This is a genomic window from Olivibacter sp. SDN3, from assembly GCF_014334135.1.
In the GTDB taxonomy this organism is placed as follows: Bacteria; Bacteroidota; Bacteroidia; order Sphingobacteriales; family Sphingobacteriaceae; genus Olivibacter.
The window spans coordinates 4902078-4959748 of record NZ_CP060497.1 but is presented as its reverse complement, the minus strand read 5'-3'; the positions used below and the strand labels follow the sequence as shown (position 1 = coordinate 4959748).

General features: G+C 39.6%; 48 protein-coding genes and 2 tRNA genes (2 of these 50 cut by a window edge). 40 read left to right on the top strand and 10 right to left on the bottom strand.

The window, feature by feature from the left end; translation table 11 throughout:
• Nucleotides 1-780, bottom strand: the 5' portion of a protein-coding gene (locus H8S90_RS20985) for a glycerol-3-phosphate dehydrogenase/oxidase (RefSeq protein ID WP_187339749.1). The gene continues 825 nt to the left of window position 1, outside the view; only the first 780 of its 1605 coding nucleotides appear in the window; it begins with the start codon at nt 778-780; its stop codon lies off the left edge, out of view.
• Nucleotides 781-1007: 227 nt separating this feature from the next.
• Here H8S90_RS20985 and H8S90_RS20980 point away from each other — a divergent pair, with 227 nt between their 5' ends.
• From H8S90_RS20980 to H8S90_RS20955, 6 genes are all read left to right on the top strand, one after another.
• Complete coding sequence (locus H8S90_RS20980; RefSeq protein ID WP_187339748.1) at nt 1008-1769, top strand: DeoR/GlpR family DNA-binding transcription regulator; 762 nt, start codon at nt 1008-1010, stop codon at nt 1767-1769.
• 260 nt (nt 1770-2029) lie between these two features.
• Complete coding sequence (locus H8S90_RS20975; RefSeq protein ID WP_187339747.1) at nt 2030-2266, top strand: thioredoxin family protein; 237 nt, start codon at nt 2030-2032, stop codon at nt 2264-2266.
• 21 nt (nt 2267-2287) lie between these two features.
• The gene (gene nrdI, locus H8S90_RS20970; RefSeq protein ID WP_187339746.1) at nt 2288-2710 is read left to right on the top strand and encodes a class Ib ribonucleoside-diphosphate reductase assembly flavoprotein NrdI; all 423 of its coding nucleotides are present in this window, start codon (nt 2288-2290) and stop codon (nt 2708-2710) included.
• The gene (nrdE, locus tag H8S90_RS20965) at nt 2655-4772 is read left to right on the top strand and encodes a class 1b ribonucleoside-diphosphate reductase subunit alpha (protein ID WP_255501682.1); all 2118 of its coding nucleotides are present in this window, start codon (nt 2655-2657) and stop codon (nt 4770-4772) included. The genes nrdI and nrdE overlap by 56 nt, the downstream gene beginning before the upstream one ends.
• A gap of 94 nt (nt 4773-4866) precedes the next feature.
• Nucleotides 4867-5850, top strand: a complete 984-nt coding sequence (nrdF, locus tag H8S90_RS20960; protein ID WP_187339745.1) for a class 1b ribonucleoside-diphosphate reductase subunit beta — start codon at nt 4867-4869, stop codon at nt 5848-5850.
• Nucleotides 5851-5920: 70 nt separating this feature from the next.
• Entirely contained in the window at nt 5921-6184 is a 264-nt protein-coding gene (locus tag H8S90_RS20955; protein ID WP_187339744.1) for a DUF2892 domain-containing protein, read from the top strand.
• 79 nt (nt 6185-6263) lie between these two features.
• Here the strand turns inward: H8S90_RS20955 and H8S90_RS20950 are convergent, their stop codons facing one another.
• Nucleotides 6264-7154 (bottom strand): bestrophin family protein, encoded by an 891-nt coding sequence (locus H8S90_RS20950; protein ID WP_187339743.1) that lies wholly within the window; start codon nt 7152-7154, stop codon nt 6264-6266.
• Between the two features lie 160 nt (nt 7155-7314).
• Between H8S90_RS20950 and H8S90_RS20945 the strand changes: the two genes are divergently transcribed.
• The 5 genes from H8S90_RS20945 to H8S90_RS20925 all read left to right on the top strand — a co-directional run bounded on the left by H8S90_RS20945 (nt 7315) and on the right by H8S90_RS20925 (nt 12532).
• Nucleotides 7315-8103 (top strand): beta-carotene 15,15'-monooxygenase, encoded by a 789-nt coding sequence (locus H8S90_RS20945; RefSeq protein WP_187339742.1) that lies wholly within the window; start codon nt 7315-7317, stop codon nt 8101-8103.
• Between the two features lie 232 nt (nt 8104-8335).
• Complete coding sequence (locus tag H8S90_RS20940) at nt 8336-9835, top strand: GH3 auxin-responsive promoter family protein (RefSeq protein WP_187339741.1); 1500 nt, start codon at nt 8336-8338, stop codon at nt 9833-9835.
• Nucleotides 9835-11019, top strand: a complete 1185-nt coding sequence (locus H8S90_RS20935; protein ID WP_222852352.1) for a 1-deoxy-D-xylulose-5-phosphate reductoisomerase — start codon at nt 9835-9837, stop codon at nt 11017-11019. The genes H8S90_RS20940 and H8S90_RS20935 overlap by 1 nt, the downstream gene beginning before the upstream one ends.
• Nucleotides 11020-11022: 3 nt before the next feature.
• Nucleotides 11023-12363 (top strand): RIP metalloprotease RseP, encoded by a 1341-nt coding sequence (rseP, locus tag H8S90_RS20930; protein ID WP_187339739.1) that lies wholly within the window; start codon nt 11023-11025, stop codon nt 12361-12363.
• Between the two features lie 89 nt (nt 12364-12452).
• Nucleotides 12453-12532, top strand: a tRNA-Leu gene (locus tag H8S90_RS20925).
• 73 nt (nt 12533-12605) lie between these two features.
• Here H8S90_RS20925 and H8S90_RS20920 read toward each other — a convergent pair.
• From H8S90_RS20920 to H8S90_RS20910, 3 genes are all read right to left on the bottom strand, one after another.
• Nucleotides 12606-12809, bottom strand: a complete 204-nt coding sequence (locus H8S90_RS20920) for a helix-turn-helix transcriptional regulator (protein WP_187339738.1) — start codon at nt 12807-12809, stop codon at nt 12606-12608.
• Between the two features lie 18 nt (nt 12810-12827).
• On the bottom strand, nt 12828-12965 hold the full coding sequence (locus H8S90_RS20915; RefSeq protein ID WP_187339737.1) for a hypothetical protein: 138 nt from the start codon (nt 12963-12965) through the stop codon (nt 12828-12830).
• A 399-nt stretch (nt 12966-13364) separates the two neighbouring features.
• Nucleotides 13365-14210 (bottom strand): AraC family transcriptional regulator, encoded by an 846-nt coding sequence (locus H8S90_RS20910; protein ID WP_187339736.1) that lies wholly within the window; start codon nt 14208-14210, stop codon nt 13365-13367.
• 87 nt (nt 14211-14297) lie between these two features.
• On the opposite strand from H8S90_RS20910, the gene H8S90_RS20905 reads away from it, so the two are divergent.
• Genes H8S90_RS20905 through H8S90_RS20890 form a run of 4 tightly spaced genes read left to right on the top strand, consistent with a single transcriptional unit; the run spans nt 14298 to nt 16039 of the window.
• Nucleotides 14298-14861 carry a short chain dehydrogenase gene (locus tag H8S90_RS20905; protein WP_187339735.1) on the top strand — a complete coding sequence of 188 codons (564 nt, stop codon included), beginning with the start codon at nt 14298-14300 and terminating at the stop codon, nt 14859-14861.
• Between the two features lie 14 nt (nt 14862-14875).
• The gene (locus H8S90_RS20900; RefSeq protein WP_187339734.1) at nt 14876-15226 is read left to right on the top strand and encodes a 5-carboxymethyl-2-hydroxymuconate Delta-isomerase; all 351 of its coding nucleotides are present in this window, start codon (nt 14876-14878) and stop codon (nt 15224-15226) included.
• 33 nt (nt 15227-15259) lie between these two features.
• Nucleotides 15260-15763 carry a lipocalin-like domain-containing protein gene (locus H8S90_RS20895; RefSeq protein WP_187339733.1) on the top strand — a complete coding sequence of 168 codons (504 nt, stop codon included), beginning with the start codon at nt 15260-15262 and terminating at the stop codon, nt 15761-15763.
• Nucleotides 15764-15769: 6 nt separating this feature from the next.
• On the top strand, nt 15770-16039 hold the full coding sequence (locus H8S90_RS20890; protein ID WP_187339732.1) for a hypothetical protein: 270 nt from the start codon (nt 15770-15772) through the stop codon (nt 16037-16039).
• Between the two features lie 581 nt (nt 16040-16620).
• On the opposite strand, the gene H8S90_RS20885 is transcribed toward H8S90_RS20890, so the two are convergent.
• On the bottom strand, nt 16621-17604 hold the full coding sequence (locus H8S90_RS20885; protein ID WP_187339731.1) for a helix-turn-helix transcriptional regulator: 984 nt from the start codon (nt 17602-17604) through the stop codon (nt 16621-16623).
• A gap of 426 nt (nt 17605-18030) precedes the next feature.
• Between H8S90_RS20885 and H8S90_RS20880 the strand changes: the two genes are divergently transcribed.
• The 7 genes from H8S90_RS20880 (at nt 18031) to H8S90_RS20850 (ending at nt 24827) form a co-directional block, all read left to right on the top strand.
• Nucleotides 18031-18606: a chemotaxis protein CheB gene (locus tag H8S90_RS20880; protein ID WP_187339730.1), complete on the top strand. Its 576-nt coding sequence runs from the start codon at nt 18031-18033 to the stop codon at nt 18604-18606.
• A gap of 121 nt (nt 18607-18727) precedes the next feature.
• Nucleotides 18728-18809 (top strand) — tRNA-Leu (locus H8S90_RS20875).
• A gap of 61 nt (nt 18810-18870) precedes the next feature.
• Nucleotides 18871-20214, top strand: coding sequence for a trigger factor (tig, locus tag H8S90_RS20870; RefSeq protein WP_187339729.1), 1344 nt, complete (start codon nt 18871-18873; stop codon nt 20212-20214).
• Nucleotides 20215-20489: 275 nt separating this feature from the next.
• Complete coding sequence (clpP, locus tag H8S90_RS20865; protein ID WP_187339728.1) at nt 20490-21185, top strand: ATP-dependent Clp endopeptidase proteolytic subunit ClpP; 696 nt, start codon at nt 20490-20492, stop codon at nt 21183-21185.
• Nucleotide 21186: 1 nt separating this feature from the next.
• A complete protein-coding gene (clpX, locus tag H8S90_RS20860; protein WP_187339727.1) occupies nt 21187-22431 on the top strand; it encodes an ATP-dependent Clp protease ATP-binding subunit ClpX in 1245 nt (414 codons plus the stop codon).
• Nucleotides 22432-22563: 132 nt separating this feature from the next.
• Complete coding sequence (locus H8S90_RS20855; protein WP_187339726.1) at nt 22564-23382, top strand: AMP nucleosidase; 819 nt, start codon at nt 22564-22566, stop codon at nt 23380-23382.
• Between the two features lie 83 nt (nt 23383-23465).
• Nucleotides 23466-24827: a pyridoxal-phosphate dependent enzyme gene (locus H8S90_RS20850; protein WP_187339725.1), complete on the top strand. Its 1362-nt coding sequence runs from the start codon at nt 23466-23468 to the stop codon at nt 24825-24827.
• Nucleotides 24828-24977: 150 nt separating this feature from the next.
• On the opposite strand, the gene H8S90_RS20845 is transcribed toward H8S90_RS20850, so the two are convergent.
• From H8S90_RS20845 to H8S90_RS20830, 4 genes are all read right to left on the bottom strand, one after another.
• Nucleotides 24978-25604 (bottom strand): YceI family protein, encoded by a 627-nt coding sequence (locus tag H8S90_RS20845; RefSeq protein ID WP_187339724.1) that lies wholly within the window; start codon nt 25602-25604, stop codon nt 24978-24980.
• Nucleotides 25605-25754: 150 nt separating this feature from the next.
• Nucleotides 25755-27077 carry a UDP-N-acetylglucosamine 1-carboxyvinyltransferase gene (gene murA, locus H8S90_RS20840; RefSeq protein WP_187339723.1) on the bottom strand — a complete coding sequence of 441 codons (1323 nt, stop codon included), beginning with the start codon at nt 27075-27077 and terminating at the stop codon, nt 25755-25757.
• 111 nt (nt 27078-27188) lie between these two features.
• On the bottom strand, nt 27189-27875 hold the full coding sequence (locus H8S90_RS20835) for a DUF4290 domain-containing protein (RefSeq protein ID WP_187339722.1): 687 nt from the start codon (nt 27873-27875) through the stop codon (nt 27189-27191).
• 60 nt (nt 27876-27935) lie between these two features.
• Nucleotides 27936-30218: an ATP-dependent helicase gene (locus H8S90_RS20830; RefSeq protein WP_187339721.1), complete on the bottom strand. Its 2283-nt coding sequence runs from the start codon at nt 30216-30218 to the stop codon at nt 27936-27938.
• Between the two features lie 142 nt (nt 30219-30360).
• Here H8S90_RS20830 and H8S90_RS20825 point away from each other — a divergent pair, with 142 nt between their 5' ends.
• From H8S90_RS20825 to H8S90_RS20740, 18 genes are all read left to right on the top strand, one after another.
• Nucleotides 30361-30822 carry an NUDIX domain-containing protein gene (locus tag H8S90_RS20825; protein WP_370525663.1) on the top strand — a complete coding sequence of 154 codons (462 nt, stop codon included), beginning with the start codon at nt 30361-30363 and terminating at the stop codon, nt 30820-30822.
• A 125-nt stretch (nt 30823-30947) separates the two neighbouring features.
• The gene (locus H8S90_RS20820) at nt 30948-31703 is read left to right on the top strand and encodes a DNA-binding protein (RefSeq protein WP_187339720.1); all 756 of its coding nucleotides are present in this window, start codon (nt 30948-30950) and stop codon (nt 31701-31703) included.
• A complete protein-coding gene (locus tag H8S90_RS20815; RefSeq protein WP_187339719.1) occupies nt 31693-33732 on the top strand; it encodes a helix-hairpin-helix domain-containing protein in 2040 nt (679 codons plus the stop codon). Before H8S90_RS20820 ends, H8S90_RS20815 begins: the two co-directional genes overlap by 11 nt.
• Nucleotides 33732-35888 carry a ComEC/Rec2 family competence protein gene (locus H8S90_RS20810; RefSeq protein WP_187339718.1) on the top strand — a complete coding sequence of 719 codons (2157 nt, stop codon included), beginning with the start codon at nt 33732-33734 and terminating at the stop codon, nt 35886-35888. The genes H8S90_RS20815 and H8S90_RS20810 overlap by 1 nt, the downstream gene beginning before the upstream one ends.
• A 3-nt stretch (nt 35889-35891) precedes the next feature.
• Nucleotides 35892-37799 carry an ATP-dependent DNA helicase RecQ gene (locus H8S90_RS20805; RefSeq protein WP_187339717.1) on the top strand — a complete coding sequence of 636 codons (1908 nt, stop codon included), beginning with the start codon at nt 35892-35894 and terminating at the stop codon, nt 37797-37799.
• A gap of 421 nt (nt 37800-38220) precedes the next feature.
• The gene (locus tag H8S90_RS20800; RefSeq protein WP_187339716.1) at nt 38221-41529 is read left to right on the top strand and encodes a TonB-dependent receptor; all 3309 of its coding nucleotides are present in this window, start codon (nt 38221-38223) and stop codon (nt 41527-41529) included.
• Between the two features lie 17 nt (nt 41530-41546).
• Entirely contained in the window at nt 41547-43271 is a 1725-nt protein-coding gene (locus H8S90_RS20795) for a RagB/SusD family nutrient uptake outer membrane protein (protein WP_255501681.1), read from the top strand.
• Nucleotides 43272-43454: 183 nt separating this feature from the next.
• The gene (locus H8S90_RS20790; protein ID WP_187339714.1) at nt 43455-44051 is read left to right on the top strand and encodes an RNA polymerase sigma factor; all 597 of its coding nucleotides are present in this window, start codon (nt 43455-43457) and stop codon (nt 44049-44051) included.
• Nucleotides 44052-44113: 62 nt separating this feature from the next.
• Nucleotides 44114-45148, top strand: a complete 1035-nt coding sequence (locus tag H8S90_RS20785) for a FecR family protein (protein ID WP_187339713.1) — start codon at nt 44114-44116, stop codon at nt 45146-45148.
• A 163-nt stretch (nt 45149-45311) separates the two neighbouring features.
• A complete protein-coding gene (locus H8S90_RS20780; protein WP_187339712.1) occupies nt 45312-48833 on the top strand; it encodes a TonB-dependent receptor in 3522 nt (1173 codons plus the stop codon).
• Between the two features lie 22 nt (nt 48834-48855).
• Nucleotides 48856-50577 (top strand): RagB/SusD family nutrient uptake outer membrane protein, encoded by a 1722-nt coding sequence (locus H8S90_RS20775; protein ID WP_187339711.1) that lies wholly within the window; start codon nt 48856-48858, stop codon nt 50575-50577.
• A 106-nt stretch (nt 50578-50683) separates the two neighbouring features.
• Nucleotides 50684-51997, top strand: a complete 1314-nt coding sequence (locus H8S90_RS20770; RefSeq protein WP_255501680.1) for an MFS transporter — start codon at nt 50684-50686, stop codon at nt 51995-51997.
• Nucleotides 51998-52045: 48 nt separating this feature from the next.
• Entirely contained in the window at nt 52046-52774 is a 729-nt protein-coding gene (locus H8S90_RS20765) for a (Fe-S)-binding protein (protein ID WP_187339710.1), read from the top strand.
• A gap of 218 nt (nt 52775-52992) precedes the next feature.
• Entirely contained in the window at nt 52993-53205 is a 213-nt protein-coding gene (locus H8S90_RS20760; protein ID WP_187339709.1) for a hypothetical protein, read from the top strand.
• Nucleotides 53206-54155: 950 nt separating this feature from the next.
• Nucleotides 54156-54788, top strand: coding sequence for a fibronectin type III domain-containing protein (locus H8S90_RS20755; RefSeq protein WP_187339708.1), 633 nt, complete (start codon nt 54156-54158; stop codon nt 54786-54788).
• Between the two features lie 260 nt (nt 54789-55048).
• Entirely contained in the window at nt 55049-55951 is a 903-nt protein-coding gene (locus H8S90_RS20750) for a sugar phosphate isomerase/epimerase (protein ID WP_187339707.1), read from the top strand.
• A 241-nt stretch (nt 55952-56192) separates the two neighbouring features.
• Entirely contained in the window at nt 56193-56792 is a 600-nt protein-coding gene (locus H8S90_RS20745; RefSeq protein WP_187339706.1) for an RNA polymerase sigma factor, read from the top strand.
• 175 nt (nt 56793-56967) lie between these two features.
• On the top strand, nt 56968-57671 hold the 5' portion of the coding sequence (locus H8S90_RS20740) for a FecR family protein (protein ID WP_187339705.1). Its footprint extends 364 nt past the window's final position; the window shows 704 of its 1068 coding nt (coding positions 1-704); the start codon lies at nt 56968-56970; its stop codon lies off the right edge, out of view.

Below are 57671 nucleotides of genomic sequence, written 5' to 3'. Positions count from 1 at the left end.
GCCATTTAAAAAGGATAACGGAACAACCACATGTACTCCCTGACTGGGCCGTACCAGTGGGCGGTGGTTGGCTTGTTCAAGTGTTAAAATTTCATCTACAAATACGCCTGTTGCATTGATCACAACTTTAGATTGGACACCGTATTGTTTGCCTGTCTCTTGATCTGTGAAAATGAAACCGGTGATTTTTCCTGTATTATCTTTTTCCAGTTCTGTTACTTTGGCGTAATTGATAAGTGTTGCACCATATTTATTGGCTGTTTGAGCTAAATTGATCGCAAGTCGCGCATCATCAAATTGTCCGTCAAAATATTCGATACCACCTTTTAATTGTTTCGTTTTTATAGTTGGGATAAACGTTGCAAGTTTCGTTTTAGATAACAAAGACGACTTGCCGATGCGGTATTTGCCGGCCATCCAATCATAAATCTTCAATCCGATTAAAAACTTTAGTTTAGCAAACCACGTATAACAGGGAATAATGAAGCTTTGAGCGTGCACAAGATGCGGCGCGTTTCTAAATAAAATTCCACGCTCACGAAGTGCACCATAAACCAGCTTTATGTCTCCTTGAGCCAAATAACGAACACCACCATGAACAAGTTTAGTGCTTCTACTGGAGGTTCCCTTCGCAAAGTCTGCCTGTTCGACTAAAAGGGTTTTATATCCTCTTGAAGCAGCGTCTACAGCAATCCCCAAGCCTGTTGCACCACCCCCAATAATGGCGATGTCCCATGTTTGAGGCTGGTTTACATATTGAATGCTCGAGTCGCGATTCATTAACTGATCGTTTTTTTTGGTGTTCGGCATATGTCGATAATAGTTATAGCAGAGTTAAATATTAATTTTAGCCTAATATTACGCTTCAACTGGTGTCAAGCAAAGGTAAATGATAATTTTTAGAAATCAAATAAAAACTATCGAAATAATATCGAAACAAAATGAAACTTGACGAATGCTTTGTTTTTAGTAGAAAAGCAGTAATTTAGCTTCAAACTTATTATATTATGAATAGCGTAGAACGGCATCAGTTTATACTTAAGTATCTTCATGAGAAAGGGTCTATTAATGTGCTGGATTTGTGTAAGGAGCTGGATGTTTCTTCGGTTACCATCAGAAAAGACCTTAAGCTCTTAGAGGAAATGCAGATGCTGTTCCGCACACATGGCGGAGCAACATTAAACAATCCCTATACCAGCGATCGTTCAGTGGTTGAGAAGGAAAAAATGCAGTCTGAAGAAAAGGCTATGATTGCCGTAACAGCTGCTAAACTGGTAGAAGCGAACGATTCAATTATTATCGCTTCGGGCACAACAGTGCTTGCCATGGCTAGGCATATTCATCCGGTAGAGAGCTTGACCGTAGTAACTTCGGCGTTGAATGTAGCGATTGAATTAAACCGACATCAGCATGTAGAAATTTTGCAGCTGGGAGGGATGATACGTACCACTTCTGCATCGGTCGCTGGTCCATATGCAGAGAGAATACTTGAAGATTTTTTCTGCAGTAAGCTTTTTCTGGGCGTTGATGGAATAGATCCCGAATTCGGGTTGACTACGACTAATGGTCAGGAAGCTCATCTTAATAGGAAAATGATTGAAGTTTCGCAAAAAACTATAGTATTGGCCGATTCGACTAAATTTGGTAAACGTGGTTTCGGAAGAATATGTGGGCTGGATGAAATTGATGAGATTATAACCGATAAGGGAATACCACAACACATGCAGTCTGAATTGGAAAGTATGGGAGTGAAAGTAACAATTGTTTAATAAGAAGGTAATAATTGTTTAACGTAGATGCTACAGTTTCCGTTTTTTGTGATCAAAGGGCGAATGTTTTTTAAGCTGTTAATGGCCTCGTTAACGCTGTTTATTTTGCTTTATTCTCGAGATTAAAAATCATACCAATTTTTTCTAAAACTACAAATGTGGAATAATCCACTAGTGTTGATAATTATTTATACCTATTCTAAATGGTATACTGCACTTTTGTAGGAGTTCCTCGAAAAGTTTCACTAAAAATACGCATTATGGTTAGAATTATAAAGTTTGAGAAAGATGATTGCGCACCTTGCAATATGGTGTCGGAATTTCTTGATAATAAGGGGGTTAATTACGAAAAAATAAACCCTTTTGAGAACCCTGAGTTAGCAATGCAATATAAAGTTCGGTCGGTGCCTACAGTTATTGTAACACATGAGAACCAAGAAGTGAAACGCGTTATCGGGTTTAAACCAGATGAACTTTCTGCTATAACGATTATGTAGACGGCTACACATTTTGAGTATATGCAAAATTGGATTTATTACGATAGCAAAACAGGTAATGTTGATCGGTTTGTACACAAACTGGAAGCAAAGACTGGGTGGACTATACGGCGTATAAATGAAGATTTGGCGATTTCCGAACCAGGGCATTTGATAACGTTTACAACAGGTAAAGGTGAAGTGCCCATCGTTACCGATAGATTTATGCAGCAAAATCACGCTTTTATAAGAACGGTTTCGGCAAGTGGAAATAAAAATTGGGGGCAGAATTACGGCCGGGCAGCGGATCGGGTGGCTGCATTATATAAACTCCCGCTATTGTTTAAGTTTGAATTATCTGGCAGTATGTTAGACGTTCAGCAGTATATTGACAAAATAATTGAGTACCATGAATACTACGAGCACCAAGAATCCAATGATTACCAAAAAATGGATATTGCTTAATAACGAAATCATGACCAAAGACGAGGATGAGTTTCGTCTTTATAAAGATAAAGAAGCAGTAAGATCGTATTTTTTGGATTATGTTAATAAGAATACGGTATTCTTTTATACCTTGAAGGAAAAGATAGATTACTTAATCGAAAACAAGTATTACGTAAACTTCTACGAGCATTACACGTTTGAGCAAATAAAAGAAGTTTATGATTTCGTTTACGCACGCAAGTTTAGGTTTCCGTCGTTCATGAGTGCTTTCAAATTTTTTCAAAGTTATGCCTTACGCGATGATAGTGGAGAGAAGTTTTTAGAGCGTTATGAAGATCGGGTAGTATGTGTTGCCCTTTATCTCGCCGGGGGGGATGTACCGCGAGCGCTTGAATATGCAGAAATTCTGATCAATCAGGAATATCAACCCGCTACACCAACTTTTTTGAATGCGGGTAAATTGCGTTCGGGAGAATTAGTTTCATGTTTTTTAGATGAAATTGGTGATAATTTAAGTGGCATTAGCTATGCTGTCGATGAGGCAATGAAATTGTCTTCCATTGGAGGGGGAGTTTCTTTCAATATATCAAAGGTACGAGGCAGAGGAGAAGCGATAAAAGGAGTTGAAGGTAGGTCAAGTGGTGTATTACCGGTAATGAAAATATTGGAAGATACGTTTTCATACGCGAATCAGCTTGGACAAAGACCGGGAGCAGGCGCGGTGTACTTGAATATCTTTCATACGGATATCGAAGAATTTCTAGATTGTAAGAAAATTAATGTAGATGAGAAACTACGTATTAAATCACTTTCTATTGGTGTCATCGTTCCTGATAAATTCATGCAAATTGCTGCTGCCGATGAGGTTTGCTATTTGTTCTACCCACATACTGTTTTTCAGGAATATGGCCAATATTTAGATGAAATGGATATGGGGCAGATGTACGACGAGTTAATTAGTAATCCTAAAGTGAAGAAACGAAAAGTAAATGCCCGACATCTGATTATTAAAATTGCGCAAACACAGAAAGAAAGTGGTTATCCCTACCTGTTCTTCAAAGATAATGCGAATAAAGGGCATGCGTTGAATGGCCTGGGATCGGTGAAGTTTTCTAACCTATGTACCGAAATCATGCAATTGTCGCAAGTTTCAGAGATTAATGCCTACCATGAAGAAGATACCGTTCGTTACGGTATTTCCTGTAACCTTGGCTCTTTGAACATCGCTACTACGATGGAAAATAAACGGATAAAAGAAGTAGTAAAGACAGCAATGCGTTCATTGACAGTGGTGTCTGATATTACCGATATCAAAATGGTTCCGACCATCCAGAAGGCAAATAGAGAGCTGCACAGCGTAGGTTTAGGAGCAATGAATTTACATGGCTTTCTAGCTAAGAATTTTATCATGTATGAAAGTAAAGAGGCGTTAGACTTCTGTAATGTTTTCTTCATGATGGTTAATTTTTACTCTATCGAAAGCTCGATGGAAATAGCCAGGGAAAGAGGGGTAAAGTTTGAAGGTTTTGAGCAATCTGATTACGCTAATGGTAGTTACTTTGGTAAATATATCAACCAAGACTTTCTACCGGTAACCGATCGGATAAAAGAATTATTTGAGGGGGTTGCTATACCAGACCGCGCAGCTTGGGAAAGTTTAAGCCAACAGGTAATGGAACACGGTTTATATCATGCTTATCGTATGGCTATTGCGCCTAACCAGTCTACTTCCTACATTATGAACGCAACTGCATCTGTAATGCCGGTTGTAGATACTATAGAAGTGCGTGAGTATGGTGATAGTACAACTTATTATCCAATGCCCTATTTAAATAATGATAATTATTTCTATTATAAATCGGCATATGATATGGATCAGAAGAATGTCCTGCGTTTAATTTCCGTTATACAAAGACATGTGGACCAAGGTATTTCAACCATTTTACACACAAATTCGAAGGATACCACGCGTGATTTGGCTAAATATTATATTTATGCTCAACAGGTGGGGTTGAAATCGTTATACTATACGCGTACTAGAAAAGCATCAATAGATGAATGTATCTCTTGTTCGGTATAAGGGGCTGAAGTATTAAGAAGAATTAGGTTGGGTTTCAAGAGTGTTTTCAGAAATATTTCTGAAAACACTCTTGAAACATATATGAATAAAAAAAATGAATCAATATAAAGCAGTAAATTGGAATACCCCAGAGAACGATTATGTAGGAATGTTTTGGGAACAGAATATCAGGCAGTTCTGGATAGATACAGAATATATTCCATCAAAAGATATCGATGTATGGAAAAAACTTGCTCCCGAAATGCAGGAGACTTATAAAAAGGCATTGGGTGGCTTAACGTTGTTAGATACGCTGCAAAGCCATACCGGGATGCCAAAAATTATAGACCATATTGATGGTTTACAGAGCAAAGCTGTATTGTCCTATATGTGCATGATGGAAGCGATACACGCCAAATCCTATTCCACCATCTTTACAACCGTTGCTAGTACACCTGAGATTAACGAGCTTTTTGAGTGGGTACAGGAAAATAAGTACCTACAGTTTAAGGCTGCTACGATAGACAAATATTATCGTGTATTGGATAAGAAAAAAATAACTAATGAAGAGTTGTTTATGTCTTTGGCAGCATCGGTGCTTTTAGAATCTTTTCTTTTTTATAGCGGTTTCTTTATTCCATTATGGCTAGCAGGGCAGGGGCAGATGGTTGCCAGTGCGGATATCATTAAAAAAATTGTGGCTGATGAATCTATCCATGGTGTTTTTGTAGGGATGCTGGCACAGGACGTCTTTAAGAAATTGCCGAATAAAGAAAAAACCAAACAGGATGTGTTGGATCTTTTAACGCTACTGTATGAAAATGAGTTAAAATATACAGAAGAAATTTATACCGATGTTGGCTTAACGGCGGAGGTTAAAGAATATGTGCGTTATAATGCAAATAAAGCTTTGATGAATCTGGGTTTTGACGAGCTTTTTGAAGTGAAGGATGTGAACTCAATAGTATTAAACGGGCTCAACCTAGAAACCACTCAACACGATTTCTTCTCTAAAAAGTCTACCAACTATGAAAAAGCTACGCAGATCAGCCACTTGCACGATGAAGATTTTAATCCGGATTTAGCAATACCTGTTTAGTGATCGGTATGGAAAGCTAAAACCTAATGAGTAGACATTTGTTATATAAAATAAACTTAATTATTGTATCATGACAAACGTTGAAAACAGAGACTACTTTTTAGAGGATGATTGTACACCAAATATTGACTTTTCTGAACGTGTAATATCAATAGGTACAGGAACATATATGATTTACAAAGGTGTGCGTGAACTTTTCAAAAAACCTTTATTGGCTTTAGGACAGGTTGCGATTGGCAGTGCGCTACTTTACAGGGGGGCAACGGGTACATGTGATGTGAAACGTTTAATTGTCAAAGAATCGCATCATCCTGAAAAGGCTGAATTTATATAAAAATAGGTCTGTTGCGAAAAAAAGCGGTTATGTTTTGAAACATAACCGCTTTTTGCTGAGGAGAAAATCTTCTAGTATATTACATACTGACACCAGCTTTTGGTGTTAATGGTGCTGGAAGTGGAGATTCATTTAGAATTTCTCTCAGATCTATTTCAATATTTTTAGCAATTGTTGTAACAGGTGTGTCATTATGCCGATTTTCAAACGGATCCTGTATCTGAATAGCTATTTGCTCAATAATAAGAAAGATAAACGAAAGTATAATAGCCAGTAAAATGGTTAAGTAACCTAGTTCTTTCACCATTGCAAAAGGAATTAAACAAGCAAAGGAATGCACTAGAAGCCACGAAAAATATCCATAGGGAACAGGGAATGGCGTGTTTTTAATCCTTTCCGCTTTTCCCAGTTCATCCGTTAAGTTATGGATGATCGTTTCAATCTGAACCAATAAATAGGTAGATAGCGAACCTTGAAGATTTAATTCAGTTAGTTGCTTCAAATTCATCATTAAGAGCGTATTGGGAACATGCTTTTTTGTTTGGATTGTTTGAAAATCTTCTGCTGACAATAGGCGTGCTAAATGTTCTTTCCCTCCCTGTTTACGCAGATGTTTACCTGTAGCCTCCACAAAACCAATTTGCCGATAAATCAATTGTCTACTAGCATCCGGGTCGTGTTTTCCAACAAAATTAACGACCTCTCGGGCAAACGTTCTTGAGTTATTGACAATTGCTCCCCAGATAATGCGTGCTTCCCACCATCGCTTGTAGGCCGCGTCGACCCGGAAACCCATTAAAATGGAAAGTGCTGTACCCATGATAGCTATCTCGGTTTCCGGTATGGCGATATCCCAGCCCCATTCAATGTAACTGACACATACAAAAAGAGCAAGCAAAAGATAGATGATGAGCCATTTGCCAATAAGTTTGAACATATGGCTTGCGCGGACATTAGTTTCTACAATCATATAAGGAATAAAAAAATACGGATAAATATTTTAAAATAACACAATCCCGGCAAAAATACCGTTTTACGATTACGGTAACAGCAAAATGTTGAGATTGTTTTATGAACATTAGGCTAATAAAAAAATTTTATGTTAGGTTTGTACTTAATATACACATTAAATGATCCAATTCTTAAAAGATAGTACATTTGCCGTGAACGAGGTGATAAATTCTGCTTGGGATGTTTTGAAAAGGCATTATTTTTCTATTGCCGGACTTTGCCTCTTACTTTTTCTTACGTCCAACACTTCAGGGATTTTAGCCTTTTATTTCAGGGATTTTAACCCGGTTTTCAGTTCAGTTATGGCAATCTCTTTTGTAGTCATTTATTTTGGTATACAATTGACATTGTTTAAATACATTTTTCACGTAATGGATGACGAGAGGGAACATGTTTCGCTATCAGATACCATACCTTCAACAAAAGAGCTGAGTTACTTTTTTATTGCCATGTTGGGACTTCTATTAATTATTTTAGTAGCTTTCGCTTTGTTGGCAGTACTCATATTACCGGTTATATACATATATAATAGCACCGAACGTGCTGTAGATTTATTTGCTTTTCTTTCCATTGTTTTTTTTATCAGCTTTATGATACGGGTAGCTTTTTATCCGTTTTTTATCATTGATAGACATGAAAGACCTTTTAAGGCAATCCGATTAAGTTTTGCGATTACGAGAGGCAATTTTTTTAAATTGTTGCTTTTGTTAACATTTTTGACCATTTTACATTTATTGTCCATATATTTTAACTATAGGTCGTATCCGATGTTATCGGCGGGTATGAGTTTAGTAAACTCATTTCTGATAGTTCCTTTATCCAGTGTAGCAATTGCTTTGGCGTATAGGCAAATGATGAAAGAATATAAGGGAGAAGATGATCCTGGGTTTATTAAAAATATTATTTGATTTTCATTATAATAAATTGTTTATTGATGTATTTTTGACCGTTAGCGGTATCAATGAGATCGCTACGCTAAGTTTTTAACGGCAATGAAGGTTGCATGAGCTATTTTATTTTTCATATTACGTTTTTTCTCGACGACGTTCAAAAGATCGCTGCGGTAAGGTCATGTTTTTTTTTGTGCGGTAGTTCATGCAGGTTTCGTTTTATAATCAACCAACATCCATTATTATTATTATGGGTATAAAAGCTGCTTTAAGCAAACCTTTTGCCGCGTTCGTAGTAAGGAAAATAAATAAATGGCGAAAGAGTGCGGTAGAATCGCAAGAGAAGGTGTTCAAACAACTGATTTCATCTGCCAAGCATACAGCGTTTGGAAATGATCATGAGTTTGATGGTATACGTTCGTACGCTGATTTTAAAGAAAAGGTACCAATAAGAGATTACGAAGGACTTAAACCTTATATCGAACAGGTGCTTTCTGGTAAAATCGATGTGCTGTGGCCCGGGAAGCCGTTATATATGGCAAAAACTTCAGGTACGACCTCAGGAGTGAAATATATACCCCTAACCAAAGATTCTATGCCCGAGCATATTAATGCTGCAAGAAATGCTTTACTAAGTTATATTCATGAAACTGGAAATACTTCTTTTGTAGAAGGGAAGATGATCTTTTTGCAGGGAAGTCCACTTATGCAAGAGAAAAATGGTATTAAAATTGGCCGTTTATCGGGTATCGTTGCCCATTATGTGCCAACCTATTTACAACGTAATCGATTACCAAGTTTTCAAACAAATTGCATGGGGGACTGGGAGTCAAAAGTTGATAAAATTGTTGAGGAAACGCTCCATGAAGATATGCGGCTAATATCAGGTATCCCTCCGTGGGTCCAAATGTATTTTGAAAGGTTATTTGCAAGAACAAATGGTAAAAGAATAAAAGATATCTTTAGAAATTTCAGTCTCTTTGTATATGGAGGCGTGAATTTCGAACCCTATAGAAGCCGTTTGGAGGAGATCGTTGGTAAAAGGATCGACTCGATAGAAACGTATCCTGCTTCGGAAGGTTTTATTGCTTTTCAAGATAGCCAAAAAGAAAAGGGGATGTTATTGCTGCCTGATTCGGGTATATTTTACGAATTTGTTCCTGCAGAGGAAGTTTTTCATGAGCAACCTACCAGGTTAAGCTTATCGGAAGTGGAATTAAACAGAAATTATGCCCTTATACTAAGTACCAATGCTGGGCTTTGGGCTTACAATTTAGGAGATACGGTTAAATTTGTATCTTTAAACCCCTACAGAATTGTGGTATCTGGGAGGATAAAACATTTTATATCTGCCTTTGGTGAACATGTAATTGGCGAAGAAGTGGAACATGCATTGATGAGCGTTGCCAGAAGTGAAGGGGTGGAAGTTACAGAGTTTACGGTGGCTCCGCAGGTCAATCCACCAGTGGGCGAATTGCCATATCACGAATGGTTTATTGAATTTGGAACTCTACCGGTTAATTTGAACGAATTCCGAGCTAAAGTGGATCAAGAGCTCCAACGTAAAAATAGCTATTATTTCGACTTGATCGAAGGCAAAATCCTGCAACCTTTAATCATCAGATCAATGAAGAAGGGAAGTTTTATAAATTATATGCGATCTTTGGGGAAATTAGGAGGACAGAACAAGCTGCCTCGTCTGGCAAATGATCGTATAATTGCTGATCAATTAGAAAACTATATTAAGTGATCAAAAAGAAGAGAATTGCAATATTAGGAGCTACTGGAAGTATCGGCACACAGGCTTTATCTGTTGTTAGAGAACATCGGGAGCTGTTTGATGTCGAAGTGTTGACTGCCGCTGGCAATGCGACATTGTTAATTGAACAGGCAATGGAATTCCTGCCAAAGGTTGTGGTCATTACGGATGAAAGTAAGCGTGCTGCGGTTGACGAAGTGCTTGGCTCAAAAGGTATCGAAGTGCTGAGTGGACAGCAGGCCTTGGAAGAAGTAGTGCAGCGGCCATTGATAGATATCGTGTTGACTGCATTAGTAGGGTTTGCAGGGTTGAAACCCACAATCGCGGCTATAAAATCGGGTAAAAATATTGCCCTGGCTAATAAGGAAACGCTAGTGGTGGCCGGAGAACTTATCATGAAGTTAGCAGAAAAAAATGAGGTGGCCATTTTGCCAGTAGACTCCGAGCATTCTGCTATTTATCAATGTTTAGTGGGTGAGGAAAAAAGCACACTGGAAAAAATATATCTGACAGCCTCAGGAGGGCCTTTCAGAGGTAAGGATGCCACTTCTTTATCAACCATCACTAAGAAAGAGGCACTCATGCACCCCAACTGGGTAATGGGACAAAAAATCACAATCGATTCGGCTTCATTGATGAATAAAGGTTTGGAAGTGATTGAAGCGAAATGGCTTTTTGGATTGGATGTGGATCAAATTGAGGTGGTTGTTCATCCGCAGTCAATCATACATTCGCTAGTGCAGTTTAAAGACGGTTCACTAAAGGCGCAGATGGGATTGCCAGATATGAAATTACCTATACAATATGCACTGACTTATCCTGGTAGGTTAGCGAATACCTTTGAACGTTTTGATTTTCTAAAGCACCCATGCCTAAGCTTTGAACAACCCGATACAAAGACTTTTGCAAATCTAGCGCTTGCTTTTGATGCCTTAAGAAGTGGAGGCAATATGCCATGTGTGTTAAACGCTGCCAACGAAGTGGCTGTGGCAGCATTTTTGCGTGATGAAACCGGTTTTAGGGAAATGAGTACGATCATCAGTGAAACGCTTCAGAAGATTCCATTCATCGCCTCACCCAAGCTTGATGATTATTTGCAAACGGATAAGGAGGCAAGACTTTTTGCCGAACAATTAGTAACAAAAAAGAAAAAAGTATATCAAATAGAAAAATAGAGAATGAGTGGATTAATTATGGCGGGCCAATTATTGCTTGGTCTGTCTATTTTGATTGTTTTACATGAATTGGGACACTTTTTAGCTGCCCGAGCCTTTGGAATAAAAGTTGAAAAGTTTTATCTTTTTTTTGATGCATGGGGCGTAAAGCTCTTTAAGTTTAACTATAAAGGATGTGAATACGGCATTGGATGGCTACCTTTGGGAGGTTATGTGAAGATTGCCGGTATGATCGATGAATCCATGGACACCGATCAGTTAAAAGGAGAACCACAGCCTTGGGAGTTCCGATCTAAACCCGCTTGGCAACGACTAATTGTCATGTTGGCGGGAATTATTGTCAATATTATTTTAGGGATATTTATTTTTTGGATGCTTACACTCCGTTACGGAGAAACGTTTATTCCAAATGATAAATTAGCTGATGGTTTGGCCCCGGGGATTATTGGTAAGCAGGTGGGCCTGCAAGCAGGTGATTTAATTACCGCTATTGATGATGAACGTGTAGTACGGTTTGAAGACGTGCGTAGTCCAAAGGTCTTACTGGGAAACACAAAATTAACTATTCTAAGAAACGGTGAACTGATTGATTTAACTGTTCCCGGTGATATATTAAATGAGGTTTCTGATTTAGGCATAGATGAATTTGTAATACCTCGTATAAGAATTAAACAAATCGAACAGTTGGAAGAGGGGGGGATCGCTGAAAAAGTAGGTCTAAAAGAGGGCGATAGTTTAATAGCTATCAATCAGCAACCTATTATTTTTTGGGATCAGATGACGGAGCAGCTGCAAGCAAGTAAAAATAAAGAAGCAACCATTGTTTTTTCCAGGGCGGGCACGGTGGATACGGTGCAGGCCAAAATCGATGCCGAAGGAAAATTGGGTGTTTATACTGGAAGGGATCTTAGTCGTATTCCCCAGGAGCAGGTTAAATATGGCTTTTTAGAAGCTCTTCCAGTGGGTGCGGCTAAAGCGTGGGGCTCTTTGACAGATAATGCTAAGGCTCTAGGTAAGGTGGTTACCGGGCAAGTAAAGGCGAATAAGGCTTTATCAGGCCCTGTGGGGATTGCCAGAATGTTCGGTGGACAAGTGGATTGGGTGAAATTTTGGAGTTTGGTGGGTTTATTATCAATGGCGTTAGCGCTTATGAATATATTACCTATTCCGGCTTTAGATGGGGGGCATGCGCTCTTTTTAGTAGTGGAGATGATTAAGGGTAAACCGCTGAGTGATAAGTTTATGGAAAGGGCACAAGTTGTTGGTTTCATTATTATAGTAGCACTAATGATTTTTGCGCTGGGAAATGATATTATGAAGGCCGTAGGTGATAAATTACCTTAACAGCTATATCACCAAATAAAATTTTAATTTTATTTGGTGATTGTAGTATTAACAGATATATTTGCATCCCGTTAGCGGTACAATGTGATGCCCAGGTGGCGGAATTGGTAGACGCGCTAGTCTCAAACACTAGTGGGAAACCGTGCCGGTTCGATCCCGGCCCTGGGTACTAAAAAAACCTGTTAATCAGTTGATTTTCAGGTTTTTTTGTTTTTACAGAGTTTAAAAAAGTGCAATAAATTCTATACTTTTTCCAAAATAAAATTCCCATCAATCCCCAATTTTTGATGCAATGATTTCAGAAAACCCACATCGGGATCACGTTTTCCGTTGAGTATTTGGGATAATTTCGGTGCGCCGATGCCAAGGATGGATGCCAGTCCTTTTTGGGTGACGCCCAATTCTTCTTTTTTTGCTTCCACCACGGCACTAAGCATTACTGGCATGGGCATCAGTTTCATCTCCTAATCCTCGTACCGTTCGGCCAACAGGCTTAGTTTTTCCAATTCATCGGCTTCCTGCTGGCTCCATTGCTCGGTATTTGAATATTTGATATTCCAATTCGTCATAAAATTTCTGCTCATCCATGTTGGCGACTTCATTTAGGAAATCATAGTCTACCCCTGTATTGTCCTTTATTTAAAGTCTTTTGAGAAAATGACTATGTCTGCGTTAATGTATGTATTCTCTTTATCTTTTAGAACTTCAATATGGTTTAATTGAACATACAGAATAGACAATGGACACGGGAAAAAGTGTTGGTCGTAGGTTCTGTATCCGGGATTAGGAAAGTAGTGATTATTGTCTATCATTTCGATGTTCAAAACCGCTCTTAGACAATCATTATTTGGATGGTCGTACAATGCTCTATAATGCAAACAGAACTTACCTAATCCATTTTTAACCTTTGTGCGCAAGAATTGTATCAAAAGGCCGTGATTGCCGTAACAGACGCCGTTCGTCTTGGTGCGCTAGCGTACACAAGTGCTGTTGCTGAATTTTCAATTTGTGTTATTTGTCTTTCTGAACTCGGACGGATTCATCCCTTTATATTTTTTAAATACACGGTTCAGGTGGCTTTCATCGGAGAAATTAAGTTCGTAAGCGATTTCATTTATCCGCATATCGCTGTGCAGCAGCCTTATCTCTACCAGTCTCAATTTGTAGTTGACGATATAGCTTTGCAGGGTTTCACCTATTTGCTTTTTAAAGTAACGTCCCAAGTAATTCAGCGATATATTAAAATGGTCACTGAGTTTTTCTGCCCTTAAATTTTCTTGGTCAAAAATATTTTCCTGAATGTATTGCAGTATCTCTAATACTGGCTCGCCGGTGCTTTCTTTTATGTTCTTTGGAAGTTTTAAAGCAATATTCCTTGCCACAACGGTAATGATGGTGTTAGTAATTTGCTCTGTAATGCGATTGTAGTACAACTGTTGATTGGTTTGTTCGTTTAGGATACTTTCAATAAGCGATGTGATCAATGGCTTGTCCACTTTGTTCTTTAAAATACATCCCGGGCGGTGACTGGCATTTTGCAAAATATATTCCACCTGGTTTACGGCATCTTTGTCTTTGTCGGTTTTTTCCTTTACAAATAATTCATTGAAACGGAGAAAAAAGAAAGTTGTTGGCGTAGTAATATCAAATGAATATACATCCTGTGGGGTTAGTAAAAATAAATTGCCTTTGCGATAGTTAAACTTGTTTTTGTTTACTATTTGAATGCCTGTTCCGTCTATCACATAAATCAATTCAAAAAAATTATTGCGCTTGGTGGTTTTGGGGAAGCGTAGCATTTCTTTCCATTCTATTTCATAAGGCCTGTACAAAGTTTCTCCTTTCATAGCAGTAAAAATACAAAAAAAGTGTAAAATAGTACAAATTAAGAGGTGTATTTTCTGAATAACTTTGCGTTATCAAATTATAAGAAAATGAAAATTTTAATTATCGGTGCAAATGGCAATATCGGAAAAATTATTACACCTGCCTTACAACAAAAACATGAAGTAATTACGGCAGGAAGAAACAGTGGCGATGTTTCGGCGGATATTTCTTCTATCGCTTCCCTTGAAAATCTATTTGCACAAATAGGAACTGTAGATGCGGTTGTTTGTGCGGCAGGCGACAGTGTTACAAGCGACTTACCTTCTATGACGGATGAGAAATATTTTACAGGAGTGCAACAAAAATTATTGGCTCAAATAAATCTTGTAATTACAGGTCTGAAACACATCCATGACCATGGTTCATTTACACTCATATCAGGCAAAATGGGTGAAAATCCTGCAAAAGGTTCATCAGGAAAAGCTGTAGCAAATGGCGCTGTAAACAGCTTTGTATTGGCAGCTGCATTGGAAATGCCAAGAGGTATCAGGATTAATGTGATAAGCCCATCAAAAATCACAGACATTGCTGCCGAAGATTTGATTAAAGGCTATTTAAAAAGCATTGCAACTTCGGCTAACGGAGAAATTATACGAATTGGCTACCATTAAAAAACGAATAAATTATGCCACATTTTATTATTGATTGTTCGGCAAATGTTTTAACACAGGTGTCTGAACCAGAGATCTTAACAGCAGTATTTGATGCTTCTATTGCAAGTGGTCTTTTTATAGAAGAAGATATTAAAGTAAGAGTGAACCCTTATGTGCGGTACGAAGTTGGAGGTAAAAAGACCGACTTCATTCATGTATTCAGATATATTCTAGCAGGAAGAACGGAAGAACAAAAAGCCGATTTGTCGCAACGTGTTGTAAAAACACTGATAGGCTTGTTTCCTGCTATTGATTTTATAGCTTCAAGTGTAGATGAATTTACAAAAGCAGGTTATTGCAACAGGCACTTGTTGCGACATTAAACAAACTAAATTTTTAAAAATAAACAATGATTTATGAGATACTTAATGTGTGTTGCATTTATAATGTTATTTACTCCTTTACGGGCACAGGATCTAAGGCTGTCAAAAAAAACCAGAAAACAATTTGTCGGTACATGGTCGTTGATAGCAGTAGAAAATATCAATGCAGATGGAAGCAAAACATTGCCTTACGGCGAAAATCCTGTGGGTTTGCTTGTGTTTACTGACGCTGGTGATTACGCTATACAAATTTTAAAAGCTACTCGTCCAAAAGTCTCAGCAGGAGACAAGAATAAGGCTACGCCGGATGAAAACCTTGCCTTGGTGCAGGGCAACAATTCGCATTTTGGTACATATACTGTTCACCCTGAAAAGCACACGATTACTTTCAATGTACAGTATGCTTTTTATCCTAACTGGGAGGGCGATGTGCAGTTACGTTCTTACAAACTTGAAAATAATATGTTGAGCTATGTGGTAACCAATACTACCAATGGCGGGGCTGTTACGGCAACAGTGGTGTGGAAGAAAAAATAGTTGTTTTTGGCTGGGTCTAAATTTTATATACGTAGTAGGCTATGTATCATTGAACGTATTGTTGGTGCAGTAATTGGATTTGGCCTTAGTGAAGCAAAGGGATACCTAGTCCGATACCGCGATCGCAGAAAAGTAAAACAGCTTTATCAACAGATGTGCAGCAAGTACAGGAGACAGCTGAAGGAGAATGAATATGTTGAAAGCGTCATTACGAATCAACATGATAATATTCTGAAAATTGATACTCGAACATTCAGGAATGAAGAAATACAGTAATCTTCAAATCTTGTATTAATTAGGTTCAATAAGCCTTAAAAAGCGTTTCAAATGTTGAAAGTATTCCCCCTGGACGGTACTTAAAATTGGATGATCGTCTGTAAAATGTTTTACAGACGATTTTTTTATCCCTGCCTTGGCTCTTGCGATCTGTAGCGAATAGGTATATCCTATTGTTGTAATAAATTCCTTTTACATCCGTTTCCATTTACAGGCTCATCTATCTCATGCAAAACGGATAACAAGATGATGATGCAATAGACGAAATGATTTTAGTATGATAAGCTTTCCATAATGCCGTTTGGGTGAATCAACGTGTAGTTGAGCTAATTTATAGAAAATAAAAAAACCTCACTTTGGGGAAGTGAGGTTAAAAACTACTGTTTTTTAATCAACCTAACCTAATGAGCTAAATGCCTTATGGATATAAAAACTAATGCTAATTAAACGGTTTCAATTCAAAAAAACGAAAAATTTACACCAATAGGTGTTTTCCTTACACTAAAAGGTAGTTTCGGATGATAAACACTAAATTAAACACCCTTTTTTCTTCCAAAAACAAAATAGATCATCAGCCTTTTTTAGGCTTTTACTTCTTTTGGTAAATAGCCGAATTTCTTTTTGAAGGTTTTGGAGAAATGGTGTGGATATTTATAACCCATTAGAAATGCTATATTGGCAATACTCATTTTTCCCTCTCGCAACAACTCATGCGATTTTTCCATCCTTACATCATTGATATATCCGAACACAGTATTACCAAACAATTGTTTAAAACCTTTTTTTAGTTTAAAATCGTTAAATCCGCCAATTTCTGCGAGTTGCATAAGTGAATAGTTCGCTCCTGGTTTTTTATCAATGATTTCCTTCAGATAGTACAACTTGTCAATGTCCTCCTTATGCAATTTGATCGTATTGGTAGCGGAGATGTTCGTATTTGTAAATTGATCAATCTGCAGATTTAGAAGCTCTACGATTTTAGCTTCAATATAGGTTTTTTTAAAGATCCCATGATAGGTACAATGCAAGATTTCGGCGATAATCCGTTTCATCTGATTGGTGATAAACAAGCTGTTGTTGCCAATTAGCGAAGGTTGTCCGTTTTCAATACTTTTTCCGAAATGGAGCAGGCAACGGAGATCATTTCCAAAAAGATCAGAAATGTATTCTTTCGTGAATATGACATCTAATACCTTACGTGAATTGGGGTAGTATAGTGTGCCAGTTACTTCAGGCAAGAAAAGTAAAGTATGCCTGCCGTTAGGTATCTCAATACTTTTGTAGGGTATACTTACATCACTTACGAAATCAGAATACCCCTCAATTTCAAATTGCATTTTTAAAAAAGGTCTTTCGTGCTTAGTTAATAGGGATATAGGTGCAGGCAATTGCCAATCACGATAAATGATAGAAATTCCTTCAAATTTAATAATCCGATGCTTTGCACTTAGATGAAGATGGTTAATTGTGTAAACCTCGTCTGTAATATAGGCATCTGACATATTCGTTATTGCTTCAGCTCTGAATATTTCCTGAAACATTGCTAAACCTATTTTTTTTGTCATGATCAAAAAAATGATAATAAAAAAATTCGATACGCATTTGAATTAACTGTATCGTAGTATTTTTCTACTATTATGCTTCTGTATCCTGGTGTTTATTTATAATAATTCTTAATAGTAGTCCCGCAAATGTATATAAAAAAGAAAAGTAATAATAGTAATGGCTTCATGTTTTTAGTCAACGAAACGACGTGTTGTCAAGTGCATTAATTCTGTATACTACTGCGCATACTTTACAAAGAAGTAGAGGGCTTTCGCTAAGTTTAGCATGGCAATTAAAGTGAATAGTTAACCGTTTAGCTAAGGCAAATATTATGTAAACACCTTGTGATAATATTGTATTTTAATTACAGTCTGCGTAAATTGCCTACCAGTGCGGGTATAGGTTGTACACTGCTTAAAAAATATTGAAGATGCGGGGAGATAGACATGTATGATCAGGATAAACAGATTGATCTATTAGTTATAGCCTGCTCTGCCGGAGGTGTAATGTTGTTGATGGAATTGTTGCAGGAACTTAAGTCGGATATATCATTTGCTATATTGGTAATTATCCATAGAAATGATAAGTTCCATAGTACGTTGGAGGAAATGGTGCAACAGAAATGTAGATTGCGGGCTAAGGAGGCTGAAGAAAAAGAAAAACTAACACCTGGGATAATATATTTTGTGCCGGGGGGATACCATTTATTGATTGAAACCGATAAGACAGTGGCACTGGACGTTTCAGAACCGGTGAACTATTGTAGGCCGTCAATTGATGTGTCATTGCAAAGCGCGGCCGAAGTCTTTCAAGATAAATTAGTTGCTATTTTATTGTCAGGAGCAAATAAGGATGGTGCGGAGGGCCTCCGCGCCGTACACAGATATGGCGGAGTAACATTGGTTCAAAATCCTGAATTCGCAGAGGTGGATGTTATGCCTAAAGCAGCAATAGAAACAAATTCCGTTACGGCAGTACTTTCTGATGCGCAATTAAAGGAATATTGCCGCAAATTAGTTTGATAGGAAAAATAATACCCCATAAATCAGCTTATTAGGATGAGGCGTATCAATTTCTTTTAAAAATATTTGGAGAGAAGGGTATAATGTATTAGTTTTGCAATCCAAAATAACACTAAGTACTGCGGAAGTGGCGTAATTGGTAGCCGCACCAGACTTAGGATCTGGCGCCGAGAGGCGTGGGGGTTCGAGTCCCTTCTTCCGCACTTGATTCCTCCCGACAACATCGGGGGGAATTTTTGTATTGAGCATATTAAAACGCAACTAATGAACATTTCACAGGAGAAAGTAGACGACCTGAATGCAGTTATCAATGTAGATGTTGTTCCTGCAGATTATACGGAGAGTGTAAACAAGGCAATTAAGGAACAAGCGAAGAAAGCAAAATTACCTGGCTTCCGTCCAGGGATGGTACCCACTTCACATATTAAGAAAACCTATGGAAAGGCCATTCTTTTTGATGAGATTAATCGCTTGGTAAGTGACAGTCTGAATAACTACTTGAGTGAGAATAAAATTGAAGTATTGGGTCAGCCTTTACCAAAAGAAGGGGATACTACAGAATACAAATGGGATTTTAATGATGAATTTAAGTTCCAGTATGAAATAGGTCTGGCACCAACGTTTGAAGCGCCCTTCAGTGAAAAAGATAAATTGACACAGTATGACATTAAAGTGGATGAAGAAACTTTAGCTTCACGTATAAAAAACTTACGCAAGAGTTATGGTAAAATGACCAATCCAGAGGTCGCTGAAGATGGAGATGTCTTGTACAGTACGCTTACCCAGCTTGATAAGGAAGGTAATCCTTTAGAAGGTGGTATAGAAAATACAGCATCAGTTCGTACGGATTTGGTGGAGGATAAGAAAACTAAGAAGGCATTGATCGGGCTGAAGAAGGACGATGAGGTTAGTATTGATCTTAAAAAGGCTTTTAACGATGAGGCCATCGCGAAATTACTGAATATTACAGAAGAAGAGGTTGCGAGCTTGGCAGACACAACTTTCAAGTTAGTCGTTAAAAATGTAAATAGATTAGAAGAAGCCGATCTTAATCAAGAATTTTTTGATAAACTTTTTGGTGAGGGTGAAGTAAAAACGGAAGAGGAATTTAGGGCTCGTGTAACAACCGAGGTGGAATCTATGCTAGTGCAGAATTCAGATCAGCGTTTGCAAAATGATCTATACACTTTGGGTATGGAGAAAGTGGACGTCAAGTTTCCAGACGAATTTTTGAAGCGTTGGTTGAAAGCTACGAATGAGAAATTGACCGATGAGGAATTAAATGAAGGATATGAAGATTTTGTGAAGAACCTGAAGTGGACCTTGATTGAAAATAAAATCATCACGGAGAATAAGTTGGAGATTAAATACGAAGAGGTATTTAAACTTGCAAAGGAGCGCATTGCAGCGCAGTTCAAAATGTATAGTCCGCAGCCGGTAAGTGAAGAGCAGCTATCTCAGTATACTGTTCAGTTTTTACAGGATAAGGAACAGGCAAACAGGCTTTTTGAGGAAGTAAAGGCCTTGAAAGTATTTGACTTTTTAAAAGGAGTTGTTAAACTGAATAAGAAGGATATCGATTATAACAAGTTTTTGGAACTAAAGTAATTTCTTACAAAGAGATAACAAAAGGCCGTCCATCGTTATTAATGGGCGGCCTTTTTAGTTTGGTCCGATTTTGATTTTATCTTGGTTCAAGGAAGATCTTGTCAGGTTTAGAATAAATGCAGGCAGATTGTCAGGTGGTTTTCTTGAAAATGTGTCAATCAGGGTGTTGGCGTACTCTTTGTATATGTGCCAGGTAAAAAATGTGATCAAGTTGTCTGTGATTATAGATTTTAGAATTAATCTTATATCTTAGCTAGGCAAAAAAGTAAAATCGTATGAATATAGATAAAAATGAATTCCGAAAATACGCTGTTAAGCACCATCGTATCGGGAGCCAGCATGTAGATAAATTTATCAATAAGGTAGAACAACAATCGCCTGTGTCATTAACTCCATACATTATAGAAGAACGTCAACTAAATGTAGCCCAGATGGACGTTTTTTCTCGTTTGATGATGGATAGGATTATATTTTTAGGCGATGCTGTTACTGACCAAGTGGCTAATATTATACAGGCGCAGCTGCTATTTTTACAATCTGCCGACGCACATCGGGATATTCAGATTTATATTAACTCCCCAGGTGGCAGCGTGTATGCAGGGTTAGGTATCTATGATACCATGCAGTACATAGCTCCCGATGTTGCTACCATCTGTACCGGTATGGCGGCTTCTATGGGTGCTGTATTGTTAGTCGCTGGGGCAAAAGGAAAGCGAGCAGCTTTAAAACATTCCCGTGTGATGATTCATCAACCTTCGGGAGGTGCGCAGGGTGTTGCGGCTGATATGGAAATTAATCTTCGCGAGATGCTGAAGTTGAAAAAAGAACTTTATCAGATAATTGCTGATCACTCGGGGCAGCCCTACGATTGGGTTGAAAAGGCTTCGGATCGTGATTTTTGGATGACTTCATCGGAGGCTAAAGAAAACGGCATGATTGATGAGGTATTAACAGGAAAGAAGGATAAATAAAATGGCAAAGAATTCAAGAGAAGTTACTTGTTCATTTTGTGGTTTGCGAAAGTCCGAGACATTGATGCTCATTGCGGGTAATGATGCCCATATATGTGATCGATGCGTTACACAGGCAAACGAGATTTTGGCCGAGGAGCTCACCTTACGTAAAAATAAAAGTGTACAAGCGGCATTGAAATTGTTGAAACCTGCTGAAATAAAGTCACATTTAGATCAGTATGTTATTGGACAAGATGACGCTAAAAAGGTTCTTTCTGTAGCGGTTTATAACCACTATAAGCGGTTAAACCAAAAGATAGAAAAAGATGAGATAGAAATAGAAAAATCCAATATCATTATGGTTGGAGAGACTGGAACTGGAAAAACCTTGTTAGCAAAGACAATTGCCAAAGTACTGAACGTGCCTTTCTGCATTTGCGATGCTACTGTTTTGACAGAAGCTGGTTATGTGGGAGAAGATGTCGAAAGTATTTTAACAAGATTATTGCAGGCAGCTGATTATGATGTTGCTTCAGCGGAGCGTGGAATTATCTATATCGATGAAATAGATAAAATCGCTCGCAAAAGTGATAATCCATCTATTACAAGAGATGTGTCGGGAGAGGGAGTACAGCAGGCTCTTTTGAAAATTTTAGAAGGTACTGTAGTTAATGTGCCGCCTCAAGGGGGTAGAAAACATCCCGACCAAAAGATGATAGCAGTGAATACCAGTAATATTCTTTTCATCTGTGGAGGTGCTTTTGATGGTATACAGAAAAAGATAGCCAATCGTATGCGTGCGCAAACTGTTGGATACAAGATGAATCAGGATCAAGCGGAGATAGATTTAAATAATCTTTATAAATATATAACACCACAGGATTTAAAGGCTTTCGGATTAATACCTGAGCTTATCGGACGGTTACCCGTTGTTACTTATCTAAACCCATTAGATAGAGATACTTTGCTCAGTATTCTTACGCAACCAAAAAATGCGCTGATCAAGCAATATCAGAAATTATTTGACTACGAACATATAAAACTACAGTTCGAACCGGAAGTTTATGAGTTTATTGTTGATAAAGCAAATGAATTTAAACTGGGTGCCAGAGGGCTACGAGCCATTTGTGAGGCCATAATGTTAGATGCCATGTTCGAAATACCGTCTAAAGACAAGGAGGGGGGAGGAGATCTTTTCGTTACCTTGGATTATGCAAAACAGAAATTCGAAAAATCTGACCTGAAGAAATTGCAGGTAGCATAAAGGTTGTAAATCCCCCGCTAAAATCGGGGGATTTTTTGTATATTGAATTTTGCGGGTTACGCATATTTTAATGATCCATACCCATTCAGCCGTTGCTTTAAGCTTGGGCGATTTTTTCTAAAAGATGATATTATGGCGAATAAAACAAAAGAAGTTGAAACACCTGTAAAATCTGGTCTCAAAAATAAAGAAGATATTGTTAGAAATTGGTTGCCCAGGTATACGGGAAGACCATTGGAGGAGTTTGGAGCGTATATTTTGCTAGCAAATTTCTCGAATTATTTAAAACTCTTTTCCGAGTGGCATGACAACGCACCTATTTATGGTTTGGATAAACCAATGCAGAGTGTAACTGCTGCAGGTATTACCATTATTAATTTTGGGATGGGAAGCCCGGTTGCGGCTACTATTATGGATCTGCTATCGGCGATACAGCCGAAAGCTGCTCTTTTTTTAGGCAAAGCAGGGGGCTTGAAAAAGAAAAACAACATTGGCGATCTTGTATTACCCATTGCTGCTATTCGGGGTGAAGGTACTTCTAACGATTATTTACACCCAGAAGTGCCAGCGCTACCGGCGTTCGCCTTGCAGAAAGCAATCTCTACCACTATCAGAGATTATAGCCTCGACTATTGGACGGGAACCGTCTACACAACAAACAGGAGAGTTTGGGAACACGATAAGGATTTTAAGAAATATCTAAAATCACTGCGGGCAATGGCCGTAGATATGGAGACAGCAACTATATTTACGGTAGGTTTTGCCAATAAAATTCCTACAGGTGCATTATTGCTTATTTCAGACCAACCGATGGTTCCCGAAGGCGTGAAAACACAGGAAAGTGACTCGGCTGTAACCGTCAATTATGTAGAAACACATTTAAAGATTGGGATAGACTCATTAAAACAGCTTATTAATAATGGGTTGACCGTAAAACACTTGAAGTTTTAAATCTGTGGTTCACTTCGTGGGTGCATCATTGCATTAACAAGTCAATTTAGTTATTTTTGTATAAGTGATAAAATATATAGCACATGTGGTATAATAATATATTAGAAACTATAGGAAATACTCCATTGGTAAAGCTAAACAACTTAACCAAAGATATTAAGGCTACTGTGCTTGCCAAAATAGAGACGACCAATCCTGGAAATTCTATTAAAGATCGTATGGCTATAAAGATGATCGAGGATGCAGAACGCGAAGGGCTCTTAAAGCCGGGTGGAACGATTATCGAAGGTACTTCAGGGAATACTGGTATGGGACTTGCCATGGCTGCCGTAATCAAAGGATATAAATGTATTTTTACTACAACTGATAAACAATCGAAAGAAAAAATTGATGCGTTAAGGGCTTTTGGAGCAGAAGTAATTGTTTGTCCTACAAACGTTGAACCAGAGGATCCCCGTTCGTATTATTCCGTTTCAAGTAGGCTCGAACGGGAGACATCTAATGCCTGGAAACCCAATCAATACGATAATTTGTCAAATACACAAGCGCATTATGAGCAAACTGGGCCAGAAATCTGGGAACAGACGGAGGGAAAAATCACTCATCTACTTGTGGGCGTTGGTACCGGGGGAACGATCAGTGGCGCGGGTAAATATTTGAAAGAGAAAAATCCGGAGATTAAAATTTGGGGCATTGATTCCTATGGTTCGATATTTAAGAAATATAAAGAAACTGGCGTATTTGATAAAAATGAAATCTATCCCTATATAACAGAAGGCATTGGTGAAGACTTTCTACCTAAGAATGTGGATTTTGACGTAATCGATTATTTTGAAAAGGTAACGGATAAAGATGCTGCTCTTATGACTAGAGAAATTGCTCGCAAAGAGGGGATTTTTGTTGGGAATTCTGCTGGGGCTGCAATAGCAGGATTGTTGCAACTTGCCGATCAATTGAAAGAGGGAGATGTGGTCGTAGTTATCTTTCACGACCATGGTTCACGTTACATGGGTAAGATGTTTAACGAGGATTGGCTACGTGAAAGAGGTTTTCTTAAAGATAAGAAGATAACAGCTGAAAAAATACTGAAATTGAGAGGAGAACAGGACACGGTAATGGTAAATGGAGAGCAATCTGTTATCGAGACTTTCAATATGATGAAAACATTGAATATTTCTCAGGTTCCGGTCACACAACAAGGCATGGTTGTAGGAAAGGTAACCGAAGCTGATATATTAAATGCCTTGCTGGAAAATCCTGTAGTGAAGTCGGGCAAGGTTGAGCATATCATGACAGCCCCTTTTCCTTTTGTAGATCTAAACACGTCAATCGATAAACTATCCGCGTTGATTGATCGAAATAATAATGCTGTTTTGGTGGAAGATAAAGAAGGCAAGCTGGAAATCATCACACAATATGACATCATTAATGCCATATCGGAATAACAACGGAGTTAAATGAACCGGTTGTATGAAAGGTGTGTTTTATGAAGAATAGCATTTGGCCGAATAAATGGAAGGAAAAAGTATAAGAATTAAGATAGATAGCTTTGATTTTCTACGACGTTTAATCCTTATACCTTTTAATTTTTTATTTTATTTACTCGCAACCAAATGAATCTTGAAATTAATTTCTTTGCTGATTAGATCATCTGCTTGACCCGCATAACTAACCCCCCAATCTTCGCGCGCGATATTAAAATCTGCAATACCATCAAATTTGTTTTCATTGGATTCAGTTACATCCGTTATGAATGAGATGTTTTTACTTGTTCCTCTAATCGTTAGATTTCCTGAAACTTTTAATTTGTTCTCTTCTTCAGGTGTTACGTTGGTAATAACGAAGGTAGCTTCTGGATGATTTTCTACGTCAAAAAAATCATCACTTTTCAGGTGACCTTCCAATTTCTCTTTATATTCTCCCTCAAGGTCATCACTTTTAATCGTGCTTAAATCAAAAGCGAATTCACCTCCGGTTAATACATCATTATCTATAAATAGCTTCCCAGAACTTATGTCGACAGTTCCATAATGACTCCCTGTCACCTTTGTGCCTTCCCACTTCACTTCGGAAGCATTGGCATCTACGGGAATCTCTGCGCCTGCAGCTTCGCCAACTTCAGTCGCGTCGGTAGCGTCAGAACGTGTGCCTTCAGGATTACCTGCACATGAGGCTAATAGTAATGCAATAGCCGTACCGAATAAGATAAACTTTTTTTTCATCGTTTTTTTAATTTGGGTTAACGTTTTAAACTTTCATATGAAATAAATGGTTAAACATTTATTTCACAAATAAAGTAAGAATAAATAGATTGAACAATATAGACAATTTTTTTAACAGAAATATGATAAAAAAGTTTTGCATTACGTTATTTAATGTCCCGGGTTTGCATCTATTCGTTTTATCTGTGCACCAATTGCCTGTAGCCGTTCATCAATGTGTTGATACCCTCTTTCTATTTGTTCGATATTGTAGATAACAGATTTACCTTGCGCTGAGAGGGCAGCTATTAAGAGCGATACACCGGCCCTGATATCCGGAGAGGTCATTTCGATTCCACGTAATTTAAATGCCTTGTTAAGTCCGATTACAGTAGCGCGGTGAGGATCGCATAGAATAATCTGTGCCCCCATATCTATTAATTTATCAACAAAAAATAGTCTGCTTTCAAACATTTTTTGATGAATCAGTACATTTCCTTTGGCCTGCGTGGCAACAACAAGTACTATACTTAATAGATCTGGGGTGAAGCCAGGCCAGGGCGCGTCTGCTATGGTAAGTATCGAGCCATCAATGAAGGTTTCTATTTCATAAGAGTTTTGAGCTGGGATGTAGATGTCATTACCCCTATGTGTTAACTGAATACCTAATCTTCTAAAAACAGTAGGGATGATTCCTAATTCCTCGAAGTGTACGTCCTTGATAGTGATTTCCGAACCTGTCATAGCTGCTAAGCCAATGAAGGAGCCAATCTCAATCATGTCGGGTAACATGCGGTGTTCCGTTCCTGTCAGACTGTCCACACCCTCAATTTTTAGCAAATTGGAGCCTATTCCTGTTATTTTAGCACCCATTCTATTGAGCATCTTGCAGAGCTGTTGAAGATATGGTTCGCAAGCGGCGTTATAGATGGTAGTTGTACCCTTAGCCAGCACCGCAGCCATTACAATATTGGCTGTACCCGTTACCGACGCCTCATCCAGCAAAATGTAGGTGCCTTTGAGATTCGTTGCATCCACATGAAAAAAATGGGCGTCGGGATCATAATTGAATTTTGCCCCTAATTTTTCAAAACCTAAAAAGTGTGTGTCTAGTCTTCTACGGCCGATTTTATCACCACCAGGTTTGGGGATAGACGCCTTGCCAAATCGTGCCAATAGCGGACCAACAATCATTATAGACCCTCTTAGACTACCGCCTTTTGTTTTAAATGTGTCTGACTGGAAATGATCTATGTTAATATTATTTGCTTCAAAAGTATAGGTGTCTTTGTTAATACGTTCTATACTGACGCCCAGGTCTGCTAGTAATTCAATGAGTTTGTTGACATCTTTGATGTCAGGAATATTACTTATGGTTACTTTATCTGAGGTTAACAATACTGCAGAAAGTATCTGTAAGGCCTCGTTCTTGGCCCCCTGTGGTGTGATTTCCCCTTTTAGCGCTTGACCGCCGTAAATTTCAAATGCGTTCATTCAAGTAGATCGGTTGTGTTTAAAAAACTAAAACCGGCCCTATATCTTTCGTTGTTCGTAAAAACACAAAGATAATAGGCCGGTTGACTAAAAATAAGCTATTCGAAGGCTTTAAAAGCGTTTGCCACGCTTTTTGCCATTGTTGTTTTGGTTTTTATGCTGTTGCCTGTTTTTTTGACCGCCACCATTTCCACCTTGTTGATTGGTGTTGCTCCCACCTTTTGTGCGATTGCCTGGAGGAGGTGTCTTAAATTCGAGTTTGGTAAGATTAATGTCTTCATCTAACTCCAATATGCCTTCAGACATTTCCTTTAGATCGTGTATGATATGATCATCCGTGACGGAATCTTTGTTCCACGTTACATAGGCCATCTTCATGAAATTAGCCATAGCTTGAACCATCTGCTTTTTACGCTCAGGATCTTCTATTTTTTTAGCTTTTTCAATCATCAATTCGATGGTATGACCATAGTGCTTATACTTAATGCGATGTTGTGGATAGTTAAGGGTTTCTGGCTTTGCATGTATCGCTCCAGGTATCGGTACTGGGTAAGGGGAATCTACATCAATTTTAAAATCAGAGATAATATGTAGATGATCCCACAATTTATGCTTGAAATCAGAAACATCTCTTAAATGTGGATTTAAAAAACCCATAAGATCTATTACCACCTGTGCATGGCGATTTCTTTCTTCCCTGGTTGGAAGCGTACAGATATAGGCTACCATATTCTGTACGTTACGGCCGTATTCAGCTAGTATTAACTTTTTACGGGTGCTGTTATAATCAAATTCCATATTCTTCCTTTTACAAGTTATCGGCTATTCATTCACACATCGATGCGTAAGCCATATAACTTAATTATTGACAATTCTAAGTTTTGCAAATTTAAGCAACAATTGTTTCTGTCCTAATTCTTTAAAAAAAATAGTTGCTTTTATATCGGGTTTATTCCCTTCTAAATTAAGAACTTTTCCAAAACCAAAGCGCTCGTGTTCTACTTCCATTCCTACTTGAAGGTTACTGGTGTCTGACGGCGCAAAGCCAGCTGTTGGTTGGTGCGCTTTGGGTAGAATAGTGGTAGTTTTAGAAGCAATTTTCGGTTTCGGCTTGGTGAAGATGTCCTGTGATGATTGGCCCCAGCTATCACGCTCTCTACCAAAAGAGGTGCTTGGTATCGTATCAGCTCCAGGAGCTTTGAAATCAAGTGCCAGATAGCGAGGATCTATTTCATCAATAAATCTACTGGGTTCGCAGTTGTTCAGCGTCCCCCAGCGGTATCTCGAAGTTGCGTACGATAAGGTCAGTTTTTTTTCAGCACGGGTAACGGCTACATAGAATAACCTCCGTTCCTCTTCGAGGTCGCTTCGCGAATTAAGTGATAGCTGTGAAGGAAATAGGTTTTCTTCTAGACCTACAATATAAACCTGCGAAAACTCCAAGCCTTTTGAAGAGTGTATAGTCATTAACGAAACGGTATCGGCATTCGGATCTTTGTCTTTATCATCATTTGTTAACAAAGCGATATCTTGCATAAAAATATCGAGCCCCTTTTCTTCAATGTCTTCACGTTCGCTGAATTCTTTAATCCCATTGAGTAATTCCTGAATGTTTTCGTATCGGTTTAAACCCTCAACGGATTTATCTTCATATAGATCTTTCAGAATGCCCGAATGTTGGGCGATATGTAAGGCTACGTCATAGGCATTATTATTCTTTGCCAGAACCTGGAAACTCTGTATGAGCGAACCAAAAGGATACACTACGCCAGCAGTTCGACCATCGAGGAAATTTTGCGGATTGGCAATGACTTCCCATAAGCTTGTTTGATGTTGATCCGCGGCTATAAAAATGCGTTCCACGGAAGTATCGCCGATACCCCTTCGTGGGTAATTGATAACCCGCTTTAATGCTTCTTCATCGTTAGGGTTAAATGTAAGTCTAAAATAGGCTATTAAGTCTTTTATTTCTTTTCGTTGATAAAAAGACGTACCGCCGTATATCTTATAGGGAATATTCAGTTTTCTGAGCGACTCTTCCATGGCGCGGGACTGCGCATTGGTTCGATATAATATAGCGAAATCCTTAAACCTTAGGGAATGAAGTGATCGATCCTGAAGAATGTTTTCCGCAACCATTTTTCCCTCTTCATTATCACTAAAAGCACGTACTACATTTATTTTATCGCCTGTCTCATTCTCAGAGAACACGCTTTTCTTTAATTGGTTTTTATTGTTGGATATGATGCTGTTGGCGGCATTGACGATGTTTTGGGTAGACCGATAATTTTGTTCCAATTTGAATACATTCAAATCCGGATAATCCTTTTCAAAGTTTAATATATTTTGAATGTTGGCCCCCCTGAAAGCATAAATACTTTGTGCATCATCTCCCACAACACAGATGTTTTCGTTAATTGCTGCTAATCTTTTCACAATTAGATACTGCGAAAAGTTGGTGTCTTGATATTCATCTACCATTAAATACTTAAACTTGGTTTGATACTTGTATAGTATTTCGGGGTGTTCTTTGAGCAAAACGTTGGTTTTGAATAGTAAATCGTCAAAATCCATTGCTCCCGCTTTGTAACATCGCTGCGTGTAGGTTTGGTAAATCAATCCGAGCTGTCCTCTGCCACCGGATTGATCTTCTGCCTGAATTTGCGCATTCTTTTGGTACTCGGCGGCGGATATCAAATTATTTTTAGCCGCTGAAATGCGGTTGTATACAAAATTAGCATTATACAATTTGTCGTCCAATTGCATTTCTTTTAAAATCGAACGCAATAAACTTTTACTATCGTCCGTATCGTATATGGTAAAGTTGCTTGGGTATCCAATGTGCTGTGCCTCAACCCGAAGAATCTTGGCGAATACCGAGTGGAATGTTCCCATCCATATGTTTTTTGCCTCATTGCCGACCACATTCATAATGCGTTCGCGCATTTCCTTCGCGGCTTTGTTTGTGAAGGTCAACACTAAAATATGGAATGGGTCTATACCTTTACGTATTAAATGGGCTACTCGATATGTAATTACGCGTGTCTTACCAGACCCAGCTCCCGCAACAATCATGACCGGTCCTTCTGTTTGCTCTACTGCAGCTCGCTGAGAGGGGTTTAGTCCTTTTAAATAATCCAAAATGTTCTTGCCTTTTTTAGAGGTGTAAAGATAGAAAAAAAATGTTAGCTGAGTGGTCTAGGTTGGAGCGATTTCTTAAGGTTTATTAGATAAGTTAATTTTTTTAATTTATATTTTTACTTTTGAATTTCTTAAAAGACGTATGCAGGCATTGTATCCATTTAATGTAAGGGTGTATGGTTTACTCTTAAATGAGCAGAACGAATTATTGATAAGCGATGAGCAGGAATATGGTAAGCGATTCAGTAAATTTCCTGGAGGAGGCCTTGAATACGGAGAGGGGCTTCGCGAGGGTTTGCGAAGGGAATATTTTGAGGAGTGCATGATTGAGGTGGAGGTATTGGGACATGTCTATACCACAGATTTTTATGAGCATTCTTATTTTAACGATAGTCAGATTATTTCCATCTATTATCAAGTAATAAATAAAGAACCTTTTACACTAAATTTTAAGGCAAGAGCTTTCGATTTTGATGAGACGGAGGGAGAGGTTTTGCAGTCATTTCGATGGGTACCTATCAGTAATATGAAGGTTTCAGATTTAACCTTTAAAACAGACCAAATAGCCTTAGCGGAATTTTTGAAACGTAAAACATCGCCATAATGCAGCGCTAATTCATTCATTTTGTTCATTCTACTGAACAGATCACCGAGTTACCGTATTGTAAGTACCTTTATGGTGATATGTTTTTCAAAATTATAATCCAACTATTTTTACCATTAACGGTTGTGGCCCAAATCAATCCTGCTGCTCGCTTTAGCGGCATGGGTAATACGGGTACCGCACTTCAGGGGCTGAGCGCGCTTACGAGTAATCCGGCAGGTTTAATTACGTTAAAAAAACTTGAAGTGGGAACTTATTATCAAGCGCATTTCATGCAAAGCGATATCCGTTATCAGGGAGCAGTTGTCGCAAAGCCCACTAAACTAGGCGTTCTGGGTGCGCATGTTTCTGATTACGGTATTACAGGAACGTATAGCGAGTTGAAATTGGCGGCTTCTTTTGCCCGCCATTTCGGTCAGTTATTGGCCACTGCAGTAACCGTTAATTATAATCAGCTCCGTATAGATAAATACGGTGGAGATCAGTTGTTTTCAGTAGACATAGGTTTACAATGCTACCTCAATACCAACTGGACAGTTGGTGTGCATATGTCCAACGTCGGCAATGTTAAATACCATAATACTGCCCATGCTGCGGTACCGGCTCAGGTAAAATTGGGAACAGGGTATCGCGTAAATACCAATCTTTTGCTTACAGCAGATGTCGATAAAATCATAAGTACGGAAAGGGTAGATGTTCGTGCCGGTTTAGAATATCTCCCGATCAGTTGGATCAGTTTCCGCGGAGGATTGGCCGTCGATGAATTTAAGCAATTTTGTGGGATAGGCCTATTTTTTAAAGGTATATTCCTAGACATGGCGATGGTTATACATCCTAAGCTCGGGCTTTCTCCACAAACATTTATTGCCTATGCTTTTTAAATACACCTTGGCAACTCTTTTCCTATCGTTGTGTTGCTATTATACTTGTGCGCAAACTAACGATCTACTGATTGAGCAGCTTGTTGAGTCGATGGTGGAAGAACTGGGGGAGGATTTCGATTATACGGAATTAACAGAAAAATTAAATTATTATCGTATACATCCTATTAATCTAAACAAAACAGATGGAAGGGAGCTGACAGAACTCCGGATATTGTCGCCTATGCAAGTATCGGGCATCCTTGAACATCGTAGAACATCTGGCGATTATATAACCATTTACGAGCTCCAGGCAGTGAAGGATTTAGGTCTGAATATCATCAGGCTGCTATTGCCCTTTGTTAAGGTAGATGAAATTTCAGCATTGAAAGGGGCTGATGTTTATGATTATTTGCGTGAGGGTAAACACGATTTGATGATGCGGTATGGAAGGGTGATAGGAAATCAATTGGGATACACCATCCAAGATTCCACTCGATCAAGGTATCTGGGGTCTCCAAGTCGCCTATTTGTGCGTTATCGGTATCAATATACACCAGACTTTCGTTTGTCATTGAATATGAAAAAAGATCCCGGCGAACAGTTCTTCGCTGGTGCACAACCCTACGGGTTTGATTTTTACTCCGGAAGCATTTACCTCGGCAACCAAAAAAGATGGAAACATGTAGTGTTAGGCGATTATGCGATGCAGTTTGGCCAAGGTTTGGCTTTGTGGACAGGGTTGAGCTTTGGAAAAGGGGCTTTGGTACAGCATATGGCGAGACAGGGTGGTGGTTTACAGCCTTATACCTCTACCAATGAGTTTTCGTTCTTTCGGGGTCTTGCTGCAACTTATAGCCTAAAAAAAATTGCATTTACGCCCTTTGTATCCTACAAAAAATTAACAGCCACTTTGCAGGAGGAAGGAGAAAACGGAAATAAATTCAGTGCTCTGGGCCAAAACGGCCTACATCGAACACCAAGCGAGGTGGCCAACAAACATAATCTTGGTGAGTTTATTTTTGGTGCAAACGCACAATATCAAACTGCTAAATTGACTTTAGGTTCTACTATTTATCAAACGCATTTTGATGGTGAACTGTCGCCAAGACCCCAATTATACAATGCCTATTTCTTTCGTGGCCAACAGTTAACCAATACGAGTATTTATTACAATTATAACGTGATGAACCTTTATATTTTTGGCGAATTTGCTCATAGCTTAGGTACTGGCATCGCATATACTAATGGGATTATCGCTACTTTATCGCACCAGTTTTCGCTGGTATTACAGCAACGCAATTACCAAAGAGACTACCATGCTTTTTACAATCAAGCGATAGCTGAGGGCAGTAATGCCGTGAACGAAGCTGGATTCTACACCGGCCTGATTTTTCAACCCAGCAGAGCCTTTCAATGGGTGGGGTATGCCGATTATTTTAAGTTTCCGTGGTTGAGATACCGTGTAGATGCACCTTCTGATGGTGTTGATCTGTTTTCACAAATTACTTACACACCTAATAAGCAAACACGTTACGCATTGCGATATCGGTATCGTGGAAAATCGGAGAATGGGCAGCAGCAGGTGGTAAATTTTTTAGAAAATGTTGTCAGGCAACAGTGCCGGGCGGAAGTGCAATATAGTTTCCATGAGACAATACGTATGCGCAATAGGGCGGAAGTGGTTCAATATAAAAAAGATCGCATAAAAGAATATGGCTACCTGATATATCAGGATATCATTTATGCGCCGTTAACCTCCAGTTTATCGGGCAATATGCGGTTTGCTTTATTTAACACCGATAGTTATCAATCGCGTATCTATGCGTTTGAGAGTGATGTACTCTATGCATATTCATTTCCGCTTTACAGCAATAAGGGGTTCCGCTATTACCTCAACTTACGGTATAAGGTTGCTAGAGGGATAGATTTATGGTGCAGGTATGCATCTTTTAGATATGATGGTGTCGATTATACCGGTACCGGCTTAGATCGTTTGGAAGGAAACCATAAGCCGGAAGTCAAGCTACAGATAAGATGTCGGTTCTGATGTTTAATAACGATTTGGAGAACCTAAGGATTCATCGGAGTAAAGTGCCTTTTGCACATTTCGTATGTTTATTATTGATTGGTATTGGCCTATCTTATTGCATACCTGTTTCCAAAGTTGTTTATCACACATTATGTTGCCTGTTTCTACTAGCTGTTATAACGTTTTTCGTGATTCCGTTTACTGGAAGGTTCCGAAAAAGTCAACGCAGAGCTGCTTCAGGTGGAAGTTGTTTGCAAGGGCCGATGTTTTTTCTTTGCATCTGCTTTTTTGGCTGGTTGCTTACTTGGAAGAACCATCCTAAAATCAACCGTTTACATTTTAGCCATCAATCAAGTACTTATCTGGTAGGGACAATAGCCAGTGAGCCAAAAGTGAGGTCTGGCATGACTACCTTTCAATTTAGTGTTAGCGGTCTAAGCGATGCAGCTGGGAAGTGGTTGCCAGCAGATGGAAAGCTTTTATTGCGTGTTAATTCTTCTGTGAAATCATTAAACCTCTTCTATGGGGATCAGCTACTCATACAAAGTAATATACAAGTTGTTCCTGCCGCACTTAACCCGCACGAATTTAACTACGGCGCTTATCTCCAGGAGCGTAATATTTGGCACCAATCTTACTTGCAAGCGTATCAGATTAAAAAAACCGGTTTGAGTAAAGGGAACAAATTGATAAAGTATGCACTAAATCGCCGAAAGGAAATGTTAACAAAATTCGGTCAGTACATCAATGACGACGATGCTTTAGCTATCGTTTCAACCTTGGTGCTGGGCTACCGGGCTGATCTAGATAAGGAGCTGGTAAAAACCTTTTCATCCACTGGAACCATTCATGTACTTGCCGTATCAGGCATGCACGTAGGTATTGTGTTTGCCTGTTTTTCGTTCGGTTTAAAATGGATGGAAGGAAAAAAGAAGTTAAAGCTTATTCGACTGCTGCTGTTGTTACTCTTCGTATGGACTTATGCCTTGATTACAGGTTTTTCGGCTTCTGTTCTTCGTGCGGCATTTATGATCAGTTTCGTAATAATTGGTAACACTTTTAGTCGGCAACGTAATGTCTATAATAACATTGCTGCATCAGCCTTTTTTTTGTTATTGTATAACCCAAAATATATTGCAGAAATAGGCTTTCAATTGTCGTACCTTGCGGTGCTCGGTATTGTATGGCTGATGCCTAAATTAATGGCTTTGTTTACACATACTCAGGTGGTTTTACGATGGTTGTATAATTATTTATCACTTTCATGTGCCGCACAGTTGGCAACATTTCCTTTGGTGCTGTACTATTTTCATTTATTTCCGGTTTATTTTCTTCCGGCCAACCTGTTGATTGTCTTGCCTGTCAGTATTATTATTTATGGAGGTTTTCTGTTATTATTATTGCCTGCCAACAACATTAGTATTGCATTGGGCGTCGGTTTGGAAAAATTCATTCTGACAATGAACAGGTTACTTATGGCTATTGAATCCTGGCCAATGGCGGCGATAGAAGATATTTGGATAACCGCTCCTCAATATATGCTTACCTATCTGTCAATAGTACTCCTTGTACTTAGCTTTCAATATGGGTGCAAAAAGAAGCTTTTTTTAGGCGTCGCGAGTTTGCTTTTACTGGGAGTCATATTTAATTATAAACGTTGGTACGCTTATGAAAGAGAACAACTCATTGTTTTTAATATGCGGAAGAAACTGGCGGTAGGTATGATAAAACGCGGAAATGTGGTGGTGTACAGTAATGTTCCGTCTACGGAAGATGCCGGTTTTCAATATGCTGTCATGCCAACGGTAGGGGCCTACGCTATTAGCGGAAATAGACGGTTTGTTAACAAAGGAAGTCTCTTCGCCAGTCGGGCAGGTATTGCTATTGAAAATAGTCGAATCAGATTCGGAGAAAGAGAGTTGCTTATAGTGGATGGTGCGCATTCGACGCCACATTTCAGGGCAACATTGCGATGGCTGATGATTCGAAACAATGCACAGATAGACCTTACTGAGATACCGAATAACATAAGACAACATATCGTACTGATTTTAGATGCATCAAACGATAAGAGAACACTAAATGCACTGCTGTCGAAAGCGGGTATACTGGGTATTTCTACCTATGTACTAAAGGATAATTTTGCTTATGTTTGGGATGCTAATAAGCAGTGACTAATGTCTATACAAGAAATTTTACAACATTACTGGGGATACGCCAAGTTTAGACCTTTGCAAGAGGAGGTTATCCAGCAGGTATTATCTGGTAATGATACTTTAGCATTAATGCCCACCGGAGGAGGAAAGTCTATCTGTTTTCAGGTTCCAGCGCTGACTAAGGAAGGTATTTGCCTGGTGGTTACTCCCCTAATTGCGTTAATGAAAGACCAAGTAGAAAACTTGCGGGCGAGGGGCATTGAAGCGGTAGCAATATATGCAGGCATGACGAAGCGGGAAGTAGATATCACCTTGGATAATTGTATTTATGGAAAAATAAAATTTCTCTATTTGTCTCCAGAGCGTTTGATGAGTGATTTGGTCCGTGAGCGCATTCGTTATATGAAGGTCAATCTGTATGCAATAGATGAGGCGCATTGTATATCGCAGTGGGGATATGATTTCAGACCGCCTTATCTGCATCTGGCAGAGCTTAGGCAGTTACATCCCGAGGTGCCTTATCTGGCTTTGACAGCTACTGCTACGGAAAGAGTGATTATTGACATTCAAGAAAAATTACAATTTAGGCGGCAGAAAACAGACACTTCGGCCGTTTTTGTTAAAAGTTTCGTAAGACCGAACCTGGCGTACATCGTTATCGAAGAAGCTAATAAAGCACGTCGATTACTCAATATTATAAGAAATACCGGTGGAAGTGGAATAGTCTACGTTAGAAACAGAAGGGAAACGCAAGAGGTTACGCGGCTATTATTGTTAGAGCAGGTAAATGCAGATTTTTATCATGCTGGTTTATCAACTCCGGAACGAACCAAGAAACAGGAGTCCTGGAAAAAAGGTATTACACAGGTCATGGTAGCAACCAACGCATTCGGGATGGGAATTGATAAAGCGGATGTGCGCTTTGTTGTGCATTTAGATATTCCAGATTCCCTGGAAGCTTATTATCAGGAAGCAGGACGAGCCGGTCGTGATGAAAAAAGCGCCTATGCGGTTTTGCTGTTTAATGAAGAGGATCGAATTAAGCTCCAAAGAAACTTCGAACAGAGTTTTCCCACCATCAAAGAAATTATTCAGATCTATTATCACTTGGGAAATTATTTTCAATTAGCCTACGGTGCCGGACAGTACCTCAGTTTCGATTTTGATTTGGCAGATTTTTGCAATCGCTACCAATTAGAACCACTTAAAACGATCAGTGCCCTGAAATTTTTAGAACGCGACGAATGGATCGCTGTGTCAGAAAATGTTTATATACCTTCGAGGTTAAAGTTTGAAGTATCCTCACATGATCTATATAGTTTTCAGGTGGCGCATGCTAACCTGGATGGATTCATAAAAACGATCTTAAGGGCCTATGGTGGTGCTTTTGATTATTATGTTCCTTTTAGGGAAACCGATCTGGCCCGAAAAGTAGGAATAAAAATGGAGGAAGTAGTGCGTTTACTTCAACAACTGCAGCAATACGGCGTAGTTACTTATCTTCCGCAAACGGACAAACCTCAGTTACAGTTCTTGCAACCTAGAAGTGATTCCCAGCACCTAAACATTAATAAAAAACATTTAGATGAACGTAAGGAAGTTGGAAAAGAACAGTTGAACAGCATGCTCAACTACTTAGAGGAGGACGACTGTAGACAGCGGAAACTGTTAGCTTATTTTGGAGAGAAAGAGGTAGCAGATTGCGGGATTTGTGATTATTGTCGCCGTAAAAACCGCCAAGTTAACCAAGAGGACATAGAAGATAAATTGGTTGTTGAAATCACCAATCTTTTGGCAAACGAACATTTATCCTTGGATGACCTGATTGGAAGTATACATCTTGGGCAGGAAAAAGATAGAATTACGGTGATACGCAACCTGGTAGATAATGGGATGATTAAACTAAATAATGGGAAGTATTACCTCTAAACCTCTCTAGCACAGTTTTTCTCGATTCAATAGGCATTCGTATAAAAATGAATTTTATTGTTGCAAATATGTAATAATTGTGTTACGTTTGTTTAGTACGTTAAATGAAATTATATGGATAAATAGTCTACCAAATTTCTGAGAATCTTAACTTAGAGTAAAAGATTCGATCGACCATTATAAACTAAATTTTTAAACCAATTTCAGATGATAGCAAGGGTGGACCAATGCGTACCCCTAGGCAATCCTTTGTCGAAAATAATCCATTTATGTTCGAAGAGGATGATGTTTTCCCCTGCATGAAATCTGCTTAAAACCTATTTGTATGACATAGCATTCACGTACTTCCAAAGCAACCGAACAGCGTTTAGATACGTTTGTGGTAAACCAACAAAATAACCAAACACTCATGTATTAAATTATGAAACAAGAGAAAATTGTTGCATGGTCAAAGACCGCAATAAGCCTATGCCTACTTCAGGTATTAATGATCACAATCGGGGAAGATGGATATGCGAAACCATCGGTACCCGGCCCGATTGTTCATGGAAATAACTTAACTATTTTACAAGAACAGCGTATAGCAGGAGTTATCACCAATGCAGAAGACGGTTCACCCTTGCCAGGCGTAAGTGTTTTTGTTAAAGGAACCCGAACAGGGGTATTAACTGATGAACAGGGGAGATATAACCTAACTGTAAGTACAAACGATCTGATACAAATTACTTACATCGGGTATGTGTCAAGGGAGTTTTCGGTCATCGAAAGCCAAAGTATATATAATATAGCCTTAACAACAGAAATTGGAAACCTGGAAGAAGTTGTGGTAACAGGATATTCTTCCCAAAGACGTAAAGATATTACTGGAGCTGTAGCCGTGGTTGATGTCAATCAGATAAAGGCACAACCAGCAGCAAGTGCAGTAGAGGGTTTACAAGGTAAGGCCACAGGGGTTCAAATTGTGGCAGACGGTGCTCCGGGATCCACACCGTTAATTCGGGTACGGGGTTTCAGTACCATCAATAATAATGATCCACTATACATTGTGGATGGTGTACCTTACCAGGGAAAATTAAGTTGGTTGAACCAAGCCGACATAGAGTCGATGCAAGTATTAAAAGATGCAGCTTCAGCTTCTATTTATGGCTCTAGGGCAAACAATGGTGTGGTTATCATCACCACACGTAAGGGATCGGTAGGTCCGAATAGGATAAACTTAGATGTGTATTATGGCACGCAAAATCCCCGTAAAGACGCCTTTCCAAAGATGATGAATCCTATGCAGTGGGCGCAAAACCTTTATTTGGCTTATCAAAATGCGGGTTTAAATCCAGCAACTGCTACGGCTACCATGTATGGCGGGGGTGCTTCTCCGACCTTACCTGAGTACTTACTTGCCGGAGGAGCATTGGGCCATAATATTACGGCGGCTGATGCAGATCCTTCGAGATACAATTATAGTCGCGAGAACGCCACTTTTTATCAAATAACACGTGCCAATCAAGCAGGAACTAATTGGTTTGATGAGATGACCAAAAATGCGCCCATGCAAAGCTACCAATTAAGTGCCAATGGGGGCACCGAAAACGCTACATATGCGATGTCTGGTGGCTATTTCGGGCAACAGGGTTCTATTATTCATACAGACTTTGACCGTTTCAATATTCGGGTAAATACGATGCTTAAGGCCCTAAACGGCAAATTGAGAATAGGCGAAAATGCCAATTACACCTATACAAATCATCTGGGTTTTGGCGCCAATGTAAATACTCCTGGCGACTATCAGGGCGAAGGCTCACTTCTGGGTTTCTCCTTTAGGGCGCCGACAATTGTGCCGGTTTATGACATCATGGGTAATTTCGCCGGTACCCGTGGCGGTCAATTGGGAAATGCCCAGAACCCGGTAGCACTAGCTTATCGGGCAAAGGATAATCGTACCAAAAGTAATCGTTTCCTTGGAAATGCCTATGCGGAGGCCGATATTATTCAGGGTTTGACCGCCCGGACCAGTTTTGGTGTTAATTACGAAAATTGGGCGGGAATTAACATCTTCTATCCAAACCTCGAGTTCTCTGAAGGTAGTAACAATAATGGCATGTCAGAAAGCCAGGGTTATAATGCCGAATGGACTTGGACCAATACCTTAAACTACAACCTCAATATCGATGATCAACATTTGCTGAATGTAGTAGCTGGAACGGAAGCTATTAATTACGTTGAACGTAATATGGGGGGAGGTAGAAACAATTATTTTATTTTAGGTAACCTCGATTACTATTATCTCGACAGAGGTACGGCAAATATTACCAATAACAGTAATGGAACGCAGCGTTCACTTTTTTCTATTTTTGCTAAAGCCGACTATTCATTTTCTAACAGATATCTGGTAAGCCTGACCGCCAGACGGGACGGTTCGTCCAATTTCGGTCCGACCTACCAATATGGATTTTATCCTGCGGGAAGTATTGGTTGGCGTTTATCGGAAGAGGCTTTCTTAAAAGACGTATCGTGGTTGGATGATTTTAAAATCAGGGGAAGTTATGGCCTTACCGGAAATCAGAATATCCCAGCTTTTCAGTTTCTAAATCGTTATCAGGCAAGTTTGGCCAGCTCTTCATATCCAACTCCCGGAGGATCCAGTATAAGCACTGGTGTATGGCAAAATGCCTATAGCAATGAAGAGGTAAAATGGGAGGAGGTAGGCTCTTTGAACATTGGTGCCGATTTCACCTTGGCGAATGGCATGTTTGAAGGTACGTTCGATTGGTATAATAGAAATACAAAAGATATGTTGTATCCGGTGCCTCTTCCGGCAATAGCCGTTGGTGCAGGTAGCTCTCCCTTTGTTAATATTGGCGATATGCGTAATAGAGGAGTTGAGTTGGGATTAGTTTATCACTATGGAAGAACTAATGATAATCCCTTTAAATTTGATGTGACGGCTAATTTTTCTAAAAATGAAAACCTTTTGGTAAGCCTGGCGCCATCCGTTTCACAGCAATTGTATGGTAATTTCCGGAGCTTGCAAACATCTATCCTGAGACCAGGAGTTCCTTTTAGCTCATTTTTTGGTTACGAAGTCGCAGGTATCTATCAGAGTGAAGAAGAACTGGCATCCTTGCCCACGTATACCGGTGCGAGGGTTGGTGGCCTGCGTTATGCCGATATTAACGGAGATGGTGAGATCGGTCCGGACGATCGTACGATTATCGGTAATCCACACCCGGATTTTATCTATTCACTTGGGTTTAACGCATCTTATAAAAATTTCGATATTTCCATGTTTTTTAATGGATCACAAGGAAATGATATCTATGAAGCGACCCGCTATTTTACAGACTTTGGGACCTTTGATGGAGCTACCAGTGCGCGTATACTTGATGCTTGGAGCCCTACCAATACCGGTAGCTTAGTACCATCTCCTTATCGGAATGCTTCTGATTTTGAGTATGCGTCTTCGAGTTATTATGTACAGGATGGTAGCTTTTTCCGTATGCGGAATTTGCAGATCGGGTATACATTACCAGTTGAAAAATTCTTCGGAGGAAGAACCGGTGTAAACAGCATCCGTTTGTATGCTACAGCTACTAACTTGTTCACGATCACCAAGTATACCGGAATTGATCCTGAAGTTCCTCCTTCAAGTAGTACCTTCTCTGCTTTGGGGGTTGATCAGGGAGTTTATCCCATGTCAAGGCAGTATTTATTCGGTATAAATATAGGTTTCTAAATTTAAATGAGATGACGATGAAAAAAATAACATATTCCATTCTGTTGATTACGTTAACTGTAATTTACGGATGTAAGCAGGATTTTTTAGATAAGGTGCCTCAGGGAGAATTATCTCCGGTTCAAGTCGAAACACAGGAAGGAGTAGAAGGGTTGTTGGTTGGGGCATATGGCTTGCTCAATGGCAATGTGAATGGTACCTGGGGCAACTACGCTTCGGCTCCCAGTCAATGGTTATTTGGCGAAGTGGCATCAGATAACGCCCATAAAGGTAGTACAGGGTCCGATCAGCCAAACATGAACCTGATTGAGTCACACCAACCGACCAGTACCAACGATAATTTATCGGTGATGTGGCGCAATTACTACGAAGGAATTCAGCGCTGTAATAGCACGCTTCGTACCTTGGTTGCTGTACAGGAAAGTGAAGAACGTTTTAGTGATGAGCGCTCTGTTCAAATTCAGGGAGAGGCAAGGTTACTACGGGCACACTACTACTTTTTATTAAGACGTTTATTTGCCAGGATTCCGTATATCGACGAAAACATTCCGGTCACGGAAGCCGCTGTACAACCTAACGATTCAGATGTATATCCACAAATTGTTGCTGATTTACGTTTTGCGGTAGACAATCTTACGGCTACTAAATACAATAACGAAGTAGGGCGAGTAGACAGGATAATTGCACAGGCCTATTTAGGAAAAGTGCTGTTATACCTTGGAGAATATGATGAGGCCCTTACCTTGTTCAATGCAGTTATTGCCAGCAGGCCTGCTATAACAGGCCTAAATTATTGGGATAACTTTGATCTGGATACTGAAAATGGTCCGGAAGCTATCTTCTCTGTACAACATGCCATCAGTCCTGACGGTGGCGGAGATAATGCAAACGTAGGAGATATGTTGAGCGGTTTATACGGCACCTCACCCGTTGGGTGTTGCGGTTTTTACCAGCCCACTATCGATCTGGTTAATGCCTATAAGGTGGATACCAATGGTTTGCCCTATCTGGACAACTCCTATCGTAATAATCCTTATTTATCTGATCTTGGCTTGTCGGGATCAGCGAAAACCAATTATTCGCTGAACACCAGTTTACGTTTTGACCCTCGGTTGGATTACAATGTAGGACGTAGGGGCGTACAATATTTAGATTATGGTGTAATGCCCGGCGACCCGTGGATTCGCGATCCTGCATATGCCGGACCTTTCATTATTATCAAGACCATGGTGCCTCAAAGTAAATTTGCTAGTCATACGGTTGCGGGAGCTGCATATATAACGGCACTAGACGTGAATTTGATTCGTCTATCTGATGTGATTTTAATGGCTGCCGAGTGTAACATTGAGTTAGGGAACTTGGGAGAAGCCTTACGTTTGGTTAACCTCGTACGCCAGCGGGCAGCAAATATTCCGCATAAAACGCTTGATGGTACAGAAGGAGGAACGCCTGCGGCAGACTACCAAATAGGATTGTACCCTAGTTTTCCAAATGCGGAATATGCACGAACTGCGCTGCGCTTTGAGCGTCGTTTGGAACTTGCTTTTGAAGGTCATCGGTTTTATGATCTGGTGAGATGGGGTGTGGCCGAGCAGGTTGTGTCAAGTTACTCATCGTTCGAAGGAAGTATTTTGGAAGCTTATAGAGGTATTTCTTTTGCGCCGCGAAATGCGTATTATCCACTACCACAAGATCAGATTGATCAGAGCAGAGGAACACTTCAACAGGATCCGAATTATTAACGAAAGAATTGTATTTGATAGGAATACAATATTGTCGAAAGTCCGGTTGGATACATCCAACCGGACTTTCGTTTATTTTACTTCGATCGAAAAAATCAGATGACATAAATACAGGTATTAACGTGTTTTATTGGGGTTTTTCATAATTTTTATTAGGTTTGTTACCAACCAATAGAAAATCATATGCCAAACACTAACCAAGAAGATGCTATACTCTTAAGGAGATTATCAGAAAATGATTATCAGGCATTCCAAGCAATATATGAAAAGTATTGGAAAATGTGTTATTGGAAGGTCGTTGAAAAATCAGGAAATGAGCTACTTGCGGAGGAGATTACACAAAAAATTTTCATTTCATTATGGGAGAAAAGAGAGCAACAAAATATCCAACATCTTCCATCTTATCTTCATGCCGCTATTAAGTTCCAATTTATTAATCACATCCGAGCACAGTTACATTTAGAAAGGTATACAGCCAATCAGCAGGAACAGACACTGGTAGACAATTCTGTGGAAGACCAACTTAATTATAATTGTTTAGCTGGAGCTATTGAAGAGGGTATTGCCAAATTACCTGTTAAAACCAAGGAAATCTTTGAATTAAGTCGAATGGAAGCCTTTTCTATCAAAGAAATTGCGCAACGCTTAAAATTATCTGAAAAAGCAGTTGAATATCATATCACCAAATCCCTGAAAAGTTTACGTGTGTCGTTGAAAGATTATTTATTAGTCTGTGTAACAGTGTTTTCCTTTTTTTTAAAATTTATTTTTAGGGTATAAACTTACTTAATTGACTCTATATGATAGGTCGGGGAAAAAGACCAATTATATAAAGCTAAATTATGAGTAGACGTGATTTTCACCAGTTACTTTTGCGTTATCTATCCGGCGAGTGCAGTGCCAAAGAAAAAGAATGGATTGACAGCTGGTATGACGAGTTGAATAAAGAGTTTAAGGGAGATAAGGCGTCCATTGATTTAAATTCACTGGAAAAGGAGCTGTGGGAGAAAATCAATCAGCAGACACAACCGTCATCATCTTCAAAAACCATTTCGTTAAGTAAAACGATAAACTTCCCTAAAATATGGTTGGTAGCAGCTTCTTGTAGTGTGTTATTGCTATCCACGCTGTGGTTTGTGCAGAAGCGATTAGAAGAATATCCAACAGATGCATCCTTTGTGTCAAATGTTCCTACCAATGAGATTACCACTATCAGGAACGATACAGATTCGGTTAGCTTGGTAGTGCTGCCAGACAGTTCTACCATAAAGCTTTTTGCCAAGGCGAGTTTACGGTATGCTGCTACGTTTTTGGATAATAGAGAGGTACACGTAACAGGTGATGCCTATTTTCAGGTAAAAGCCAATGCCAGTAGACCATTTTATGTTTTTCATAACACAACCATTACCAAGGTATTGGGTACATCCTTTTTGATTCGTAAAATGCCGGGAAAGGAAACAGAGGAAATCACTGTGTTTTCCGGTAAGGTGGAAGTAATAGATAATAGTAGACGAAAAAATGTATTAAAAAGAGTGTTGTCAAAACCTGAAAAAGTTCAATTAACTACAAACCACCGCGCTGTATTGGACGATGCAAAAGGGCGGTTGGAAGAAGGAATAGCTGCACATCCTGTTCCGGTTTCTCCCACGATATTGTCTTCAGTTTCCTTAAACTTTACTGAAATTACATTGCACGAATTAAGCAGTCGTTTAGAAGCTATTTATGGCCTACCTATTTCACTTGACCCATCTTTAACAAATACGACTTTTACGGGAGACATCCAAGATATGAGTCTATTTGATCAGCTGGATATTATTTGTGAGGTAACGCAAACAAATTATACCGTAAAAGGCAAAAAGATTTTAATCAAACAATAAACAATAACAACCAAAAACAAACCAATGACATGACAAAAACAGACAGCAGTTAACGAAAAAAAGGCCGGCAATATGGGGATATCGCCGGCTTTAAAGGATAAAATAATGATTTTTTGGGCCACTGTCGAAGGGAAGCCCTTACAAACCAAAATTTTTCTAATTTATGAAAAAAGAACGAATTACTGCTTTAATTACAACAGCGATGAGAATATCCTTTATTCACGCTTTGCTCATCTCTATAGGTACATTTTCTTCTTATGCGAATTCCGCGGAAGCACAGGGTGTACTTAAAAAAAACGTCCATATAACAGCGACGAAAATGAGCCTGAAAAACTTGTTACAACAGGTGGAGAGTCAGTCTCAGGTTAAGTTTGTGTACAGTCCTTCTGCTATTGGTGCACACCGGATAGTGGAAGTTGATATACAAGCATCTGATTTAGCGGCTGTCTTAGACGGTGTACTTGCTCCGTTGAATATTGCTTATAAAATTGATAATGGAAGGATCCTATTATCGCAACAGGCCCAGCAGAAAGAAATCACCGGTCGGGTAATCGATGCTGCCAGCAATGAACCACTGCCTGGCGTTAGCGTATTGGTAAAAAACACCAACAGTGGTATTTTAACAAATGAACAGGGCGCATTTTCACTGACGGCAAATGTTAACGATGTAATCGTTGTTTCTTATATCGGTTATACCAGTCAGGAATTTACGGTAACATCGGAACAGGATACCTATAGTATCAGTTTGGAATCGCAGACCAGCGATTTGGATGAAGTCGTAGTCACAGGTTATTCAAGCCAGCGTAGAAGGGATATCACAGGCTCGGTAGCCGTGGTAAATGTAAATGAGATGAAGAGTCAACCCGCGGCAAGTGCTGTGGAAGCGTTGCAGGGAAGAGCACCGGGGGTGAATATCGTAACCGATGGTGCGCCGGGTTCTACTCCGCAGATCCGTATCAGGGGCTTCAGTACAATTAATAATAATGAACCGCTTTATGTAATAGACGGTGTACCTTATGAAGGGAAGCTTAGTTGGTTGAACCAAAATGATATAGAAAGTATGCAGGTACTTAAAGATGCGTCTGCAGCGTCTATTTATGGAGCAAGGGCAAACAATGGGGTCGTGATTGTTACCACTAAGCAAGGGTTGGAAGGAAAACCTAGAATTACGTTGGATGCTAATTATGGATCGCAAGTGCCCCGGTCGTCGGGCTTTCCAACGATGATGGGTCCACAGCAATACGCAGAAAATCTTTATCAATCGTATCGTAATTCAGGTTTAAATCCTGCAAGTGAACTGTCTCGGCTTTACGGAGGTGGAGAAAACCCCGTATTACCGGGCTATCTTTTAGCGGGTTCAGCTATTGGCGCTGATGTCACACCCGAACTGGCAGACCCAGCCAATTACAATTACTCACGTGATCCGGGAACATTTTATCAAATCACTGAGGCCAATCAAGCTGGAACAAACTGGTTTGACGAAATGATGGGCAGTGCACCCATGCAGAACTATCAACTTGGTGCCACAGGCGGTAGCGAGAATGCAACCTATGCGATGTCTGCTGGTTATCTTGGCCAAAAGGGTATTATCAAACATACAGGTTTTGAGCGTTTTAATCTTCGGTCGAACACCCAGTTCTCCGCATTCAATAATAAGTTCAGGTTTGGTGAAAATGCACAATACAGCTATACCGAAAATTTTGGAATGGGGTCTAACGTAAATGTACCGGGTGAATATCAAGATGAAGGTAGTCCTCTCGGCTTTGCCTATAGGATTCCAACAATAGTCCCGGTTTACGATGTCATGGGGAATTTTGCGGGAACCAGAGGGGGGATGTTAGGTAATGCTCAGAACCCCTTAGCCATGTTGTATCGGGGAAAAGATAACAAGAACCGAAGTAATTTCTTTTTTGGAAACGTCTTCGGTGAAGTAGATTTAGCGAAAGGACTTGTTGCGCGTACCTCCTTTGGGTTAAGGTATGAAAATTATAATGGTTTGAGTATGGCTTATCCAAACCTCGAATTTTCAGAGGGCACAAACAATAATAACCTGAGCGAATACCAGGGATACAATACAGAATGGACTTGGACCAACACCTTAAACTACCGGTTAAACATTAACGACGATCACATACTGACCGTTTTAGCTGGTACGGAAGCCATCCGTAATAGAAGCCGACAATTAAATGGTGCACGTAATGACTTTTTTGTATTAGGTAATTTAGATTATTATTATCTGGATACCGGAACGTCTAATATCAGTAATTCAAGTTTCGGTGATTTAGGTTCTTTATTCTCCCTGTTCGCCAAGGCCGACTACTCTCTCAAAGACCGCTATTTGTTCAGTGCAACGGTTCGTCGAGACGGTTCTTCGAATTTTGGTTCCGAAAATAAGTATGGTGTTTTTCCCGCCGGTAGTTTTGCATGGCGCTTGTCACAAGAGGAGTTCATGAGTGAAGCCGATTGGCTCACAGATCTAAAGGTCAGAGCAACTTATGGTATCACAGGTAATCAACGTATACCGGCATTCCAGTTCCTTGACCGTATCCAATCATCGTTAATCACTTCCACTTACCCGATCAATGGCTCGGGAAGTGTGACAGGTATCCGCCAACATGCTTATAGCAATCCGGATGTAAAATGGGAAGAAGTATCGCAGCTGAATTTTGGTTTAGATTTTACGTTGTTTAATGGAAAGTTCGATGGAACCTTCGATTGGTACGATAAAAAGACAACAGATATGTTGTACCAAGTGCCTTTGCCATCAGTAGCCGTGGGCGGTGGTACTTCTCCCTACGTGAATGTGGGAGATATGCGCAACCGCGGTTTTGAAATTAACTTAGGATACCACTATGGCAGGGAAGATGATCGTCCTTTTAAATTTGATGTAGGTCTAAATTTCACGCGAAATGTCAACGAAGTATTGAGTTTAGCACCTGGCGTCACTCAACAGATTTACGGTAACTTTAGAACGTTATCTACTACTGTATTAAGAGCAGGTGCACCTTTTGGTTCTTTCTTCGGCTATCAAGTAGCGGGAATTTACCAAAACGAGGCGGAACTTGAATCAGAAGCAACGTATGCGGGTGCTCGTGTAGGTGGACTTAAATATGCCGACATCAATGGCGATGGCGTTATTGACCCAGAAGACCGTACAATCATCGGTAACCCGCATCCTGATTTTATCTATTCTATCAGCTTCAACGCATCTTACAAGAACTTTGACGTTTCCATGTTCTTCAATGCATCGCAGGGGAATGATTTGTACGAAGCAACTCGTTATTTCACAGACTTTACCACATTTGATGGTGCGTTAACCACACGCTTATTGGATGCTTGGAGTCCTACCAATACGGGCAGTAATATTCCATCTCTTTACCGTGGAGCTTCTGATTTTGAATACGCTTCTTCCAGTTATTATGTACAGGATGGCAGTTTCTTTAGAATGCGTAACCTGCAGATTGGTTATACGCTGCCAACAGAAAATATGTTTACAAGAGACTGGGGTATTGATAGAATGCGGATATATTTAGGAATAACGAACCTGTTCACGATCACCAATTACACTGGTCTTGATCCTGAAGTCAGTCAGGCAGGAGGCGGGGCCTATCCGGTGCTTGGGGTAGACCGCGGTATTTATCCGCTCAATAGGCAGTTTTTGTTCGGGGTTAATTTAAGTTTTTAATTGGATTAAACGCGTAAAGAAGATGAAAAGATTAAAACATATATGTATTGCAGTGATAACGTTGACAACGATACTTTCCTGTAGTAAGAGTTTTTTAGAGCCTAATCCTCAAGGGGAGTTGACTTTTCCGCAGGTAGAGAGTAGAGAAGGAGTGGAAGGTTTACTGATTGGTTCTTACTCCATGCTGAACGGCAACATAGAAGGACTTTGGGCTAGCTTTAGTTCGGCTCCCAGTCAGTGGTTGTTTGGCGACGTTGCGGCAGATAATGCACATAAGGGCAGTAACAATGGTGATCAACCGAACATGAATTTCATTGAGCAGAATCGGCCTACGAGCACTAATGATCAATTGGAAGTGGCTTGGAACCGTTTTTATGAAGGTATCACGCGTTGTAATAATACTTTAAGGGTACTGGCAGATCTCCAGGCTGGAGACGACGAGAAATTTGACGAGGAGCGTGCCGTGCAGATTCAGGGCGAAACACGTTTATTACGTGCGCATTACTATTTTATGCTCAAACGTTTATTTGTAAACGTACCTTGGGTAGATGAAGGCGTCACCTCTACGGAAGATGCGGCCAATACCCCGAATGATAGTGATATTAGCCCAATGATTGAAGAAGACCTACGCTTCGCCATCGAAAACTTAACAGAGGAAAAGTATAACGGAGAAGTTGGTCGTGTCAATCTACCTGTTGCACAGGCGTATCTAGGTAAATTTTTACTATATCAGCAACGACATGATGAAGCTTTGCCTTTTCTGCAAGCTGTAATAGACAGTAAGCCAGACCTTGCAGGTTTATCTTTTACAGATAATTATGATATTACGGCCGAGAATGGACCGGAATCGATTTTTGAAGTACAGCATGGTTTGAATCCTGATGGAAGCGGTGATAATGCCAATACCGGCGACATGTTGAATTTCTTCTACGGAAATGCCCCGATCAACTGCTGTGGCTTCTTGCAACCATCCTTCGATCTGGTTAATGCTTTTCGTGTTGATGATGATGGGCTGCCGATGTTGGACGGAAGTTATCGGGATGATCCTTACCTTTCCGATTTTGGATTGACTGGAAGCGACAAAAGTAATTATCAGGTCGACCGCACCTTGCGGGTTGATCCACGTTTAGATTATACCGTGGGCCGTAGGGGCGTTCCCTTCCGTGATTGGGGAACTATGCCAGGAGATGCATGGATACGTGATCCAGGTTTTGCAGGTCCGTTCGTTGGCATAAAACATACCATTGAACAGGCACAGTTTGCAGGCAATACCGTGGCAGGAACGGTACAGGTCACTGGCTTAAATGTAAAAATCATTCGATTGGCCGATGTATACCTGATGGCAGCGGAGTGTAAAGTAGAGTTGGGAGACCTTCCGGGAGCACTCGAGCTGGTCAATGCAGTACGTAGTAGGGCGGCTAATTTAGCACCAAAAGTTGCGGGGGGTTCACCGGTTGCTGACTATGACGTACAGCCGTACCAGTCCTTCCCCAATGCAGAATATGCACGTAACGCAGTACGCTTCGAAAGAAGATTGGAACTCGCCTTAGAAGGACACCGTTTTTATGATTTGGTGCGTTGGGGTGTCGCACAACAGGTACTTGATAGTTATTCGGGCTTTGAAGGAGGTTACTTGAGCATCTCAAGAAACTTAAGCTTCCAACCCCAAAATGAGTATTATCCGATACCACAGACAGAACTTGATCGAAGCGGGGGCATCTTGACCCAAAACTCAGGTTATTAAGAAAATATTCGGAATGTGTTATTATGCCGGTGAAATATTATTTCACCGGCATATTTTTTTTAAAAATAGCTTTACTTTCAAAAGAAAAAAGTAGGTTTGTGTTGTAGTGAAAAACGATAAGTCAACCATACGAGCGTGGGCCATGTTTGATTGGTCGAATTCTGCTTATAACCTAGTTATCACATCCACTATTTTTCCAGCGTATTATACGGCTATTACCACCGCAAGTGATGGGGGAGATCGTGTAAGCTTTTTTGGTTTAACATTTATCAATACTGCGCTGGCAAATTATTCTTTGGCTTTTGCTTATTTAACCATGGTGTTTGTATTACCCCTTTTGTCGGCCACAGCAGATAATAGAGGCAATAAGAAAACTTTCATGAAAGGCTTTACCTATTTAGGTAGCTTTGCCTGCATAGGACTGTTTTTCTTTAAATTGGAAACATTGGAATGGGGTATTATCTGTAGTATCTTGGCCGCTACTGGTTATATCGGGGGAGTGCTTTTCAATAATTCATACTTACCGGAAATTGCAAGTGTTGACCAACAAGATCGCGTAAGTGCCCAAGGTTTTGCTTATGGTTATATCGGTAGCGTACTGCTTCAGATCATTTGCTTTGTGTTTGTACTGAAGCCAGAGTGGTTTGGCATAGCAGATGCCAGTTTTGCACCGCGTCTTTCTTTTTTATTGGTAGGTGTTTGGTGGATGACTTTTTCGCAGATTCCTTTTAAAAAATTACCTGAGGGAAGAGCTAATGGGAAAAAGTTGAGTAAACACGTATTAAAAAGCGGCTTTAGCGAACTAAAAGCAGTTTGGAGGCAAATAAAACAATTGGACGGTGTGCGGAAATTTCTGGGAGCTTATTTCTTTTACGCTATGGGCGTACAGACAACCATGCTGGTGGCTGCTGCCTTTGGCGAGAAGATATTACATTTGGGCGCTCCCAAGCTAATCGCAACGATCTTAATTATACAATTGGTAGCTATTTTAGGTGCCTATATGATGTCTTATTTGGCAAATAAGATGGGCAACATGCAGGTCCTGGCAATAGTGGTTCTGATATGGATAACTGTTTGTGTTAGCGCGTATTATATAAATACAGAAGTGCAGTTTTATTTACTGGCGGCCGTTGTTGGATTGATTATGGGCGGAATACAGTCGCTCTCACGCTCCACCTACTCTAAACTTATTCCGAAAGATCAAAAAGACACAACTGCATTTTTTAGTTTTTATGATGTTACTGAAAAGTTAGCCATCGTAATTGGCTTATTTTCTTTCGCTTTCATAGAGGAGCTAACGGCTAATATCAGATATTCGGCTTTATGTTTAGCTTTGTACTTTGTTGTGGGCCTATTTTTGCTAGTTAGAATAGTGCTTGAAAATAAAAGGGGAAGAAAACACTTGGAGCATGTGCTGTAATACCGAAGCAGGTATCTAGCACAGTACGTATTGAAAATAATCAGCAACATGAATGTTAATTTATTTATACCTTGTTTTATAGACCAATTGTACCCAACAACTGCTTTTAATACGGTGAAAGTTTTAGAGAAGGCGGGGTGTAGCGTACAATATAACGTTGAGCAAACCTGTTGCGGGCAGCCTGCTTACAACGCAGGTTATTGGGATGAGGCCAAAGATATTGGAACTAAATTTCTAGAAGATTTTGCCGATTCAAAATATATCGTATCACCTTCGGCCTCCTGTACGGGTATGATTAAAAATGGCTATAACGATTTGTTTACTAATTCTATGGTACATAATCGATGCCGATCAATACAAGGTAGCATTTATGAGTTATCTGATTTTTTAGTTAATATTTTAAAGAAGGATTATTTTGGCGCTGAACTGGAGGGAAAAGCGGTTTATCACGATTCCTGTTCGGCACTTCGGGAGTGTCGAATTAAAGAAGAACCAAGGCTCTTGCTAAAAAACGTGGATGGACTGGAACTGATGGAGATGCGCGATACCGATATGTGTTGTGGCTTTGGTGGTACCTTTTCGGTGAAGTTTAGTGGTATATCCAGTGCGATGGCTGAGCAGAAAGTAAATAACGCACTGGACGCAGGTGCAGAATACATTATCTCTACCGACGCTTCCTGTTTACTCCATTTACAGGCATATATCGATAAACATAATTTGACGATGAAAACGATGCATCTGGCGGATGTTTTGGCGCACGGTTGGGGAAATGTTTAGGGAAGACCCTATCGTGAAGCACCCTTTGTTACAAAAGCTTTTTCAAAACATTGTCATTTTCATAAGACAGCTACACATCGGTGTTAACAAATTTGTAAAGCACGTTTTACACGCATTGAAAAATTTTCAAAAATTCAACAGAAGCTGCATTTTATTAGGTTTTTTGTCTAAAGTTTCTTTTTACGTTGCTATTTTTGCTTTAGCAATAAAAGGAAGATATGGAGATAGCTTTACAACGTTTATTTATGTTTACTTCGGATTTGCAGCGGTTAACTGGCAAGAGTATGCGCACTTGCCAACGGATGATGCAACAGATTAGAGATACTTTCGCTTTAAAAAGTTGGCAGCCGGTGACGATCTACCATGTTTCAAACTACATGGATACATCTGTAGCGGAAATTGCACGGGTGCTGAAGCTGCGAAGGAAGTAACGCTTAGTAATGGCGAGCGGACACTCCGCTCGAAGTGAAAATTTCATGTTTTAATAAATAGCCACGGCGCAATGAAAGCCGTGGCTTTTTTATGTGTCTAACCTGATCATCGTTATCATATTTCCACTTGTCTTTATCGTGAAGTCTATTGATTTCAAGATTAAGTTGATCAACTTGAAGGTGATGTCGATTGACTTTATAGCATTTCCGATTTTCTTGGCCTTAATACCTGTTGATTTTATTGTTAAGTCAAGCGGCAACGACTTTTAACCAATCAACTTGATCGCAAATTCAAATAACACAACAGCTAATTAATACTACTTGAAAGCTATCCCATTGAGCTAGATATTCAAGTTGATTGTTTTTGCTTCCATGCTAGTTGACTTGAACTTCAATCCAATTAGCATGAACTTCAGGTCAATTGAAAATAGAAGCGGTCCAACTGGGAATAGATGAAAGACAACAGGTTTTTTATGCAATGCAATAGACTTGATCTTAGCAACAATCATCTTGATGTTCCATTCGATTGGATCCAATATGAAGACGATCTACTTCAAGGTTAAGTCAATTAGCAATGCGTTAATGTCAATTAACTTCATCATGAACCCATACAGATTTGCTGCCAGGTAATACAGAAAAAACAATGGTTTTCGGCGAGGTTTATCGATTTCTTTTTGTAACAAACGCGACAAAAGCGTCAAAAAACGACAAAAGCGTCAAAATCGGACATGCCTTTTTCTATATCTACTAACCTTTGTAACATACATCAAGGAGTGATGTAAGATTGAAAACTATAAAAGTATATGAAAAAGAAAAAAAGAAGCCGATGTCGACCTCCTTAACTGGCGGTATTTCATTTGAAGATCGTGCAGTTATGCTGCACTTTACGGTGACGATCAATGAGACGATCAACCAACAGAATTTTTCACAAATTTTAAATTTTAGAAATTATGCAAAACAATAGACAAGCAAATTTAGGTTTTAAAAGATTTTCAGACGATGCACTCGCTACATTAGGTGTTACGGTGATTACTGCAATGGCAGACAATCCGCATTTTGGAACGCCGGTACCGGCCTTGGAGGATGTGCAAATATTGGTAGACGACTTCCGTGAAAAGCTGGCGAGCACCAGAAGGGGCAGCCCGTTGAATACCAGTGAAAAGAATCATAGTCGCCAAATTTTGGAAGGCGAACTGAAAAAATTAGCCTTTTACGTCAACACGGTAGCGGATGGCGCTTTACACGTTATTTTAAGCTCGGGTTTTCCTGTACGGCAATCGAGAACGTCGGTAGACATCCCAGCTATCCCGGAGCGTTTACGATTAATGGACACATCGCAAAGCGGGCAACTGCGATTAGATTTTAACGCCGTTAAGGGTGCCTGGGAGTATGAGTATAGGTACGCTACTTCATTGGATGAACAGGGCGAGCCTGATTGGGAGCAATTGTTCACCAGTACGTCGTCGCGTAACAATGTGCTGGCACCCTTGGAGCCAGGTATAATCTGTCGTGTTAAGGTGAGGTCGCGGAACGGTAAAGGAGTGAGCGATTGGAGCGAACCTATTAGTCGAATGGCGCGATAAGTCCTGCCGGTAGGAGCAATCGTAATACTCCTACCGGCGCTATTTTCTCATTCATGTACTTAGACGATAAACAACAGCGCTTACATTATTATTAAACAAATACGCTATGTATAAAGATGCGGTGTAACTTTTAGGTTAGCCCGTTCCAAGATCAAAGCGTGTGCATACTGGTTTTACCAAAACTGCCAACCAAAAAATAGGTTAACTCCTTTATATATTCAATTTTTTTCCTAAATTGCCTTCCTATAAAACCTTACAACATGAACAATAGACGTGAATTTTTAAAGCAGCTGGGTATGGGTGCTTTGGGGCTTTCTGTTTTACCAAATTTACCTTTGGAAGCCTTTGCTTCATCTGGCAAAAAAATGTTTTTTGATATTTCATTGGCACAATGGTCATTGCACAAAACGCTTTTTGCAAAAGAACTGGACAATCTCGATTTTGCCGAAACTGCTGCAAAAAAATATGGCATTTTTGGTGTAGAATATGTAAACCAATTTTTTAAGGACAAGGCGAACGATAAAACCTATTTACAGGAAATGTTGAAGCGCTCGAAAGACAATGGTGTTAAAAATGTGCTGATCATGATTGATGGTGAGGGAAACCTAGGCGCACCAGACGACTCGGAAAGAAAAAAAGCGGTGGAAAATCATTATAAGTGGGTAGAAGCAGCTAAATTTTTGGGATGTCATGCCATTCGCGTAAACGCTGCCGGTAAAGGAACACCTGAAGAAGTAAAAGCAGCCGCTGTTGATGGTTTAGGGTCGTTAAGTGAATTTGCGTCCAAGCATAAAATTAATGTGATTGTAGAAAACCATGGTGGTGTATCTTCAGATGGCCAATGGTTAAGTTCGGTGTTAAAGGAAGTAAGTAAAAAGAATTGTGGCAGCTTACCGGATTTTGGTAATTTCTATGAGTACGATAGGTATCAGGGCGTAACCGATTTAATGCCTTTTGCCAAGGGAGTAAGCGCGAAAACACATGATTTTGATGATGAGGGAAATGATACCGTAGTAGATTATCTCCGCATGCTTAAAATTGTAAAAGATGCCGGATATAAAGGATACGTTGGTATCGAATATGAAGGTGACAATTTAAGTGAAGAAGAGGGTATCAAGAAATCAAAAATACTCCTTGAAAAAGTTGGAGAAAAACTTAGTTAATACAGCTGATGCTGTGTTTTATCTTAATAAAAAGGTCTTTAGCATTTATTTTATCTGTAAGCCATGCTATAATATAAAATAAATTTTTTTAAGTTTGAACAGGCTCATGAGATGAAATATCCATGAGCCTGTACAGTTTAACCATTTTAATATAAACTTAACTTTACTGTAATATACGTGGGGCCTGTAATACTTAATTTTGATGAGATTAAGTTAATGCAATTTTATTAAAGGGTTATAAATGACAGATCTAAAAGAATATACCTATTGGCAAGATTTTATCGGAGGATGTGATCGCGCGTTTGAAGAACTTTACAATATGTATATCGACCGTTTATACACTTTTGGAAAGAAATATCATCGCGATAGTGAGTTAGTCAAAGACAGTATACAGGATTTATTTACAGACCTTTATAGGTATAGAAATAATATCAACCCTAACGTAAACGTACGGCCTTATCTTTTCATTTCTCTACGAAGGATTATATTAGACAAAATCAGGAAGGAAAATAGGGCGCACGATCTCCCTCAGGAATTATATTATACTTTTACTTTAGAATGGAGTACAGAATCGCAGTGGATTCAACGGGAAGAAAATCAGCATCTCTACCGAAAACTTCAAAAGCTTATTACGCTTCTGCCGTCCCGTCAGCGAGAAGCGATTTACCTGAAATTTCATGAAGAACTCAGTTATGAAGAAGTAGCGGAACTTATGCAGGTTTCGGTTGCCACTTGTAGAACACTTATTTACAGAGCAATTAAAAGTATACGGGAGAAGGTAGATCATGTGCAGGTGATACAGCTGCTCTGTATGGTTATTGGTCGTCAGCAGATGAAATGACAAGCCCCATAGGTTAACCTCTTATCTTTAATCGGTCACCACACATGCGATTAATAAAAAAGATAAAATAATTGTCTATAAAAAAGAGTTTATCCCCTCTCTCTTATAAAAAGGCCATGATCACCGCTTATGGGTGGACGCATAGGTATGCGGAATGAAAATGGCAGTAGCCCGCATGAACAAAAGGAGAAACATCACAGAAAACATCAAAAACACGCTTGAAAATGCTCGTGCGGAAAAATTAACGACAAAGGAGAAAGAACAGCTTTGGGCAAGTATTGTGACTCGAACCATTGATAGCCCTGTATTAAAACGGCATAGAAGACGGAGCGTTGGGTGGTTATCTGTTGCCATGGCAGCTGTTTTCTTTGGAGCATTTTACTTTTTTTACCATTATAAAAAAACGGATGTAGATATCGTAGTAATAGCAAAAACGAATAAAATGCATTTTCGGGATACCGGGGAGGTCCAACTACTGGATGCTGATAAGAGAAGCCATGAGCTAATGGCCGATTCCGTTGTCAATTATACTGATGCAGCTGATCTGCATGAGACTGTTCCCGTTGTAAGCAAGCAGAATAAACAATCCAGATTTAGTTCTATTAACGTTCCGTATGGTAAGCGGACGGAAGTGTTGCTGGAAGATGGCTCGAAAATATGGCTAAATGCGGGGTCGACCCTAACTTTCCCCGAGCAGTTTGCCGGAAATCAACGAGAGGTATATTTGGAGGGTGAGGGCTATTTTGAAGTAAAACACGAAGCGAATAGACCCTTTATTGTCCGATCTGATTATATGGATATTAATGTACTCGGAACTACATTCAATTTAAGTGTGTATGCCAATGACCAACAGCATACCGCGGTGTTATTGAGCGGAAA

Excerpts from the sequence above, each read along its gene's own strand:
- H8S90_RS20980 (WP_187339748.1), top strand. The coding sequence starts at position 1,008 with ATGAATAGCGTAGAACGGCATCAGTTTATACTTAAGTATCTTCATGAG.
- H8S90_RS20975 (WP_187339747.1), top strand. The coding sequence starts at position 2,030 with ATGGTTAGAATTATAAAGTTTGAGAAAGATGATTGCGCACCTTGCAAT.
- nrdI (WP_187339746.1), top strand. The coding sequence starts at position 2,288 with ATGCAAAATTGGATTTATTACGATAGCAAAACAGGTAATGTTGATCGG.
- nrdE (WP_255501682.1), top strand. The coding sequence starts at position 2,655 with ATGAATACTACGAGCACCAAGAATCCAATGATTACCAAAAAATGGATA.
- nrdF (WP_187339745.1), top strand. The coding sequence starts at position 4,867 with ATGAATCAATATAAAGCAGTAAATTGGAATACCCCAGAGAACGATTAT.
- H8S90_RS20955 (WP_187339744.1), top strand. The coding sequence starts at position 5,921 with ATGACAAACGTTGAAAACAGAGACTACTTTTTAGAGGATGATTGTACA.
- H8S90_RS20950 (WP_187339743.1), bottom strand. The coding sequence starts at position 7,154 with ATGATTGTAGAAACTAATGTCCGCGCAAGCCATATGTTCAAACTTATT.
- H8S90_RS20945 (WP_187339742.1), top strand. The coding sequence starts at position 7,315 with ATGATCCAATTCTTAAAAGATAGTACATTTGCCGTGAACGAGGTGATA.
- H8S90_RS20940 (WP_187339741.1), top strand. The coding sequence starts at position 8,336 with ATGGGTATAAAAGCTGCTTTAAGCAAACCTTTTGCCGCGTTCGTAGTA.
- rseP (WP_187339739.1), top strand. The coding sequence starts at position 11,023 with ATGAGTGGATTAATTATGGCGGGCCAATTATTGCTTGGTCTGTCTATT.
- H8S90_RS20920 (WP_187339738.1), bottom strand. The coding sequence starts at position 12,809 with ATGCCAGTAATGCTTAGTGCCGTGGTGGAAGCAAAAAAAGAAGAATTG.
- H8S90_RS20915 (WP_187339737.1), bottom strand. The coding sequence starts at position 12,965 with ATGAAGTCGCCAACATGGATGAGCAGAAATTTTATGACGAATTGGAAT.
- H8S90_RS20910 (WP_187339736.1), bottom strand. The coding sequence starts at position 14,210 with ATGAAAGGAGAAACTTTGTACAGGCCTTATGAAATAGAATGGAAAGAA.
- H8S90_RS20905 (WP_187339735.1), top strand. The coding sequence starts at position 14,298 with ATGAAAATTTTAATTATCGGTGCAAATGGCAATATCGGAAAAATTATT.
- H8S90_RS20900 (WP_187339734.1), top strand. The coding sequence starts at position 14,876 with ATGCCACATTTTATTATTGATTGTTCGGCAAATGTTTTAACACAGGTG.
- H8S90_RS20895 (WP_187339733.1), top strand. The coding sequence starts at position 15,260 with ATGAGATACTTAATGTGTGTTGCATTTATAATGTTATTTACTCCTTTA.
- H8S90_RS20885 (WP_187339731.1), bottom strand. The coding sequence starts at position 17,604 with ATGACAAAAAAAATAGGTTTAGCAATGTTTCAGGAAATATTCAGAGCT.
- H8S90_RS20880 (WP_187339730.1), top strand. The coding sequence starts at position 18,031 with ATGTATGATCAGGATAAACAGATTGATCTATTAGTTATAGCCTGCTCT.
- tig (WP_187339729.1), top strand. The coding sequence starts at position 18,871 with ATGAACATTTCACAGGAGAAAGTAGACGACCTGAATGCAGTTATCAAT.
- clpP (WP_187339728.1), top strand. The coding sequence starts at position 20,490 with ATGAATATAGATAAAAATGAATTCCGAAAATACGCTGTTAAGCACCAT.
- clpX (WP_187339727.1), top strand. The coding sequence starts at position 21,187 with ATGGCAAAGAATTCAAGAGAAGTTACTTGTTCATTTTGTGGTTTGCGA.
- H8S90_RS20855 (WP_187339726.1), top strand. The coding sequence starts at position 22,564 with ATGGCGAATAAAACAAAAGAAGTTGAAACACCTGTAAAATCTGGTCTC.
- H8S90_RS20850 (WP_187339725.1), top strand. The coding sequence starts at position 23,466 with ATGTGGTATAATAATATATTAGAAACTATAGGAAATACTCCATTGGTA.
- H8S90_RS20845 (WP_187339724.1), bottom strand. The coding sequence starts at position 25,604 with ATGAAAAAAAAGTTTATCTTATTCGGTACGGCTATTGCATTACTATTA.
- murA (WP_187339723.1), bottom strand. The coding sequence starts at position 27,077 with ATGAACGCATTTGAAATTTACGGCGGTCAAGCGCTAAAAGGGGAAATC.
- H8S90_RS20835 (WP_187339722.1), bottom strand. The coding sequence starts at position 27,875 with ATGGAATTTGATTATAACAGCACCCGTAAAAAGTTAATACTAGCTGAA.
- H8S90_RS20825 (WP_370525663.1), top strand. The coding sequence starts at position 30,361 with ATGCAGGCATTGTATCCATTTAATGTAAGGGTGTATGGTTTACTCTTA.
- H8S90_RS20815 (WP_187339719.1), top strand. The coding sequence starts at position 31,693 with ATGCTTTTTAAATACACCTTGGCAACTCTTTTCCTATCGTTGTGTTGC.
- H8S90_RS20810 (WP_187339718.1), top strand. The coding sequence starts at position 33,732 with ATGTTTAATAACGATTTGGAGAACCTAAGGATTCATCGGAGTAAAGTG.
- H8S90_RS20805 (WP_187339717.1), top strand. The coding sequence starts at position 35,892 with ATGTCTATACAAGAAATTTTACAACATTACTGGGGATACGCCAAGTTT.
- H8S90_RS20800 (WP_187339716.1), top strand. The coding sequence starts at position 38,221 with ATGAAACAAGAGAAAATTGTTGCATGGTCAAAGACCGCAATAAGCCTA.
- H8S90_RS20795 (WP_255501681.1), top strand. The coding sequence starts at position 41,547 with ATGAAAAAAATAACATATTCCATTCTGTTGATTACGTTAACTGTAATT.
- H8S90_RS20790 (WP_187339714.1), top strand. The coding sequence starts at position 43,455 with ATGCCAAACACTAACCAAGAAGATGCTATACTCTTAAGGAGATTATCA.
- H8S90_RS20785 (WP_187339713.1), top strand. The coding sequence starts at position 44,114 with ATGAGTAGACGTGATTTTCACCAGTTACTTTTGCGTTATCTATCCGGC.
- H8S90_RS20780 (WP_187339712.1), top strand. The coding sequence starts at position 45,312 with ATGAAAAAAGAACGAATTACTGCTTTAATTACAACAGCGATGAGAATA.
- H8S90_RS20775 (WP_187339711.1), top strand. The coding sequence starts at position 48,856 with ATGAAAAGATTAAAACATATATGTATTGCAGTGATAACGTTGACAACG.
- H8S90_RS20765 (WP_187339710.1), top strand. The coding sequence starts at position 52,046 with ATGAATGTTAATTTATTTATACCTTGTTTTATAGACCAATTGTACCCA.
- H8S90_RS20760 (WP_187339709.1), top strand. The coding sequence starts at position 52,993 with ATGGAGATAGCTTTACAACGTTTATTTATGTTTACTTCGGATTTGCAG.
- H8S90_RS20755 (WP_187339708.1), top strand. The coding sequence starts at position 54,156 with ATGCAAAACAATAGACAAGCAAATTTAGGTTTTAAAAGATTTTCAGAC.
- H8S90_RS20750 (WP_187339707.1), top strand. The coding sequence starts at position 55,049 with ATGAACAATAGACGTGAATTTTTAAAGCAGCTGGGTATGGGTGCTTTG.
- H8S90_RS20745 (WP_187339706.1), top strand. The coding sequence starts at position 56,193 with ATGACAGATCTAAAAGAATATACCTATTGGCAAGATTTTATCGGAGGA.